Origin of the sequence: Pseudomonas oryzagri (assembly GCF_020831405.1) — a bacterium.
GTDB classification, from domain to species: domain Bacteria; phylum Pseudomonadota; class Gammaproteobacteria; order Pseudomonadales; family Pseudomonadaceae; genus Geopseudomonas; species Geopseudomonas oryzagri.
This window is the reverse complement of sequence record NZ_JAJHPU010000042.1, coordinates 283,898-340,103: the sequence shown is the minus strand read 5'-3', so window position 1 is coordinate 340,103 and position 56,206 is coordinate 283,898. Positions and strand designations below refer to the sequence as shown.

The window sequence follows — 56,206 nt, the reverse complement described above, 5'->3', positions numbered from 1 at the left end:
CTTTCTAACAGGAGTCAGATCACGATCTCGCGAGCTAGAGCCAGGCAAGGCGAAAGCGGCTGAGGAAGCGGAGTTTACGAGTTGTAAATGAGCATTCCGAAGCCGCTTTCAACGCAGCATGGCCGACGCGCAGCAGATCGTGGACGAACTCCACCCCCCCAGAGGCGAGGAGAACAACAATGCACAAGAAAACCGCTTTGTGGGCAGCGCTGGCTGCCGTGCTGATGGGCGCCCAGGGAGCACAGGCCGCCGTCACCGCCGAGGAGGCCGCCGCGCTGGGCAAGAGCCTGACGCCGATGGGCGGCGAACAGGCCGGCAACAAGGACGGCAGCATCCCGGCCTGGACCGGCGCCAAGGGCGTGGCCGCCGGCGAGAAGGTCGGCGACGTCCCGGTGCAGCCGTTCCCCGGCGAGAAGCCGCTGGCCAAGATCACCGCGCAGAACCTGGCGCAGTACGCCGACAAGCTCTCCGAGGGCACCCAGGCGCTGCTCAAGAAGTATCCGGACAGCTTCCGCGTCGACGTCTACCCGACCCACCGCACCGCCGCGGCGCCGCAGTACGTCTACGACAACACCGCGAAGAACGCCACCAGCTGCCAGCTCAATGACGGCGGCAAGTCGCTGGAAGGCTGCTACGGCGGCGTGCCGTTCCCGATTCCCAAGGCGGGCATCGAGGTGATCTGGAACCACCTGCTGCGGGTCGAGAACGAGGCCACCGAGGTGACCAACTTCAAGAACATCGTGCTGACCGCCGATGGCTCGCGCACCCTGGCAACCATGAACGACCAGTCCAACCAGTACCCGTACTATTACAAGGACGGTTCGGCCAACACCTGGAGCGGCGAGTACTTCCTGCAGCGCTTCGCCACCATCGCGCCGCCGTTCAAGGCCGGCGAGTCGCTGGTGTTCCGCGACAGCATCGACATCGAGCAGTCGCGCCAGGCCTGGCAGTACCTGGTCGGCCAGCGCCGCGTGCGCCGCGCGCCGACCGTGGCCTACGACACCCCGGACTTCGTCGCCTCCGGCGCCAACTACTTCGACGAGGTGATGGGCCTGATGGGCCATATCGACCGCTACGACTGGAAGCTGGTCGGCAAGCGCGAGCTGTACGTACCCTACAACGCCAACGAGGTGGTCACCGCCAAGCTGGACGAGGCCTACGGCCAGCACCACCTAAACCCCGACAAGGTGCGCTGGGAGCTGCACCGGGTCTGGGAAGTGGAGGCCAACGTGGCCAGCGGCAAGCGCCATGCGGTGCCCAAGCGCAAGTTCTACATCGACGAGGACTCCTGGATGGTCCTGCTGATGGACGGCTACGACAGCGAAGGCAAGCTGTGGCGCACCACCCAGATCACCCCGTTCGTGCTGCCCTCCACGCCGATGCTGGCGCTCAAGCCGGCGCACATCTTCAACCTGCAGGCCAACACCATGAGCACTACCCAGTCGCTCAACGAGGCGGTCTACAAGGTGGTCGAGCGCCAGCCGGAGACGCACTTCACGGGTGATGCGGTAGCTGCCGAAGGCGTGCGCTGAGTTCGTCGCAGCAGGTCGCAGTCCCGGCACCAATGCCCCGCGCGCGGTGCCGGAGTTCCCTCCCAAGACTTTCCCGCCCTGCCGGCGCCGTGTGCGGTGCCAGCGGAGGCGGGGGTCGGATTCGAGTACGCATCATGCACGCGCCCACTCCGCTCCACCGGCGGACAGCCCTGGCTGCCGCCATGCTCTCCCTGGCCTGCCTGGCAGGCCCCTCCCAAGCCGCAGGCGGCGCCAAGGTGGCCGACCTGCTCGATCTGCCCGCCCGCGAGAGCGTGCGGGCCCAGCACAGCCTGCAACTGGCGGTGACCCGCGCCGGCGACCGCCTGGTGGCGGTCGGCGAGCGCGGCACCGTGCTGCTCTCCGACGACGCCGGACGCAGCTGGCGCCAGGCCAAAAGCGTGCCAGTCAGCGTGGCGCTCACCGACGTGCACTTCGCCTCGGCCAGCCACGGCTGGGCGGTCGGTCACAGCGGCGTGGTGCTGGCCAGCAGCGATGGCGGCGAAACCTGGCAGCGCCAGCTCGACGGCAGTCAGGCCGCGGAAGTGATCCGCGACGACGCCAAGCGCCGCGTCGAGGCCGGCGAAGCGGGCGCCGCCGCCGCGCTGCGCAGCGCCGAGTACCTGGTGGCAGACGGTCCGGACAAGCCGTTCCTCGGCGTGCGCTTCGTGGATGAGCTGCGCGGCTACGTAGTCGGCGCCTACGGCCTGGCCCTGCAGACCGTCGACGGCGGCAAGAGCTGGCAGTCGCTGGTCGGGCAGATCCCCAACCCGCGCGGCAAGCACCTCTACCAGATCCAGGTCGACGGCCGCTCGCTGCTGATCGCCGGCGAGCAGGGCGCCCTGTTCCGCTCGGTCGACGGCGGCGCCAGCTTCGCCGAGATCCGCACGCCCTACGCCGGCACCTTCTTCGGTGCCCTCGAGCTGCACGGCGAGGCCCTGCTGGCCTACGGCCTGCGCGGCAACGCCTGGCGCAGCGCGGACGGCGGGGTGAGCTGGCAGCGCGTCGAGCTCGGCCAGCCGCTGACCTTGAGCGCCGGCCGCCAATTGCGCGACGGCTCGGTGCTGCTCGCCGACGAGAGCGGCCGCCTGCTGCGCAGCACCGACGGCGGCCAGCACTTCGCCGCCCTGGCGGTGCAGCCCGGCACTGGCCTGACCGGCATCGCCGAGGCCGCCGACGGCGCCTTGATCCTCTCCGGTGCGCGCGGCCTGTCGCGCGTCGAGCCGGATGCGCTCGCTTCACGGGTTCAGGTTTCGGGAGTCCAACAATGAGCCACGTCCAGTCCCTGCCCGCCGAGGCGGTCATCGCCGACCTCAAGGAGTTCGACCAGCGCTCCGGCACCCTCGCCGAGCGGCTGCTGTTCAACAACCGCCTGGCGATCGTCGTCCTCTGCCTGCTCACCACGCTGCTGCTCGGCTACCAGGCGCTCGGTCTGTCGCTGAATGCGGCGTTCGAGAAGATGATCCCCACCAGCCACCCGTACATCGCCAACTTCCTGGAGAACCGCAAGCAGCTGGCCGGCATGGGCAACACCCTGCGCATCGCCGTGGAGGCGAAGGAGGGGACCATCTTCGACGCCGAGTACCTCGACACCGTGCGCAAGCTCAACGACGAGGTGTTCCTGTTGCCCGGCGTCGACCGCCCGTACATGAAGTCGCTGTGGGCGCCGGCGGTACGCTGGACCGGCGTCACCGAGGACGGCCTGGACGGCGGCCCGGTGATCCCCGACGACTACGACGGCTCGCCCGAGAGCCTCGAGCAGGTGCGCATCAACGTCGAGCGCTCCGGCGAGATCGGCCAGCTGGTGGCGGCCAACTACCGCTCGAGCATCGTCCTGGTGCCGCTGCAGGAGCGCATCGCCGAGACCGGCGAGCGCATCGACTACCATGCGCTGTCGCAGCGCATCGAGGAGCTGCGCGGCAAGTACGAGTCGGACAAGGTCGCCATCCACGTCACCGGCTTCGCCAAGGTGGTGGGCGATCTGATCGACGGCCTGCGCCAGGTGCTGCTGTTCTTCGCCGCCGCCATCGTCATCTGCACCGGGGTGCTCTACTGGTACACCCGCTGCCTGCGCAGCACCCTATTGGTGGTGGCCTGCTCGATGATCGCGGTGGTCTGGCTGCTCGGCCTGCTGCCGACCCTCGGCTATGAGCTGGACCCGTACTCGGTGCTGGTGCCCTTCCTGGTGTTCGCCATCGGCATGAGCCACGGCGCGCAGAAGATGAACGGCATCATGCAGGACGTCGGCCGCGGCACCCACAAGCTGGTGGCGGCGCGCTACACCTTCCGCCGCCTGTTCCTCGCCGGCATGACCGCGCTGCTGGCCGACGCCGTGGGCTTCGCGGTGCTGATGGTGATCGACATCCAGGTGATCCAGGACCTGGCCGTCACCGCCAGCATCGGCGTCGCCGTGCTGATCTTCACCAACCTGGTGCTGCTGCCGATCCTGTTGTCCTACACCGGCGTCAGCCCGGTCGCCGCGCAGCGCAGCCTCAGGGCCGAGCTGCAGGAGGCGGGCGACACCGAGCACAGGAAGCACCCGTTCTGGGCCTTCCTCGACCTGTTCACCCGCACGCCCTGGGCCGGGCTGGCGGTGGCGCTGGGTCTGGCGATGGGCGTGTTCGGCCTGATGGTCAGCTTCCAGCTGAAGATCGGCGACACCGATCCGGGCGCCCCGGAGCTGCGCGCCGACTCGCGCTACAACCAGGACAACGCCTTCATGGTCGCCAACTACGCGGCGAGCAGCGACGTCTACATCGTGATGATCCGCACCCCGCAGTACGCCTGCGCCCACTACAGCACCCTGCGCACGGTGGACGCCCTCGAGCGCGAGCTGCAGCAGCTGCCGGGGGTGGAGACCACCAGTTCGCTGGCGGGCCTGGCCAAGGTGGCCAACGCCGGGATGAACGAGGGCAGCCTCAAGTGGTTCGAGATGCCGCGCTCGCAGGACATGCTCAACGCCATCATCACCCGCGCGCCGCGCGAGATGTTCAACCAGAACTGCGATCTGCTGACCGTCTACGCCTACCTCAAGGACCACAAGGCCGACACCCTGACCAGCGTGGTCAATACCGTGGAAAGCTTCGCCGCGCAGTACGGCAGCGAGGAGATCCGCATCCTCAACGCCGCGGGCAACGCCGGCATCGAGGCGGCCACCAACATCGTGGTGAAGAAGGCCAACGTGCAGATGCTGCTCTTGGTCTACGCCGCGGTGATCGTGCTGGCCTTCGTCACCTTCCGCTCGTGGCGAGCGGTGATCTGCGCGGTGGTGCCGCTGATGATCACCTCGGTGCTCTGCGAGGCGCTGATGGTCTGGCTGAACATCGGCGTCAAGGTCGCCACCCTGCCGGTGATCGCCCTGGGCGTCGGCATCGGCGTGGACTACGCGCTGTACGTGATGACGGTGACCCTGGCGCGGCTGAAGGAGGGCATGAGCCTGTCCGAGGCCTACTACAAGGCGCTGATCTTCACCGGCAAGGTGGTGGTGCTGACCGGCATCACCCTGGGTATCGCGGTGGCCACCTGGGCCTGGTCGCCGATCAAGTTCCAGGCCGACATGGGCATCCTGCTCGCCTTCATGTTCGTCTGGAACATGCTCGGCGCGCTGATCCTGCTGCCGGCGCTGGCGCACTTCCTGCTGCGGCCGCGCCAGGTCGTCGCGGCCTGAACCTGTAGGGGCGAATTTATTCGCCGGAATGCCTCGACAGGCGAATAAATTCGCCCCTGCACGGGCCAGGCGGCCGGTCGCGCACGTTACCGGTCGCCTGTGTCGTTTCCTCGCGGGCCAGCGATACCGCGCCTGTCGGACGTCGACCTGCTGCTACCGTTGTCAGGGCAAGTCCGTGCGCCGCCCCATCACCTGCAATCACAGGAGTTCAAGCATGATCATCGACCTTACCGGCAAGACCGCCATCGTGACCGGCTCCACCGGCGGTATCGGCCTGGCCATCGCGAGGGGGCTGGCCGATGCCGGGGCCAGCGTGGTCGTCTGCGGCCGCGAACAGGCGCGGGTCGACGCCGCGCTGGCCAGCCTGCGCGACAGTCGCGCGGGCGCTCTGGCCCGCGGCGTGGTGGCCGACGCCGGTACCGCCGCCGGTTGCCAGGCGCTGATCGCCGAGGAGCCGCAGGCCGACATCCTGGTCAACAACCTCGGCGTCTACGGCGCCAGGGAGTTCTTCGCCATCGAAGACGCCGACTGGGAAGAGATCTTCCAGATCAACGTGATGAGCGCGGTGCGTCTGTCGCGCCATTACGCGCAGGGCATGCGGGAGCGGGGCTGGGGGCGGATCCAGTTCATCTCCAGCGAGTCGGCGCTGAACATTCCCACCGAAATGGTCCACTACGGCGTCAGCAAGGCGGCGCTGCAGGCGCTATCGCGCGGGCTGGCCAAGGTGCTGGCCGGTAGCGGGGTGACCGTCAACACCATCCTGCCCGGACCGACCCGCACGGAAGGGGTGATCGCCTTCTTTGCGCAGATGGCCGCAGAGCGCGGGATCTCCCGGGAGGAGATGGAGGTGTTGTTCCTCAAGGAGAACCGGCCTTCCTCGCTGATCCGTCGCTTCGCCAGTCCCGAGGAGGTGGCCAGCCTGTGCGTCTACGCCGCGTCGCTGCAGGCCAGCGCCACTACCGGCGCCGCGCTGCGGGTCGATGGCGGGATCGTCGAGAGCATCGCCTGAGCTGCGTTGGGCGGTGTGGTCTGACCAAGCGCCAGTGGCATCCGGGCGGCCGGGTAGCGTAAGTTACCGGCCGCCTGTCCCGTTTCCAGACGGGGCCATCACGATAAAACCGGCCAAGAGCCGGGCAGGGGGCTGCCACACCGAGCCTTGCCCGTTCGCGAGCCGGTCGGGAGAGAAGACATGGGTGGACAACGCGTGATCGAGCGCTTCAACCTGCGCTCGAGATTGCGCTTCAACATCGACGCCGGGCAGATCTGGCTGGACGAGAGCCGCATGTTGCTGCTCCACGCCAAGGCGCTCGGTGCCCTGCGCCGCGAGCTGTACGACTCGCTCGGCGCCAAGCGGGCCCACGGCCTGCTGTTCCGCATGGGCTTCGCCGCCGGCCAGGAGGACGCCGAGCGCGCCTCCAAGCTGCTCGGCGCCGGCGACAACTACGACGTGTTCCAGATCGGCCCGGAGCTGCACGCCTTCGAGGGACTGGTCAAATCGACCATCATCGAGGCGGATATCGACTGGGAGCAGGGCACCTTCTTCGGCGAGGTGGTCTGCGAGAACTCCTGGGAGGCCGAATCCCACCTGCAGCAGTACGGCATCGGCGAGGACACCGCCTGCTGGACGCTGTCCGGCTATGCCTCCGGCTACGTCACCCGCTTCTTCCGCCGCTTCATCGTGTTCCGCGAGACCGCCTGCACCTGCCGCGGCGACCACCAGTGCCGGATGGTCGGCAAGCCGGTGGAGGCCTGGGGCGACGACGCCTACCTCGAATACTGCCGCCCGGCGGAAATGGACACCGCCTACCAGGAACTGGCGCAGGAACTCTGGCAACTGCGCGGCCGCCAGCGCGAGCAGATGCCCAGCGGCAAGCTGGTCGGCAGTTCGCCGGCGTTCCGCACCGCCTTCGACCTCTTGAGCAAGGCGGCGCGCAGCCCGATCACCGTGCTGCTGCTCGGCGAGACCGGAGTGGGCAAGGAAGTGTTCGCCCAGTGGCTGCACGAGAACAGCGACCGCGCCGGCCAGCCGTTCGTGGCGGTCAACTGCGCGGCCATTCCCAACGATCTGATCGAGTCCGAGCTGTTCGGCGTGCAGAAGGGCGCCTTTACCGGCGCCCAGCAGTCGCGCCCCGGCCGCTTCGAGCGCGCCGACGGTGGCACCCTGTTCCTCGACGAGCTGGGCGATCTGTCGCCTTCGGCGCAGGTGAAGCTGCTGCGCGTGCTGCAGACCGGCGAGGTCGAGCGCCTGGGCGACGACAAGACCCGCAAGGTCAACGTGCGCCTGGTGGCGGCCACCAACGTCAACCTGCAGCAGGCCATCGCCGCCGGGCGCTTCCGCGCCGACCTCTACTACCGGCTGGCCACCTATCCGGTGGCCATCCCGCCGCTGCGCGAGCGCAAGTCGGACATCCCGATCCTGGTGCAGGCGCTCCTGGAGAAGTACGCGCCGACCTACCACAAGATCCTCAACGGCGTGACCGACCGCGCCATGCAGGCGCTGATGGCCTACGACTGGCCGGGCAACGTGCGCGAGCTGGAGAACCTGGTCGAGCGCGCCGTGCTGCTGGCGCCCTCCGGCGGGCAGATCGAGCTGGAGCACCTGTTCGCCGGCAGCGCGCCGGCCACGCCGCAGGGGGTCCCGGTCGACGGCAAGGGCCAGGTCGGCAACGCCGAGGAGCTGCGCCGCGAGCAGCTCTACGACAGCCTGCTCGACGACCACTTCGACCTCCAGGCCCACGAGAACCGCCTGCTCGAGCTGGCCGTGCGCCGCGCCAACGGCAATCTCACCCATGCCGCGCGCCTGCTCGGCATCACCCGTCGGCAGTTGGCCTACCGGCTCAAGCAGGCGGGCGGCGAGGGCGGCCAGGAGGCACAGGGCTAGCGTCGGGGGCCTTTCCCGGCGACCGATCGCGTTTGATCGCCGGGACCGCAGGTGGCGCTCAAGCTCGTTCAGGTCCGCGCGGGGCTCAGGGGCTGGCGTTTCCGAGGAAGGGGTACGGATTGACCGCCTCTCCCTGCCACCAGCGCTTCTCCGGTCCCAGGCGAAAGATGGCGAAGTGCAGGTGAGGCGCACCGGGCGGCGCGTTGCCGGTCACGCCGACATAGCCGAGCAGATCGCCGCGCTGCAGCTGCATGCCCTCGTGCAATCCGGGCGCATAGGCGTCGAGGTGCGCGTAGTAGTAGGCGAAGCGCTCCTCGGGGTCGAACTGGTAGACGGTGAGCCCGCCCGGCACGCTTTCGAACAGCTTGGCGACGCGGCCGGGGCCGGCGGCGATGACCGGCGTGCGCAGCGGCGCCGCGATATCGATCGCTTCGTGGCGGTGCCCGCCGCGGCCCTCGTCGAAGGAGTCGCGCAGGCTGGCGCGCGCGACCCCGGCGACCGGGACGATCAAGCGCGCAGTGGCGAGCAGCGACGCGCACGCCTGGGTGGGCGAAGCGGCGGGAGGGGCCATCGCGACAGAACTTCTGGCATCACATCCGGCGGCCGCACGGCTTGCGCTGATGGCGGCGAGGCCCTGCGCCGGCACCGGGATCGGAGCGCTGGCCAGCAGCAGGGCGCCCAGCGCCGCGGCGCATGGGCGTACCAGGGCATGAGGTATGAGTGCGAACGAGGCGGGCATGGCTTATCGGCCAGCGCCACCCGGCCATCCCTGGTATGGGTGGCGGTGGTTGCGAGGCTCAGCGAGCGGTGGGGTCGTCCGGCTGGGCGAGAATGGCGGCGGCCAGTTCCCGGTCGCTCGCCTGCAGGCCGGGATGCTCGCTGCGGATCTGCTGCAGCGCGGCTTCCAGGTAGGCGCCGCGGATGGTGCCGCCGCTGGCGATGAAGCTGCTGGCATCGTCCTTGGCGGCGACGACGATCTTGTCGTCCTTGAAGGTGGAATACAGCGAAGCGGAAATCCCTGCCGAGGTGGCGGCGTCTTCCGCATCGATCTTGCCGGCCAGTGCCGAGGCAATGGGCAGGCATAACGCAAGCGAAGCAACGAGCAGTCTGCAGCGCATGGCGGTGACCCTCTGATGGCCAAAACGGCCTATAGAGTTGGAGTCGTATAGCGGCGCGGAATTCCCGGCGGCCGGTGCCGCCCGTCAGTGTCGCGGACGGCTGCCGGATGCGAGGCAGCCCGGGACTCGCTGCTTCACGCTGCGGAACAGCGCGGGCAGGACGCGCAGTCGGCCCGCGGAATTGGCAAACCGCTGCGCGGCCGGGAGAGAGGTAGGTGACGGCGGAGGAAGTCGAACAGCGGGCGCTGCGCAGGGCGACGTTCGCCATGTGGGACAGGACAGGCGTGAGCCTGCCCTGACCCGCAGCGGGAGGGGGAAAACTCAGTCGATCCCTTCGCGCGTGAGGCTTTCGCGATAGTAGCGGCAACCCAGGCCGAGCAGGATCAGGGTCGCCAGGGTGCTCGCGCCATTCACGATCGACATCGACGAGCCGACCATGAGGGGCGACTTGAACACGGTATCGGTCAGCATCGCCACCAGGGTGGTGCCGAAGCCCACGGCGATCAGGTTGGAGACCAGCAGAAATACGGCCGATACCTGGGCACGCATCTGGTTCGGCGGCAGGATCTGCATCGCCGCGGTCGAGGTCGACAAGGGGAAGGACACGAAGAACATCGCCGGTGCCAGCAAGGTCAGGGACAGCCAGAGTTCGTCGACCTGGCTGAACAGGATCCCGGGCAGGAGCAAGCCGGCGGCACCGATGACGCCGGCGCGCAGCGGCGCGTCGGCACGCCCCATCTTCGACAGCTTGTCGATCAGCCAACCGCTGAACAGTACGCCGCTGGTATTGGCCAGCAGGACGATGATGCCCAGCGTGTAGCCGGCTTCGCTCGGCGTCATGCCGAACTTGCGCATGTAGAAGGCGGGTGCCCAGCTGAGCATGCAGTACAGGGCCATCGCGTAGGCCGAGAAGCCCAGGTAGTGGCAGAAGAACGTCTCCGGATGCTGGGCGAGAAACTTGAGGGTGCTTTCCAGCGATGCCTTGCGCGCCCGGCCACCGGCATCCAGCTTGAGGCCCTTGCGCTGCGGATCGCGAACGGTCAGGAAGATCAGCAGGGCCACCGCCAGGCCAGGCAGGCCAACAATAAAGAAGGTCACCTGCCAGGCGCGCATCTGACCCAGTACCGGCACCGCCACGGTGCCCACGTTCTTCAGCAGATCGATGACGTAGCCGCCGATCAGGAATGCCACCCCGCCACCGATGAAGGAACCGATGGAGTAGATGGCCACCGCGCGTCCCAGTTTTTCCTTGGGAAACATGTCGCTGAGCATGGAGTAGGTGGCCGGCGACAGCGCCGCTTCGCCGACGCCAACCCCCATGCGGGCCAGGAACATCTGCAGGAAGTTCTTGCTGGTCCCGCACAGCGCGGTGGCGAGACTCCAGAAACCCACACCGATGGCGATGATCTTGGGTCTCGAGAACTTGTCGGCGAGCATGGCGATCGGCATGCCCATGAAGGCGTAGAACAACGAGAACGCCAGCCCGTGCAACAGGCTGAACTGGATGTCGGACAGGCCGAGATCGCGTTTGATCGGCTCGATCATCAGCGCCAGGATCTGGCGGTCAACGAAGGAGAATATGTAGGCCACCATGCAGATGGAGACCACGTACCACTCGTAGGTGAAGCTTTTCCGAGGCGCATCCGCAGGGCTGGCTTGAGGGGCTTTCTCGATGTCGATGGCAGCCTTCGGCTCGCTCGGCAGGGCAGTCTCCAGCGCCGTATTTCCCGCGGCGCCGGCAGCGGCGCTCGGAAGTGTGGTCGGCCGCGGGGGTTGGTGGACAATTGTCATGGTGAAACCCTCATCTTGTTTTTATCGGTACGACAGGCCGTCAGGCCTGCCTGAGGAGAGGGGCGAACTCCCTCCATTCGACAGCCGGCCGCAAGCAGCCATTGGGCGGCCGAGGCCTGAGTAGGGCGTTGACCGAGTGCGGCTAGCCCGTTGCGGCCGTCGATACCGCAGGTCGTCATCCCGCCGGCAGGGCGCGGCGCGCGAATCAAGAGCGACCGTCGCCGTGCGTTTTCCTCTCGGCGCTTGCATCGCTGATTTCCACATCCGCCTGCAAGTCGTCGCCATCGAGCAAAGCGCTACGATTGCGCGAGGCTCCACACCAGCAGCAGCACGAAGGAACGTCTTTGCTCGGCCAGGGTGTGGGCCCTGATCATCGGCGGGGCGTTCGGTATTGCCTGACGGGTATCGGCCCAAAGCGAACGATGATTGCCCGGCGCGCCGATGTAGCCCTTGGCGTCCTCAACGGCGTACTCCTCGACTGCTACCGAGCCGCCGCCAGAGTCCGCAGCGCCGAGTGCCTACCGGCAATGGCCTGGCAGGTCCGGGATTGGTTCTGCCTCCGGGGAGCCTTCGACCTGGATGGCGGTCTCGAGCGCCGGCAACGGCTGTTCCTCACGGGGTATGCGATCGCGGGCGGTGCTCCTCCCGTCATGGCCCAACCGGCCTGTTGCAGTCACTGCCGCCTATTGCTGTCGGGTCGTAAAATCTTACCAATCACGTGAAATGTCAACTAAATATTGGGGCGTCCGTCGTCTGCCCGAAGCGCGCGCAAGCGCCAACCCCGGGCCATCGCCCGTGGGAACGCTAGGCTCAGATGCAACCGATCGGCGAGCCGGCGGGGTGCCTGTGACCCTCTCCAACCCGTGCCGGGGGACTCGAATTGCGGGAGCAGATAGGCGCAGTTGCTGCGCCACAATCCCCTCGGCCGCCGGCTCGCGGCACGCTTCACCGCGGCCGTGCCGCGGGCAGTTCGAGGAGGGCTTCGACACGCCGCCGTCTGCTTTAGCGCTGTGCAGTCGCCGGGGAGGGGCGGGCATGGAAATCGCGCCAGGGATAATCCCGGCGCAGGCCATTTGAAGGGGGACGAGCGCCCCGCAGGTGCAATCATCCAGCAGCCGGCTCAGCTCGCGGGAGCTCGCTGGGATGACCTCGTCGTTCGCTTGCGGCGTCTCGATACGCTCGACCTCCAGACACCGTGGGCGGAGGTATCTCCTCCGGCTTATTGGTCATTCCCCCGAACCTCGCGCAGCGATTCGTCAAACATGAGGATGACCGGTTGCGGTACACTGGCTCCGATAAGAAAAGACTCCTGACCTTGGGGGAAAACGTGAAAGCCGCAGCGGAAATGTTCCCGTCCCCCGAGAGCGCACGCTTTTTGATCGCACCTCAAGCCTTGCCATTCCGTCTCGGTTTTTTCGTGCCGGACCCGGATCCGGAAATGGCGCGGACACTTACAAGAATGATTTCAAAAATCCATATGCCCCTTAGTCGACCCGAATGGTTGGGCACCGCTGGAGGCTGGTAGTTCGATGACCACTAAACGCAAGTTCGATATGTACGACCCGCTGAGCGAGAATTTCAAACGCCGCGAGTTTCCTTTCTATTGGGTTGCCCAGATCAATGCGCTGTATAGCCAGGAGATGGAGCGACTGCTCAAGCGTGTGGACATGGATGTGCCGCGCTGGCGCATTATCATGATCCTGAAGGAGCATTCCGAACTCAGCATTTCCGAGCTTGCCTCTCAGGCCGTGGCCAAGCTGCCGACTACCACCAAGATCGTCTACCGCATGCGCGATGACGGATTGGTGAATCTGGTGACCTCCAGCGAGGATGGTCGAGTTACCCTGGTCTCCTTGACCGATAAGGGTTTGGAAAGCCTCGAGCAGATTCGCGGTTCCCTCAGCAATCTATTCCGTCGCAGTTTCAAGGGGCTGACCTCGGCTGAAGTCCAGCGCACCAACATGCTGCTGGAGAGGTTGTACGGTAACCTCAAGACGCTTTCCGACTGACCGCTGCTGCTGCTCGTTGCGCATTGTTGCCAGCGCAGCGGCAGGTGATTTCCACTCGCGTGACCGCCCGGCAACGCGCTTTGCGATGAGCAGGTTTCCGAGCGGCATTGCTGGGGTGGAAAGGCCTGCATTCCTAGGACTGTCGAGGCCGCGCCAGCAGGGACGAGAAAAGCGAGGCGCAGGGAGCACAGCCAGGCGGGGCTGGTGGGCGAGTACCCACATCCTCCGGCAAGGTGTAAGGAAGCGGCGCTAGCCATTAGCTGGAGGTCGTCGTCCTCATTTACCGAACGGGGGAGCCACTGGCTCCCCCTCGTATTTCCGCTCCTTCGGCGTGCGGCGGGCTGCCTACACCGCTTTCGCAGGCTGGCGGCCCTGAACGCAAGCGCGGATCGGGCCGCACCCCCGCAGCGAACCCCCTTCACTGTCCACGGCGTAGGTGCCTCACGGTCACCACGGGATGCCGATGTCCATCATCGTGCAGCGAGCCTATGCCGACCCGAGCGTGGCGATGACCGCGGCGTGCGCCAGGGCTCGAAGGACTAAGCGCCCAAGCGCCTGACCCAGCGTTCGGTCGCCCCGCGAGCCACCCAAGCGCTGATCCACCACCGATCCTGCGCTCCCGCCGCCCTGGCAAACCGCGCCACGCCACTCCGGCGTCCAGCATCCCGCCCTTCATCCTTTTCGTACCGCACGTGATGCCCGATACGCCGCAGGGTAGCGCCGTGCGGGCTGAATTCTGCGGGATCGTGCCGTCGCGCATCCGTTGATGAAGGCTCGGTAGTGCATGACTTCCCGGGAACTCATCCCTGGCACGGAGGCGCAGGATGCCTGTCAGGCTGATGCAACTGTTTGGCAGGAAACCGCAATGCCCGGCACGGTGATGACCGCTACATTGGTGGCCAAGAAGACTGCACTTCGACATCCATCGATGATAATAGGAATAAAAATGCGGATAGTCAGAAAATTTGCGCGGGTCTCTACCCTCCTTGGCGTGGCGTTGATGGGAGTTGGTCATGCGTACGCGGATTTACCCGCGGAAACCATCGGCAAGACGACCCTTCCTTTCCCTCCTGAGCCTCATCGCGCCTATATAGTCGATGTAGAGTTCGAGAACATGATTACCGGGCGGGTAGTCGTGGTGGACCCTGAGCAGAAACGTATGCTCGGGATGGTCAGCACCGGCTTCACGGCGCCTTCCACCTTGAGTCGTGACGGAAAATCGCTTTATACCGCCGACCTGTTCTATTCGCGTGGCACCTATGGCGTTCGCACGGATGTTCTGACTGCCTGGGACACCAGCACGCTGTCGCCCGCCTGGGAAGTGACTATTCCTTCCAAGCGTGCGATGTCGCTGACCCAGCGCTATAGCATCGGCACCAGCGCCGATGATCGATTTGTCTATATATACAACTTTACTCCGTCGACCTCGATCACTGTGGTCAACGCCGAAAGCAAGTCGGTTGTCGGCGAGTTGGCGATTCCCGGTTGCGTTCTCAGTTATCCGGTAGGAGAGCGTCGTATCGCGTCGCTGTGTGGGAATGGCAACATCCAGCTCATCACGCTCGACGATGCGGGCAAGGAAGTTTCGCGCAATCAGACGAAGTTCTTCGACCCCGATGCCGAGAAACTGGTCGAGCGTGCGGTAAATATCGGTGACACGTACTACTTCACCACTACCACCGGTACGGTCCGCGGCATTGATTTTTCCGCAAAGGAACCGAAGGTCCTGCCGGCCTGGGAGTTGGTGCAGGAAGAGGCCGACAAGAAGGCGGGTTGGGCGCCGGGCGGCTGGCAACTCATGGCTGTCGCGCCGAAACTGAATCGCCTCTATGTATTGATGCATGACACTCACGAGGCCATGAAGTGGGAGGATCCGACTCCCTTTATCTGGGTTTATGACCTGAAAACCCAAAAGCGTATCGGCACCCTGGACGCTCCGAACCCCGTTTGGAATCTGCGTGCCACCACCGATGACAAGCCTCTGTTGTTCGGTAGCAATATCAATGGTGGCCTGGAAATCTTCGATCTGGTCAGCGGCAAGCACACTGGAACGATGGACAAGATTACCAAGACGCCGACCCAGGTACTCAGCCACTGACGAGGTGCTCTGATGCAACCCGATCCAATCTACGTGGTCGCCGCTGCCCTTGCGCTGGCGGTGATATTGGGCAGCGCGGCGACTCACAAGTTGCGCTCGCCGATCCGCTTCGCCAATCAGGTCGAAGACTATCGGTTGCTGCCAGGGGCTCTGGTTCGCCCTGTGTCGCGGCTGCTGCCCTGGCTGGAGATGGCGGTGGCTTTCACCCTGCTGGTGCCGGTCAGTCGCCATGTCGGCGGTATCGCCGCGGCCCTATTGCTGGCGCTCTATGCCGGCGCCATTGCGATCAACCTGTGGCGGGGGCGCCACGATCTGGACTGTGGCTGCGCAGGACCGGATCAGGCCCAGCCGATTCGCGCCGTGTTGCTGGCACGCAATGCCGTCCTGGTGGGGCTGGCCCTGGTTGCCAGTCTGGCGCCGGACAATCGAGGTCTGGGAGTTTTCGATCTCTTCGTGGTGATCGCGGCCAGTGCCGTGGTTCTTTTCCTCTACGCCGCCGCCGATGGCCTGATGGCCAACGGTCCGCGTCTGCTCAAACTCGTTGGAAGGTGAATTATGGAAGCGTTGATTGTTTCCAATGTGCTGCTCTGGGGCCTGCTGGTCGCCCTGGCTTTCGTTGTCATGGGCCTGGTGCGCCAGATCGGCGTGCTGCATGGGCGTCTCGCTCCGGCCGGTGCCCTCATGGTGGACAAGGGCGTGGCTGTCAATGACCCGGCCCCCAAGGTGACCGCTGCCGACCGCAAGGGGCGTCCGGTCAACTTCGGTTACCCGGGTGAAAAATCCCAGCTGTTGTTCTTCCTTTCGCCAACCTGCCCGATCTGCAAATCCCTGCTGCCGGCGATCAAGTCCATCGCCAAACAGCAGAGCGACCGCATCGAGGTGGTCTACGTGAGTGACGGTGACATGGAGGCTCAACAAGCCCTGATTGCCGAGTACGAGCTGGAGAGTGCGACCTATGTGGTGGGGCCGGAAGTGGGCATGACCTACCAGATCGGCAAGTTGCCCTACGCAGCGCTGATCGACAAAGCCGGGGTATTGCGCGCCAAGGGGCTGGTGAACTCGCGCGAACACCTGGACAGCCTGTTCGAGACCGAGCACCTGGGCAGCGCCACCCTGCAGCAGTACCTGAACCAGCACGATCACGCGCACTCGCACCATTGAGGAAAGGAGCCTTCCATGAAACTGCTAGACCGCCTGTTCGAACGCTCCACCCGTCACGTTGCCGATACCACTTCTCGGCGTCATTTCCTCGGTCGACTCGGCTCGGTGATGGTGGTGGGGGCGGCTCTCCCGGTGCTGTTGCCTATCGATCGAACCTCGAAGGCCTTGGCCGCCGAGGCGCCCAAAGCCGGCGACCCGGGTGATCCCAACAGCTGCGACTACTGGCGTTACTGCTCCGTCGACGGCTTCCTGTGCAGCTGCTGTGGTGGCTCGGTCAACTCCTGCCCGCCGGGAACCGAGGCGTCCCAGGTGAGCTGGATCGGCACCTGCCGCAACCCGGGCGATGGCAAGGACTACATCATTTCCTACAACGACTGCTGTGGTAAGCAGAGCTGTGCGCAGTGCGCGTGCACTCGCAACGACAGTGAGGAACCGGCCTACCGTCCATTCAACAACAACGACGTGAACTGGTGCCTGGGTGCTTCTTCGAAGATTTATCACTGCACCGTCGCAGTTATTCGCGGCATGGCGACCTGATGGTTCTGGGGGGAGGCAATATGCGTTACCTGATGATGGGGGTCTTCTTCGCTATCGTCGCCCCCCTGGCATTCGCCCGGGCGATTCCCGATCCGGCACAAAAGCATGCTCCCGGTAACGAGGCGCCCCAGAAACCTATCGCTCAAGCCGGTTACGGGGCGGCTGTGAACTATCAGCTGCAGTGTGCCGGCTGCCACCTCGACGACGGGAGTGGCTCGGCGGCCAATGACACGCCCAACATGAAGGGCTTCGTGGGCAACTTCCTCAAGGTAGAGGGAGGGCGTGAGTTTCTGGTGCGGGTGCCAGGTGCGTCTCAGTCGGCTATGAATAATGCCCAGTTGGCCGATTTGATGAACTGGATCATGCATAAGGACGGGATCGCCGGAAAAAGCGTTCCGGACGACTTCAAGCCTTATACGGAAGAAGAGGTGGCGAGCGTTCGTCACCAGGTCATGCTTGATTTGCCCGGGGTCAGGCGAGGGCTGATCGAGAGAATGCGCGCGCAACATCTGGCGATAGAGGATGGGGTGAGCCGCTAGGTTCGCCAGGATCCGGGCGAAAAGGCGGCCGGGCAATGTTCAGGCTAGGCCCCGAAGGATTACGAGGGCGGCGAGCTTATTAGCTGGCTCGCCTTCGTGGACATCAGGAGGCTCGGCGACAAGCCCAAGTCCGAGCCGCGTTTCAATCCGAAATGACCACGCAGGCGCCTTTCCTGGCGATCCGGGCTCTTGTTGTTAGTTCTTGACGGTTTGGCTGGGCGCCTCGTCGCTATTCGGGCGGCTTGGTCCGCTGCGGCTCAATCTTGTTTTTCATAATATGTGGGTTCGATTATGAGTCACGTTGATCTCTTGCCCGTGGTTAAAGAATTTATCTCGAAAGATCATGGCAACTTTATCGAGGGCCAGGAATATATCTCGGCGGGAAGCTCGAAGATTGCGGCGATCGACCCTGCAGTCGGGGAAAGCATCTGTCTGGTCAGCTCTGCCACTGCCGAAGAGGTCGATCTCGCGGTGGAGAGGGCCAGGAAGGCATTCAAAGGCGTTTGGGCGGAGACTTCTCCTGCGCAAAAGGGGCTGCTGCTGAACCGGCTTGCCGACCTGATCGAGTTGCACGGCGAAGAGCTGGCGCAAATTGAAAGCCTGTGCTCCGGGAAGTCCATCCATGTTTCTCGCGCAATCGAGGTGGGGCAGAGTGCGGCGTTCCTGCGCTATTACGCGGGATGGGCAACCAAGATCAACGGCGAAACCATCAGTCCTTCGTTCCCGTCGATGGCCGGTGAGCGCTATACCGCCTTCACGCGACGCGAGCCGGTAGGTGTGGTAGCGGGCATCGTGCCCTGGAACTTCTCCCTGATGATCGGCATCTGGAAGATCGCCTCGGCCCTGGTCACCGGCTGCACCGTGGTGATTAAGCCGAGCGAATATACGCCGCTGACGCTGCTGCGGATCGCGCAGCTTGCCCTTGAGGCGGGTGTGCCGAAGGGCGTCATCAATATCGTCAACGGCGACGGCGTGGTGGGGCAGCGCCTGACCTCGCATCCCGGGATTTCGAAGGTCTCTCTGACCGGCTCCGTTCCCACCGGGAAGGCTGTCGGCAAGAACGCCATGGATGCCAATCTGACTCGTGTCACCCTGGAGCTGGGTGGCAAGAATCCGGCCGGCCTGCTCGAGGACGTCGACGTCGACATGGCTGTCGCGGGCTTGATTCTCGGCGCCTATACCCACCAGGGCCAGATTTGCGCCTCTCCCGAGCGAATCTTTGTCCATCGCTCGCGTATCGATGAGGTCATCCAGAAAATGGTGCAAGGTCTTCAGCAGATGAAGATCGGTTCGCCGCTGGATGAGGCGGTGAATTTCGGCCCCCTGGCCAACAAGGCGCATTATGAAAAGGTTCTGGGGTTCTGCGAGTACGCGCGCAATCAAGGCAATGTGATCTATGGCGGCAAGCCGATCGATCGGCCTGGCTACTTCATGGAGCCGACGATTGTCCTGGCAAAAGACCGGCATGACAGGCTCCTGCATGAGGAGACGTTCGGTCCGATAACCTGCTTCCTGCCGTTCGACGACGAGGAAGAACTCATTGACCTGATGAACGACAGTGAGTTTGGCCTGGCGGCAAGTATCTGGACCAACAATCTGTCGAAAGCTTTCCGACTCGTGCCGAGGATTGAGGCCGGAACGGTGTGGGTCAACATGCATACTTTCTTGGATCCGGCGGTTCCTTTTGGCGGGGTCAAGGGGTCGGGAATCGGTCGTGAGTTTGGCAGCGCCTTTATTGATGACTACACCGAGTTGAAGTCGGTGGTGGTCAGGTATTGAGAGAGGCAAGATCGGTAGTGGCTGGCCATTACTGAGCGGAAATAAAAGGCGCCCCGTGAGGGCGCTTTTTTTATTTCCGAGTTGCCTAATGACTCCCGGTCCAGGGGGGCGCAGGCCAAGCCTGTAGCGAGCCGGTCTATCCGCACGGGCGACATAGCGGTTCGGGGCACGCCGGGCTGCTGTCGCGCACTGGTCATCGGTCGGCGTTGAGGGATCCTGTGTAAGGGGCCAGGGATCCTTCCATGGTTATCGCTCCCGACAGGCGGGCGCCGTCAGCGAGCGCTCTGTGACAGGGCTTGGGAGGAAGGGTGGGAATGGCTTCGGAAAAAAGATTGACATTTCACGTGATTTATCTAGATTCTGTGGGCGCGAGATCGGCTGGATCGTCGCGGGTGGGCGCATCGTGACTGCGCGCCCGGACGGGCTCCTGGCGGTGTCCCGCTAAACGAGAGCGTGAGGATGGCGAGCATCCACGAAGCCTGAGGGGCGTTGGTGCACCTTCAGGCCGGTGGTCCCCGCCGGAGTCGGGTGCCGTTCTGCGGCGTCGATGCGTATCCGCCGCTTCTTCGAAATTCGTGTGGCCGGTGAGGCAAGGTCTGGCCGGTGATGAGTGTTGTCTGGCCGTGTGGCCGGATTGGCTGGCTGCAAGCAAGGCCCGCCAGTTCAGGCGATATAGTTTGCGAGGCGTGCTATGGCTGTTATAAAAAAAATGGAGGCTGTTCGCTTTGAGGAGTGGATCGGCCGAATAAATCAGGCGTGTGGCTCCTTCGCTGCCAAGCCCCTCGGGAGCGATTTTTTTGGTGCGGTGCGCACCCATAGATCCGGCGCCCTGAATCTGAGTATTGTCGATGCGGCGCAAGCCCAGTTATCCCGCGGCGAGCATGAGCTGTCGCGCAGCGATAGCGACAATTATTACGCCGGATTCCAGTTGCAGGGCAGCGCTCTTATGCAGCAGGGCGACAGGAGCGTCACTCTCACGCCGGGCGATATCATACTGATAGATTCTACCCGCCCAAGCACCTTCATTTATGGAGAAAGATCCCGGCAGCTTTCGCTGGTTTTGCCGAGGCGTTATGTGGAGGAGGGTGTTGGCTATACCGCCGCCCTCGGCGGTCGACATATTTCCGCCCGATCGCCGCTGGCTGTTTTGGTCAGTCGCCTGGTGCTCGAATCAAGTCGCCAGGAGAACATGGCCAAGGAGGAGAGCGATGCCGTCCTGAGCGCAGTCATCAGTATGCTGCGGCCGGTAATGAGCGGTGCTGATTCGGCCGTCGACATGCATGAGCGAATGTTCCAGAAGGCGCTGCAATATATCGAGCGGAATATCCGATCCGAATCACTGTGCCCGGACGTGCTGGCTCGCGAGGTAGGCGTCTCCGTGCGGGGGTTGTACCGGGTTTTTTCCAGCAAGGGCCTGGGGGTTGGCAGCTATATCAGAAAGCGCCGTCTGGAGTTGTGCGCGGAAAGCATTCGCAGCGCGTGCAAGGAGCAAAAGATTTCCTCGCTTGCCTACACTTGGGGGTTTTCGGATGCCAGTCACTTCTGTAACGCGTTCAAAGGCTGCTTTGGAGTGACTCCCGGAGAGTATCGGCGTCGGTACGCTTGAATATTTGTAATTTAAAGTTATGGCGTTAATGCGCATGGCTGGTTTCGCCATGCGGGATGAAGCTGTGTCGGCCTAGAAGTAATAATTGGTGGGATTTGCACGGTTTCTGTTCTTCAGGATTTTCTGTTTTTTCCTTTTCTGTGCCGGCTCGGGATATTTCCCGTTTCTCTGGCTGGGTGGGCTTTTTTGCCTCGGAGGTCGTCAGGGACTTCGAGTAAAAACGGTTAATCCTCGAGCCGTTCTCCATATCGTAGGGCGCGCCTTGACCCGTTCGCGCTCGCCATCGTCACGCCCGGATTGCCGTATCCGGCGGCACAGCGCCTTTGTCGTGCAGCCCGGCGGCGAACGAGCGGCACGCCGCCCACCCCGATCCGCGCCCCTGGCAGGGCGCACATCCAGTGGTTTGAGGCCCGGCTTCCAGGCTCCAGGCGCGAGCGTCCGTTGGGCAGGAGTGCATCAAAAAACTTGACATGTCACGTGAATATTCTAGTGTTGTGGAGGGTTTCACGTTGGGGGAGGCGAGCGGAAGGTCTGTTCAGGTGCCTTCCCCACGGCGCTTTCTTCAAGCGCTTGGCCGAGGCCGGCACGCACTTCGAGAGCGACGGATGAACGACATTTTCGAGATTACCGAGCAATTCAGCGGCAAACGCTTCCAGTGTCAGGACGGACATTCGGTGCTGCAGGCCATGGAGCGACAAGGTCAGCGTTGCCTGCCGGTCGGCTGTCGAAACGGTGGCTGCGGGCTGTGCAAGGTGCGCGTGCTGCAGGGTGAGTACCGCTGCGGACCGATGAGCAGCCGGCATGTACCAGTCGCGGCGCGTGCCGCCGGCGAAGTGCTGGCCTGCCGTGTGTATCCGCTGAGCGACCTGACCATTGAGCGTCTGGCCCCGCAGGGGGCGGCCGCCAATCAACAACAACAATGACAAAGACAAGAGGTGTCGAGATGGAAAAGGGAGTAATGCGCCCTGGCCATGTACAACTGCGTGTTCTGGACATGCCGAAGGCTCTCAAGCACTACGTCGAGCTGCTCGGCCTGATCGAGGTCGACCGCGACGAGCAGGGCCGCGTCTACCTCAAGGGCTGGACCGAGGTCGACAAGTTCTCCGTCGTGCTGCGCGAGGCCGACGAGGCCGGCATGGACTTCATGGCCTTCAAGGTCCGTAACGATGGCACCCTGAGCCGCCTGACCGAGGAGCTGGCCGCTTTCGGTTGCGCGCTGGAAGAGATTCCGGCCGGCGAGCTCAAGGGCTGCGGCCGCCGTATCCGCTTCGTGGCGCCGTCCGGCCACTGCTTCGAGCTGTTCGCCGACAAGGAGCAGACCGGCAAGTGGGGCCTTTCCGAGGTCAACCCGGAAGCCTGGCCGCGCGGCCTGCAGGGCATGAAGGCGACCCGCTTCGATCATTGCCTGCTCTACGGCGACAACCTGGCCGACACCCTGCGCCTGTTCACCGAGGTGCTCGGCTTCAGCCTGGCCGAGCAGGTGATCGACCCCGCCGGCAACCGCGTCGCCCAGTTCCTCACCTGCAGCATGAAGGCCCACGACGTGGCGTTCATTCAGCACGCCGAGCCGGGCAAGTTCCACCACGCCTCGTTCTTCCTCGAGACCTGGGACGATGTACTGCGCGCCGCCGACCTGATCAGCATGACCAACACCTCGATCGACATCGGCCCGACCCGCCACGGCCTGACCCACGGCAAGACCATCTACTTCTTCGACCCGTCCGGCAACCGCAACGAGGTGTTCTGCGGCGGCGACTACCACTACCCGGACCACCCGCCGGTCACCTGGACCGCCGACCAGCTGGGCAAGGCGATCTTCTATCACGACCGCGAGCTCAACGAGCGCTTCCTCACCGTCCTGACCTGATTCGCCTTCTGTCTTCCCAGTTACCCGAGATTGCGCACATGAAAGAGATCAAGCACTTCATCAACGGCGAATACGTCGGCTCCGCCAGCGGCAAGCTGTTCGACAACGTCAACCCGGTCAATGGCCAGGTGATCGCCAGGATCCACGAGGCCGGCGAGGCCGAGGTCGACGCCGCGGTCAAGGCCGCCCGCGCCGCGCTCAAGGGCCCGTGGGGCAGGATGACCGTGGCCGAGCGCACCGAGATCCTCCATCGCGTCGCCGACGGCATCACCGCGCGCTTCGACGAGTTCCTCGAGGCCGAGTGCCTGGACACCGGCAAGCCGAAGTCGCTGGCCTCGCACATCGACATCCCGCGCGGTGCCGCCAACTTCAAGGTGTTCGCCGACCTGGTCAAGAACGTGCCGACCGAGGCCTTCGAGATGGCCACCCCGGACGGCAGCGGCGCGCTCAACTACGGCGTGCGCCGGCCGAAGGGGGTGATCGGCGTGATCAGCCCGTGGAACCTGCCGCTCTTGCTGATGACCTGGAAGGTCGGCCCGGCGCTGGCCTGCGGCAACACCGTGGTGGTCAAGCCGTCCGAGGAAACCCCCACCACCACCGCGCTGCTCGGCGAGGTGATGAACGCCGCCGGCGTGCCGGCCGGCGTGTACAACGTGGTGCACGGCTTCGGCGGCAACTCGGCCGGCGCCTTCCTCACCGCCCACCCGGACGTCGACGCCATCACCTTCACCGGCGAGACCGGCACCGGCGAGACCATCATGCGCGCCGCCGCCAAGGGCGTGCGCCAGGTGTCGCTGGAGCTGGGCGGCAAGAACGCCGGCATCGTGTTCGCCGACTGCGACCTGGACAAGGCCATTGAGGGCACCCTGCGCTCGGCCTTCGCCAACTGCGGCCAGGTCTGCCTGGGCACCGAGCGGGTGTACGTCGAGCGGCCGATCTTCGACGAGTTCGTTGCCCGCCTGAAGGCCGGCGCCGAGGCGCTGAAGATCGGCGAGCCGAACGACCCGAGCGCCAACTTCGGCTCGCTGGTCAGCCACAAGCACCGCGAGAAGGTCCTCAGCTACTACCAGAAGGCCAAGGACGAGGGCGCCACCGTCGTCACCGGCGGCGGCGTGCCGGACATGCCGGCGCACCTGGCCGGCGGCGCCTGGGTGCAGCCGACCATCTGGACCGGCCTGCCCGACGACTCGGCGGTGGTCACCGAGGAAATCTTCGGCCCGTGCTGCCACATCCGTCCGTTCGATACGGAAGCGGAAGCCATCGAGCTGGCCAACAGCCTGCCCTACGGCCTGGCCTCGGCGATCTGGACCGAGAACGCCTCGCGCGCCCACCGCGTCGCCGGACAGATCGAGGCCGGCATCGTCTGGGTCAACAGCTGGTTCCTGCGCGACCTGCGCACCGCCTTCGGCGGCGCCAAGCAGTCGGGCATCGGCCGCGAAGGCGGGGTGCACTCGCTGGAGTTCTACACCGAGCTGAAAAACATCTGCGTGAAGCTGTAAGGCCCGCATGAATCACGGCCGCGAGGAGCGGGAGCCGGCGCGCTCCGCCTCGCCGGCCCCGGTCCGCTGGCGTTCGGCCCGCGGACTCCGTCATCCCCAGGAACCCTGCGCATGAATATCGAATTGATCAACCAGCTCGGCGACGAGCTCTACCACGCCATGCTCGCCCGCGAGCCCGTAGCGCCGCTGACCAGCCGTTTCGACCTGACCATCGACGACGCCTACGCCATCTCCCTGCGCATGCTCGAGCGCCGCCTGGCCGCCGGCGAGCGGATCATCGGCAAGAAGATCGGCCTGACCAGCAAGGCGGTGCAGACCATGCTCGGCGTCAACCAGCCGGACTTCGGCTACCTGACCGACGCCATGGTGTTCAGCAGCGGCGCGACCATGCCGATCAGCGAGCGGCTGATCCAGCCCAAGGCCGAGGGCGAGATCGCCTTCATCCTCAAGAAGGACCTGATGGGCCCGGGCGTCACCAACGCCGACGTGCTGGCCGCCACCGAGTGCGTGATCCCCTGCTTCGAGGTGGTCGATTCGCGCATCCAGGACTGGAAGATCAGGATCCAGGACACCGTGGCCGACAACGCCTCCTGCGGCCTGTTCATCCTCGGCGACAACGCCGTCTCCCCGCGCCAGGTCGACCTGGTCACCTGCGGCATGGTGGTGGAGAAGAACGGCCAGCAGATCAGCACCGGCGCCGGCGCCGCCGCGCTGGGCTCGCCGGTCAACTGCGTGGCCTGGCTGGCCAACACCCTGGGCCGCTTCGGCATCGGCCTGAAGGCGGGCGAGGTGATCCTCTCCGGCTCGCTGGTGCCGCTGGAGCCGGTCAAGGCCGGCGACTTCATGCGCGTCGAGATCGGCGGCATCGGCAGCGCCAGCGTGCGCTTCACCTGATCGGGGGCCCGAACATGAGCAAGAAACTCAAAGTTGCCATCGTCGGCTCCGGCAATATCGGCACCGACCTGATGATCAAGATCCTCCGCCATGGCCAGCACCTGGAAATGGGCGCCATGGTCGGCATCGACCCGGCCTCCGACGGCCTGGCGCGCGCCGCGCGGATGGGCGTCGCCACCACCCATGAAGGCGTGGAAGGCCTGACCCGCCTGCCGGTGTTCCAGGACATCGACTTCGTGTTCGACGCCACCAGCGCGGGCGCGCACGTCAAGAACGACGCCTTCCTGCGCTCGCTCAAGCCCGGCATTCGCCTGATCGACCTAACCCCGGCGGCCATTGGCCCGTACTGCGTGCCGGTGGTCAACCTGGAGGACAACCTCGCCGCGACCAACGTCAATATGGTCACCTGCGGCGGCCAGGCCACCATTCCGATGGTCGCCGCGGTCTCGCGCGTGGCGAAGGTGCACTACGCCGAGATCGTCGCCTCGATCGCCAGCAAATCCGCAGGCCCCGGCACCCGCGCCAATATCGACGAGTTCACCGAGACCACCTCCAAGGCCATCGAGGTGATCGGCGGCGCCACCAGGGGCAAGGCGATCATCGTCATGAACCCGGCCGAGCCGCCCTTGATCATGCGCGACACCGTATTCGTGCTGTCCGAAGCGGTCGACCAGGCGAAAGTGGAGGCCTCGGTCGAGGAAATGGCTGCCGCCGTGCAGGCCTACGTGCCGGGCTATCGCCTCAAGCAGAAGGTGCAGTTCGACGTGATTCCGGAGGATGCGCCGCTGACCATCCCCGGCCATGGCAAGTTCTCCGGCCTGAAGACCTCGGTGTTCCTCGAGGTGGAGGGCGCCGCCCACTACCTGCCGGCCTACGCCGGCAACCTCGACATCATGACCTCCGCCGCGCTGGCCACCGCCGAGCGCATGGCGCTTTCCATGATCAACGGCTGAGGAGAAGCGCCATGACCTTCGACCCGAGCAAGAAGCTGTACATCTCCGACGTCACCCTGCGCGACGGCAGCCACGCGGTGCGCCACCAGTACTCGCTGCAGAACGTGCAGGACATCGCCCGCGCGCTGGATGAGGCCAAGGTGGACTCCATCGAAGTCACCCACGGCGACGGCCTGCAGGGCTCCTCCTTCAACTACGGCTTCGGCGCGCACACCGACCTGGAGTGGATCGAGGTCGCCGCGGACGTCATCGAGCACGCCAAAATCACCGTGTTGCTGCTGCCCGGCATCGGCACGGTGCACGACCTCAAGGCCGCCTATGACGCCGGCGCCCGCAGCGTGCGTATCGCCACCCACTGCACCGAGGCGGATGTGTCCAAGCAGCACATCGAGTACGCCCGTTCGCTCGGCATGGACACCGTCGGTTTCCTGATGATGAGCCACATGATCCCGGCCGAGCAGCTGGCCGCGCAGGGCAAGCTGATGGAGAGCTACGGCGCGCAGTGCATCTACATGGCCGACTCGGGCGGCGCGATGAACATGAACGACATCCGCGACCGCATGCGCGCGTTCAAGGCGGTGCTGAACCCGCAGACCCAGACCGGCATGCACGCCCACCACAACCTCAGCCTCGGCGTGGCCAACTCGATCGCCGCGGTGGAGGAGGGTTGCGACCGCATCGATGCGAGCCTCGCCGGCATGGGCGCCGGCGCCGGCAACGCGCCGCTGGAGGTGTTCATCGCCGCCGCCGAGCGCCTGGGCTGGAACCACGGCACCGACCTGTACCGGCTGATGGACGCCGCCGACGACCTGGTGCGTCCGCTGCAGGACCGTCCGGTGCGCGTCGACCGCGAGACCCTCGGGCTGGGCTACGCCGGCGTCTACTCCAGCTTCCTGCGCCACGCCGAGGTGGCCGCGGCCAAGTACGGCCTGAAGACCCTCGACATCCTCGTCGAGCTGGGCCGCCGCCGCATGGTCGGCGGCCAGGAAGACATGATCATTGACGTGGCGCTGGACCTGCTGGCCGCCCGTAAGGAGCACAACTGATGAACCGTACCCTGACCCACGAGCAGGTGTTGGCCTTGGCCGAATACGTCGAAGGCGCCGAACTGAACGTCCACGACATTCCGAAGATCACCAACGACTATCCGGCGATGACCTTCGCCGACGCCTACGACATCCAGTGGGAGATCCGTAGCCGCAAGGAGGCCCGCGGCAACAAGACCGTCGGCCTGAAGATGGGCCTGACCTCCTGGGCGAAGATGGCGCAGATGGGCGTGGAGACGCCGATCTACGGCTTCCTCTCCGACTACTTCAGCGTGCCGGACGGCGGCGTGGTCGACTGCGCCAAGCTGATCCACCCGAAGATCGAGGCGGAGATCTCGGTGGTCACCAAGGCCCCGCTGCAGGGTCCGGGCTGCCACATCGGCGACGTGATCGCGGCGATCGACTACGTGATCCCCACCGTCGAGGTGATCGACTCGCGCTACGAGAACTTCAAGTTCGACCTGATCAGCGTGGTGGCCGACAACGCCTCCTCGACCCGCTACATCACCGGCGGCCGGATGGCCAACCTGGCGGACGTCGACCTGCGCACCCTCGGCGTGGTGATGGAGAAGAACGGCGAGGTGGTGGAGGTCGGCGCCGGCGCCGCGGTGCTCGGTCACCCGCTGTCCAGCGTGGCCATGCTGGCCAACCTGCTGGCCGAGCGCGGCGAGCACATTCCGGCCGGCACCTTCATCATGACCGGCGGCATCACCGCCGCGGTGGCGGTCGAGCCGGGCGACAACGTCACCGTGCGCTATCAGGGCCTGGGCAGCGTGTCCGCCCGTTTCGTTTAAAGCTTGCCCTTTCGCCCCGGCTTCCGGCCGGGGCCTTTTTGCCAGGAGGTTTCCCATGCCCATTGCCCACGTCCACATCATGGAAGGCCGCAGCGACGAGCAGAAGGCGGCGATGATCCGCGAGGTCAGCGAGGCGCTGGCACGCACCCTCGACTCGCCTATCGACCGCGTGCGGGTGCTGATCACCGAGGTGCCGAAGAGTCACTGGGGTATCGCCGGCGAGCCGGTCGGCAAGACGCGCCCCTAGTGGCGGCGAGTTCGCCGGCGGGTGGCTCATCGGCGCAGCAGCCTGGGTCTGCCGATCCCCGGCACCGATCCAGGCAGAAAAACCGCCGCAAGAGCGGTGGCCGATAAGCAGGCAGCGTAGCCGTACGGCGCCATCCCTTGCCGGCGGATGCCCGCTTGTACGGCAGCGGCGCGGCCCATGCGCCGGCCTTCCGCGTCGACGGGCGGCTGAGTATCCGCTTCAACCAGGCCTACGGATCGGGCCCCTCCAAGCGCGCTGGATGGACCAGCGGCATCGACACGGTGCCGCAAAGCCTTTTCTTGTGGACCGCTGCGCGCAGGTGAGCGGCCGGTTCGAGCCCCCGGCTCCCGGTGGATCTGGCTCCCCCTCCGGCTGTCGTCACCAGCCACGTAACCTCTTCCGGATAGCACCCCAAGGTCGTCCATTGCCGGGCGCGGCAGTCGCGCGCCTTGGCGATCACCCTGTCGCCTGCCGCTGGCCGAACATCCAGCCGCGCAGGGCCTCGGCGACCGGCCCTTCCTCCTCCGGGCGCGGTTGCCGGCGCCGAATCCCAGGCCTATCCCGCACACCTTGCGCGCCACCTCGCACCACCGGCCGATAGAGCGGAGCGCTGCTGCGGCCAGCTGACGCCGATTGCGGCATGCGGGGCGCAGAACCTGCGAGGGCAGGGCCATGCAGCCGGGCATAACGTCGAGCGTGCCCGTGGGAATTTTCGGGCAGCCCCCTGCCATCGGCGTTCGCATCGCTCGGCGCAGGCGCGACCAAGGCGAGGCGGGGAGGAGCCCTGGACGCCCTCCTGCGCACCCGAGTTGGTTTGATTTTTTTGCAGCGGCTCTGGCGTGCGTAACCGGTTGTCGGATGGGCAGGGTTTCCTATTTTCGACGTTTTTCCTTGGCATTACCCATTTTATTGTCAATTTTCAGGAATTTATGCTCCTCGGCGACCCATAAGAGATGGCCGTGAGATGACGTTCTCGTGCGGATTTCTCGCCGGAAAAAGGTTGACGATTCAAGTGATACGTGTAATTTTCTGCTCAGCTTTAGGGCGGTCTCGGTCGCTCGGGACTGCCCGGAAAACAATGATTACAAGAGATTCGAAATGACAATGCTGGTCTCCCACTGTGAGCTGGGCGCCCCCGAAGGGCTCAAGGTCGTCATCAAGGACTCCATCGATATCGAAGGGATGCCGACCCGCCTGGGCAGCAGGGCGTGTGAAGACGCCCGCCCCGCGGAGCAGCACGCCGAAGTGGTCGAGCATCTGCTGATGGCCGGCCACCGGGTGATCGGCAAGGCGGTGATGCATGAGCTGGCCTTCGGGGTCACCGGCATCAATCGCCACGCCGGCACGCCCCTCAATGCACGCTATCCGGATCTGATTCCCGGCGGCTCCTCCAGCGGTTCTGCCGCCGCGGTCGCCGCCGGCCTGGCCGACTACGCGCTGGGCACGGATACCGGCGGTTCCGTTCGGGTGCCGGCAGCCTGCTGCGGCGTGTTCGGCTTCAAGCCGACCTTCGGTCGCGTCAGCCGCGCCGGGGTCTGGCCGGCGAGTACGTCGCTGGATTGCGTCGGCCCCTTCGCCGCGAATCTGCAGACCCTGCAGCTCGCCGAGCAGGCGATCGACCCCTCGTTCAGCCCCATCGCCGCTGCCGCCCCGCTGCGCTTTGCGCTGGTCACCAATACCTGCGCCCAGCCGCAGGTGGCCGCGGCGCTGAAGCAGTACCTGGACGCTCTGGATCTGCCCCTGGCGGCGGTTGAACTGCCGCTGCTGGACAAGGCCTTTGCCGCCGGTCTGGCGGTGATCAATGCGGAAACCGCCCAGGCGGGCGCCGAGTGGCTGGCCAGCGGCAAGCTGGGCGCAGACGTGGCGGCGCGATTGAAAAAGGCGGGGGAAACCTCCGCCGAAGAAGTGCATGAGGCCGAGCAGGTACGCCTGGCCTTCAGCGCCGAAGTGGATCGGCTGCTGGATGCCTGCGATGTGCTGGTCATGCCGGCGCTGCCCAAGAGCCCGATGGCTCTGCAGGACGCGTTGGCCGGTGAGATGGATCTGAACATGACCGCCCTGGTGCGGCCATTCAACCTGTCCGGTCATCCGGCGCTGGTTGTTCCCTTTGAAGTTGATGGCCGCCCGGTGGGAATTCAGTTGGTAGGTCGCAAGCACGCCGACGAGGTGGTTTTCGCGGCTGCTCTGATGATGCAAATGGCGGCTGATGCCGCTCAGAACAATAAACACAACGAGTGAGGCGAGCGATGCCAGGTTATCAGATCGATAAGAACCTCTGGGGCGGCGAGCAAGTGTTCGATGCTCTGCTGGATAGTGTGCGCAAGCGTCGGCAGGAGTTCGAGGATCAGCAATACATCTCGCAGGACATCATCGAGTCCTTCAAGCAGGTAGGCGTCTACCGTGCCATGGTCCCCAAGGCGATGGGCGGGGACGAGCGCTCGCCACTCGAATTCCTGCAGATGGTGGAGGAGATGGCTGCCGCCGATGGTTCGGCCGGCTGGGTCGCCAGTTTCGGCATGAACCCCGCCTACCTGGCTGCGCTGCCGCCGCGGACCATCGATGAGGTCTGGGCAGAATCCCCCGATGTGGTATTCGCGGGCGGCATCTTCCCCACCCAGCCGGCGAAAAAAGTCGACGGCGGCTACGTGGTCAGCGGTCGCTGGAAGTTCGGCAGCGGCTGCATGGGCGCCTCCCTGATCGGCGTGGGCATTCAGCCGGACATCGGCGAGCCGCTGCCGCGCATGGCGGTGATGCCGGCCCACAAGGTACGCATCGAGCCCAACTGGGACGTGATCGGCATGGTCGGCACCGGCAGTCACGACCTGGTGGTCGAAGAGGTGTTCGTGCCGGAGGAGTGGACCTTCGTCCGTGGTGGCAAGCCCAACGTCGATGCACCGTTCTTCCGCTATCCGACGCTGGCCTTCGCGGCCCAGGTGCTGTCCGTCACCACCGCCGGTCTTGCCCGTGAAGCACTCAACGTGGTGCAGGCCATGGCGGCCGGTCGCCAGTCGGTGACCGGGGCGCCCAACCTAGGTGAGCGCGAATACGTGCAGATCGAGATCGCCAAGGCAGAAGCCAAGCTGCGCTCCTCGCGCGCCTTCTTCTACCAGGCGACCGAGGAAGCCTGGAACAGCATTCTGGCCGGCGGCGAGCCCACCCAGGAGCAGGTCAACCTGATCCGCCTGGCGACCACCAATCTGGCCCATGAATGTGCCGACGCGATTCGCGCCACCTACGAGGTCACCGGCATGACCGGGACCTACAACGATCACCCGCTGTCGCGCATCGTCCGCGATTCGATGATGTGCACCCAGCACGCGTTCATGGGGGCGATCACCCTGAAGAATGCCGGCGCCATGTTCTTTGGCCACGCTCCGCTGCCGGGTTACCTGTAAACCAACAATAACAAGGAGAAACTCCGTGAGTGACAAGAAACCCCTGCGTGTCCTGTTCTGCATGGGCATCAACCAGAACTTCATGGACGCCCCGCGTGACGAGCAACTCGATGTCTGGGCGGCCTTCGGCGCCATGTGGAACGGCATCCACGACATGGAAGGCGTCGAGGTGATCGGCAACATGGACGACGACCAGAGCATGGTCGGTCCGTCCAGCGGCTATCCCTGGACCACCTACCTGCTGGCCGACGTGGCGGATTACGACACCGTGGTTGCCTGCTGCAACCTGTTCCGCGCCACCGCCGTGGGCAACGGCCCCTACAAGCTGTGGCGCTACGCCAAGGTCGAGGCGCGCATCGGTCGTGAACTGATCGTGCAGCGCGCCTGAGGATCGCCAGATGAGCGAGCTGGAGCAATTGCGTCAGCGGGTGAGCGCCCTGGAGGCGGCTCGCGAGGTCAGCGCCTGCCTGCATGAGTACATGCAGCTGTGCGACTACCTCGACGAAGGCTTCGACCTCGAGCCGCTGATGGCGCTGTTCACCGAGGACGCGGTGTGGGAAGGCAAGGGCAAGCGTTACGCGGCCACCTTCGGTCGTCGTGAGGGACGCCAGGCGGTCCGCGCGATGTTCGAGAAGTACACCCTGCCGCCGGCGCACTTCGCCCTCAACGTGCACTTCCTGACTTCGGAAAGGGTGGATGTACGCAGCGAGGACGAGGCCGAAGGCACCTGGGTACTGCTGCAGACCGCGACCTTCGCCGATGGCCGCTCCCAGCTCAGCTCGGCGCTCCTCGATGTGCGTTTTCGCCGCGAATCAGGGCGCTGGAAGATCGCCCACTTCTGCACCACCAGCCGTTTCAACCGCCCGGTGCAGACCCCGTGGGACAACCCGCAGCCGCTGCCGGTACCCGAAGAATAACTATCCGACGGATGCGTCCGTTGGCCAGTCGATGAATGAAGAGAACAAGACCATGACCGAATTGATCGATATTCAGAACATCAGCCTCAAGGCGGCTGAACTCGTCGAAGAAGGGCGCGTACACAAGTCCCTTTACTCCGATCCGGCGATCTTCGAGGAAGAGCTGGACAAGGTGTTCAACAACACCTGGGTGTTCGTCGGCCATGAGAGCGAAGTGCCGGAAGCCGGCAGCTTCAAGACCGCGTATATCGGCCGTCAGCCGGTGATTCTCAGCCGTGACCGGCAGATGAACCTGCACGTGCTGGAGAACCGTTGCAAGCACCGTGGCGCCACCGTCTGCGAAGCGCGCAAGGGCAAGACCAAGGCCTTCACCTGCCCGTACCACGGCTGGGGTTACGGCCTGGACGGCAGCCTGCGTGCCCTGCCCAAGCCGGAGGAATATGCCGGTGTGTTCGACAAGAGCGAAATGCCGCTGGAAAGCCTGCGCGTGGAAACCTACCGCGGCATGGTGTTCGCCACCTTCAAGAAGGACATCGAGCCGCTGGAAGACTTCCTGGGCGGCGCCAGGAAGTGGATCGACCTGTTCATGAAGCAGGGCGGTGGCTATCCGGTGAAGGTGCTGGGCGAGCACCGCTTCAACTTCCCGGGCAACTGGAAGATCCAGCTGGAAAACACCACCGACGCCTACCACTTCCCGATCGTCCACAAGTCCTTCGTGACCTCCCTGGACGAAGCGACCGCGGACATCTTCGACTTCCTCGACGGCGAAGGCTTCGTGGAAGACCTGGGCAACGGCCACAGCGTGATGGTGATGATCCCGCAACTGGTGGACCTGGAAGCCGACCTCGACCAGCCGATCCCGGCGCGCTTCGCGCAACTGGCCCAGGAACTGCGCAACGAAGGCAAGTCGGAGGCGGAAGTGCGCAAGCTGGTGCGTGCCGCCCACGGCACCGGCTTCAACCTGAACCTGTTCCCGAACGTGTCCTGCTCCATGGCGTTCTTCCGCGTGCTGCGTCCGGTCAGCGTCGGCGAGACCGAGATCCAGCACGTGGCACTGGGCGGCGAGGGCGCGCCGGCGCCGTTCAATCGCAAGCGCATGCGCCTGCACGAGCACTTCCAGGGCCCGATGGGCTTCGGTACGCCGGATGACGGCGAGGCCTGGGAGCGCGTGCAGAAGGGCGCCATGGCCGGCCCCGACGGCTGGATCCTGGTCAACCGTGGCATGAACAACCTCCACGACTCGCCGGACGGCAACGTGGCGGGTGCGGTCTGCTCGGAAACCGGCATGCGCGGTGCCTACCGCCAATACAAGAAGATGATGGCCGCTGGAGAGGGGAAATAAGCGATGAAATCCAACACTCAACTGCTCGCACAGGTCACCGAATTCATCGGTTACGAAGCGGACCTGCTGGATCACAAGGGCTACAAGGAGTGGCTCTCCCTGTGGACCGACTCCGGCCTGTACATCGTGCCGGCCGATCTGAACGAAACCGACTACCTGAACGCGCTGAACCTGGCGCTGGACGATGCCGAGATGCGCAACCTGCGCGTGGCCCGTCTGCAAAATGGTGAGTCCGTATCGGCGATGTCGGTCGGCAACACCGTGCGCATGATGTCCCGCGTGCGCATTCTCGAAGCCGGCGAGGAAGCAGTGATGGCCCGCTGCGCCATGACCCTGAACGAACTGCGCCACGGCAAGCTGGTGAGCTATCCGGCCAACGTGGAATACATCCTGAGGCCGACCAGCGAAGGCTTCAAGATGGAGCAGAAGGTGGTGAAGCTGCTGCACGCCGACGGCTTCCTGCGCACTGTCAGCTTTATCTTCTAAGGAGTGGCCGCATGGGTAACCCAACACAGTCGCATATCGCACTGGTCACCGGTGCAGCTCAAGGACTGGGTAACCACATCGCGGCCCGTCTGTTGGCAGCCGGCTATCGGGTCGTTCTGACCGATCGCTCGCTGCCGGCGGCGGAAGCTGCAGCCCTGGCGCTGGACGCTACCGGGGAGAAAGTGATGCCGCTGGCGCTGGACGTCGCCCGGCCTGCCGATTTCGAAGCCGCGCTCGCCGCCGTCCTGGAGCGCTGGGGCGGTCTGCATATCCTCGTCAACAACGCGGCGGTCACCCGCGCGACCCCGGTGATGCAGATCTCGCCCGAGGAGTTCGCCGAGGTGGTGAACATCAACCTGGGCGGCACGTTCGCGGGCTGCCAGGTGATCGGCCAGCACATGGCCAACCAGGGGTATGGCCGCATCGTCAACATGGCATCCCTGGCGGGACAGAACGGCGGCACCTCGACCGGTGCCCACTACGCCGCCTCCAAGGGCGCCATCATCACCCTCACCAAGGTGTTCGCCAAGGAACTCGCCGGGCGGGGCGTGACAGTCAATGCAATTGCCCCGGGGCCGATCGAATCCCCGATGGTGAAGTCGCTGGTTCCCGCAGAGCGCCTGCCCGGCCTGCTCGGCGCCATTCCGGTAGGGAAGCTGGGTGATGCCGATTTCATCGGCGACATGGTGGTGCAACTGGCCCGTCCGGAAGCCTACTTCACCACCGGCACGACCCTGGATATCAACGGCGGCCTATTCATGCGCTGAGGTGCTTCCCATGACAAGCAATATGAACAATATCGTTATCGATGCCATCGTGACCCGGCGCGAAGACCACACCGACGAGATCGCGGTATTCGATCTCGCCGCGGCCGACGGCAGCGCGCTGCCGGCGTTCGAAGCCGGTGCCCATATCGACGTGGTGCTGGCTCAGGACCTGATCCGCCAGTACTCCCTCAGCAACGCGCCGGGCAGTGCCGGCTACCGGCTGGGGATTCTCAACGACCCGAACTCCCGCGGCGGCTCGAAGCGGATTCACGCCAGCCTGCAGGAAGGTGCCCGGGTGCAGATCAGTGCCCCGCGCAACCACTTCCCGCTGGAGATGGGCGCCGAGCACAGCCTGCTGATCGGCGGCGGCATCGGCATCACGCCGATGATCGCCATGGCGTACGCGCTCAAGGCTGCCGGCAAGTCGTTCGAGCTGCACTACTGCAGCCGCAGCGAGGCCAAGGCGGCCTTTCTGAACGAACTCAAGGGCGAGTTCGGCGACCGCCTGGTACTGCACTTCGACGATGCCGGCGACGCCAGCCGCCTGGATCCCAAGGCACTGTGCCAAGCGGCCCAGGCGGGCAGCCACCTGTATGTCTGCGGCCCGAGCGGCTTCATGGACTGGGTGATCGCCCAGGCCAAGGCGGCCGGCATGCCCGACAAGCAGGTCCATTTCGAGTACTTCAACGCCGAGGTGGATATCAGCGGCGCTGCCTTCGAGGTGTACGCCCAGGCCAGCGACATCACCGTGCAGGTCGGCGCCAACGAAAGCATCGCCATGGCGCTGAAGGCGGCGGGGGTGCGGGTGCAGATGTCCTGTGAAGAGGGGGTCTGCGGTACCTGCCTGTGCGACGTGATCGAGGGCACCCCGGAGCACCGCGATCTGTTCCTCACCGACGACGAAAAGGCCGACAACGACCAGATCGCCCTGTGCTGCTCGCGGGCCAAGAGCGCACGTCTGGTGCTGGATATCTAAGAAAGAGTTCGCCTTGCGGTCCGTACCCAGAATCAACTGAGCGAAGGTCTGAGCAGACCTCGGCGGCGCCGCGCCAAGCGGCGAGCAAGCGCAGTTCAGCGCTCGTAAATGAGCATGACTCGCTTGGCTCGCCACTTCGCGGCCGCACTTGCGGATGCACTTGTGGATGCTCAGTGGCAAGCCGCTGTCCGCGCCGCTTCTCGGTGCAGCAGGGCCGAGCGCAGGCACCTTTCGGCCAGAGCCTGAAGACTGCGCCGGCCAGCTTCCTGCCGGAGCCTCGGTTCGGGCAGGAATCGATACCAAAAACAAGATGAGTAAATCTGGCGTGTAGTTGCAGTGACGGCAATTGCCCCACTTGCTTTAAGCGTGCAAGCGGCAACCAGGTTGACCCTATATGCATGTTCGCCCTCGGCCTGCTTCGGGACTTGTTGGGTCGAACGAACGTTTCCTGGCTGTTTTGAGTTGAACTGGAGTCCCCATGAAATTTGATCCCAAGGATTTCCGTCGGGCGCTGGGCAAGTTTCCCACCGGCGTCACCGTAATCACCACCCGCGATGCCGAAGGGCATCCGATCGGCGTGACCGCCAGCAGTTTCAACACGCTGTCGATCGAGCCGGCGCTGGTGCTCTGGAGTATCGACAAGAACGCCTGGAGTCTGGATTCCTTCACCAATGGCAAGTCGTTTGCCATCAACGTGCTGCGCAATGACCAGGTAGAGCTGTCCAATCGCTTCGCGCGGCGTGGCGAAGACAAGTTCGCCGGCCTGCAGACCCGCGACGACGCGCATGGCTGCCCGCTGCTGCCCGGCGCCGCCGCCGCGTTCGAGTGCAAGACCTGGAACGTCTACGAGGGCGGCGACCACTTCATCATCGTCGGCGAGGTCGTCGACTACGCCTACGAGGAAGGGGCCAGCTCGCTGGTGTTCCACAACGGCCGCTACGCCGTGCCGGAAGTCCATCCGGCGGTACAGGCGCCGACCCAGGCGCTGGAAGCCCGCGGCCTGCTCGGCGACTACCTGCTGTACCAGCTGCGCCAGACCCTCAATGCCTATACCGACGACTTCTATCCGCGCCTGAGCCATTTCGGCGTCACCGCCGAGGAATGGCGACTGCTCACCCTGCTGGCCGACGGTGAGCCGCTGGAGCAGGAGCAGGCCTGCCGTTTCGTGTCCCAGCCGCAGAAGGAGCTGGTCGCCACCGGCGAATGGCTGCAGGGCAGGGGGCTGCTGCAGATGGAAGGGAGCTGTCTGGTCCTGACCGAGAAAGGCAGGCAACTGGCGGCTCAGCTGCTGGATACGGCGATCGAGCACGAGAAGAAGATGCTGTCCCTGCTCGATGCCGATGAGCAGGCAGCCTTGAAGGTCATGCTGAAGAAGGTCGGCGCCTCGATCTAGCGCCAGGCGCGGCTTCCTGCGCCGACGACCATCCGGCCCCGCCATAAGTCCGGCGTAGTGCGCCAGCCACGCCGGCTGGCCGGGCACTCCGGCCGCGGGGCCAGCGACGGGCAAGGGCGCGCGGTGCGGGCGCCGATGCCGGGTCGCCCGGTCGCACAGGCGCCTTGGCGTGGCGGCCCGCGCCGGACACGTTCCCGCCTGCCGCACCAAGAGTCCTGCCGTAACTCCCCAACCCGCCGGATCTGCCGACCTCGCCGCTCTCGGGCCCGAGCGGCCGGCATCGTCTCCCGAGTCATGAGAACCGCCATGCACCTTTTCGAACTGATCAGTTTCACCTTGCGCGTGCGCACCCCGCCGCAAGCCCTGCCGCGGCTGCGTCAGGCGCTGGAGATGGCCAGCGAGGGCGTGTCCCTGATGGGCTGCTGGGTGTCGGAGATCGGCCCGCAGAACCGCATCGCCGTGTTGCGCGGCTTCCAGGACGCGGACAGCCGCCAGCAGGAGCGCGAGCGTTGCCTGCTGCACCCGGACGCCTTCGGCATCGGCGAGCTGCTGCTCGAACAGCAGATCGAGGACTACCGCCTGTTCCCGTTCCTGGAGCCCCTGGCGCCCGGCGAGCATGGACCGTTCTACGAGCTGCGCGAGTACGACCTGGTGCCCTCGGGCCTGGCGCCGACCCTGGAGGGTTGGCGCAAGGCGGTCGGCCCGCGTACCGCCGATGGGTATTCGCCGGTCTACGCCGCCTTCTACGCCACCAGCGGGCGACTGCCGCGCTACCTGCACATCTGGCCCTACGCCAGCCTCGAAGAGCGCCTGGATGTGCGTCGGCGGGCGGTGGCGGACGGCGTATGGCCGCCGGAGAACTCGGCGCCCCAGTTGGAGAAGATGAACTCCACCGTCTATCTCCCCGCGGCGTTCTCGCCGCTTCGCTAGGGACGGGTCCGGCGCCTCGTCCGGCCCGCGCCGCTCGCCATCCTTCGCGACGTCTACCAAGCCGGGGCTATCGGGCCTGTCAGAGCAGTACGCCGTCCACCGGCTCCAGCGGCGCCGGCGCCGGTTCGCCGAGCAGTTCGAGAATGGAAATCTCGATGGTCCGGCAGATCGCGTCCAGCGCCAGATCATTGGGCTGGGTGTCGAACGGGTCGGCGATCTGGTCGCCCAGCGCATCCAGGCCGAAGAAGGTGTAGGCCAGGATGCACACGGCGATGGGCGTGAACCAGCCGAGGCTGCCGACCAGGCAGAAGGGCAGCAGAACGCAGTAGATGTGCACCACCCGGTGCAGCATCAGGATGTACGGGTAGGGAATCGGCGTGTTGCGGATGCGCTCGCAGCCGCCCAGCACGTAGGACAGCCGGGTCAGCTGCTGGTCCAGCTCCACCTTCAGCACATCGCTGGCGCCGCTGGCCGTGGCCTGCTCCATGAAGCGGCGGGCGATCTGGCCGAGCAGGGCGTTGGGGGTGGTTGGCAGCGCCGGGGTCGCGCTATCTGCGCCGAGGTACTGGCGCGCCTCGGCGCCCAGCGGCTCGCCGCGCAGGCAGTCCTTGAGCGCATGGCTGAAGCCGATCAGCGGGGTCACCAGGGCGAGGCGCTGCTCGCGGGACAGGCCGGGCAGCAGGACCAGGCTCTGGCGGGCGAGGTTGCGTGCCACGATCAGCAGTTCCCCCCACAAAGTGCGCGCCTCCCAGAAGCGCTGGTAGGCCACGTTGTTGCGGAAGGCGAGGAAGATCGCCAGGGTCAGGCCCCAGAGGGTGAAGGGCGTGGCGGTCAGCAGCAGCTTGTGGCCCTCGAGCATGCCCTCGGCCACCACCACCAGCGAGCTGATCAGCACGGTGAACAGCACCTTGCGCCAGATGCTGGGGATGATCGAGCCCTTGAGGGAAAACAGCAGGGTCCAGATGGCGGGGCGTTGCGGGTAGATGATCATCGGGGTCGGCGGAAGCTCGGAGAAAAGGGGATTCGGCGGACTGGCTCAGGCGGCTCGTCGCGGCCCGGTAACCGGCGAAAGGGATTGCAAGGCCCGTTCGCCGGTTGATCGGCATGGATTCGGCTTGCTCCCGTCAAACCATCATTCCCGCCGCGGCGGTAGGGAGTAGGTGCCGACCACGTGCGCCACCGCGTCCTCGGAGCCTTCCGAATACAGGTAGACCTCGCCGACCACCAGCGACTTGCCGACCTTGATCAGCTTGCACACGCCGACGATGTTCCTGTCCGCCGCCGGCTTGCGCAGGAAGTTGGCCGTCAGGCTGGTGGTCACCGCCATCGCCACCATGCCGATCTCGCCGAGGATCGCCACGTACAGCGCGACGTCGGCGACGCTCATCAGCACCGGGCCGGACACCGTGCCGCCGGGACGCAGCTCGTCGTGTCCGACCGGATGCCAGACCGTGGCGCCGCCGTCGCCGACCCTTTCCACGATGCACTTGGTCTGCGGGAACTCCGCGGCGATGAAGGCGGCGATTTCTTCTTTGCTGGTCATGACGATCCTCCCTGAAATCCGTTAGGAAACCGAACCTACTACAGGCCGGCAGGCTCGACCAGCGCCCGCGCGAGGCGACCGACCAGGCAGCGAATGGTTTGCCCGCGGCGGCGGGCCAATCCTTGTAATGGCGAATTTATTGGCTATGTCTGCGTTAGTTGTTGCAGAGGGTAGTAGCCGAGCGATTCCCTCATGCACATCAATGGGTTGATGTCATTTCCATAGCGCTCGAGCAGGCGTCGCCAACCCAGGTAATTGGCCAGGTACTTGGTGGCGACGCCATGGAAAGGGATCATCCAGGCCTTCAGGCGGCTGTCGTAGGCATTGACGTTCTGGATATGGAAGGCGCCGTCGGTACGGCGCTTCTGGCGCAAGTTCAGGCGCCGGTGGGTAATACCGGCGGCCTTGGTAACGCTGTGGTAAACCGCCGCGCTGTCGGTGCACAGCACCGCGTCTGGATCGAGCAACGGCCGCAGTACCGCGCCCACGTGAACGGCGTTGAGCTTTTCCAGATGGAAGTCCGCGTGTCGTCCGCTGCGATCACGCACGACCAGGACGGGAATCTGCTCGGCGGTAAAGCCTTTGCGCTGCGCGGTGCCACCGCGCTTGCGGGCCAGGCGCGGCAACTGGCGCTGGCCCTTGAACGATTCCAGGAAAAAGGTCTCGTCGGCTTCGACAATCCCCGACTCATGCTGCGCGCGATGTTCGGCAATCAGCCGGAGAAAGCGATGCCGCCAACGAAACGCCGTGTTCTTGTGTACGCCGCAGAACGCGGCCGCATCACGCACCGTCAGGCTCTGCACCAACGCCTGGGCATAACGCCCCCAGCACTCCCGGTGGCGCAAGCGCGCCATCGGTGTACCGGTCAAGGCATTGCAGGTGCGCCCACAGCCCCGACACCGATAGCGGGCCAGGCCATGGCTGGTGCCCCAGGGACGCAGAGCCTTGGCCTGGCAGTGCGGGCACCGCTCGGGAGCTGCCAGGGCCTCGCTCAGCACGTCCGGGTGAGAGGAGAGCTGCGCTTGCAGTTGCTCCCGCTGGGCCTGATTGAGTTGATCGAGCCGAGACAACCAGCTCCTGAACTCCGTCGCGCGCATGGCAGACCTCCAGAATGGAATGCCGTACCGCAAGTTTAGGTGCTGGCAACACTTAACGCAGACATAGCCAATTTATTCGCCTGACCAGGCTGCGCTGGCGAATGAATTCGCCCCTACAGGCGGAGGTCGGTGCCCTGCGATTGCACCGGGTGACCAAAACGTACAGCGCTCGACGATGGCCCCTGCCAGCCGCGGCTGGCGCCACCGCCCTGAGCCGGCAGCCGCGCGCATGGCCGCTCGTCCGTGCGTGCCAGCGACGCCTCTTGCGTCCTGCCGGCCGCGTTGGCAGGCGTTTTTCGTACGTCCTGGCGTCGGCGCCACACCGCCAGCGGTTTGGTCGGGCGATTTTTGTGCACTGCAGCTTTACGTTTTTGTAAGGCGAAACAGGCCGCGGGACAAAAGCGTCAGGCCCGGCGTTCGCTCAGATGGCCAGAATTCGCATTAAAAACCTTTTAAATCAACTACTTAATAAAACTGGCATCGCCCCTGCAATGCTTATGGCGTCGATAGCAAGACGGTCTGCCCGGACTGCCACAGAAGCCGGACAGATACCCAAACCGCATCAAGCCAGATAACGGAGACAACAAATGGCGATGACAGGTGTGCTGCGGCCGGGCCATGCCCAGGTGCGCGTGCTGAATCTCGAGGAAAGCGTCCGCTTTTACCGCGACGTACTGGGCCTGGTGGAAACCGGCCGCGACGCGCAGGGTCGCGTCTACTTCAAGTGCTGGGACGAGCGCGACCACCACAGCTACGTGATCCGCGAGGCCGACAGCGCCGGGATCGACTTCCTCGGCTTCAAGGTGCTCGACAAGGCCACCCTCGAGAAGCTCGACGCCGACCTCCAGGCCTACGGTCTGACCACCACCCGCGTCCCCGCCGGCGAGCTGCTGGAAACCGGCGAGCGCGTGCGCTTCGAGCTGCCCTCCGGCCACCTGATCGAGCTGTACGCCGAGAAGACCATCGTCGGCAACGGCGCCGGCCTCATCAATCCGGCGCCCTGGACCCAGGCGCGCGAGCACGGCATCGGCCCGGTGCGCCTCGATCACGCCCTGCTGTACGGACCCAACGTCGCCGAGGTGCTGAAGATCTTCACCGAGGTGCTGGGCTTCTACCTGGTCGAGCGCGTGCTCACCCCGGACGGTGAGGGCAACGCCGCCATCTGGCTGTCCTGCTCGCACAAGGTCCACGACATCGCCTTCGCCGAGTACCCCGAGCCGGGCAAGCTGCACCACTGCTCGTTCCTGATGGAAAGCTGGGAGCAGGTGCTGCGCGCCGGCGACATCATGTCGATGAACGCCGTCAACGTGGACATCGGCCCGACCCGCCACGGCGTCACCCGCGGCTGCACCATCTACGCCTGGGACCCCTCCGGCAACCGCTTCGAGACCTTCATGGGCGGTTACCAGCCATACCCGGACTACGAGCCGATCACCTGGACCTTCGACAACTTCGGCCAGGGCCTCGACTACCCGCAGCGCAAGCTGCACGAAACCTTCCTCAGCGTAGTGACCTGAGGAGGCTGGCCATGAACCGTCCCGAGCAACTGGTGGAAATGGTCCCGGCCAACCTCGACACCCGGCAGCGCTGGGTCCGCGTGACGGGCGAGCGTGCCGGCGGCTTCATCGAGTTCGACTTCGCCATCGGCGAGCCGGATCTGATCGTGGAGATGATCCTCACCCCCGAGGCCTTCGCCGAGTTCTGCGAGAACAACCGGGTGCAGATGCTGGAGCCGCGCGCCCCGGACGCCGGGTCGCCGGCCGCCGGGGACGAGGAGCGCAGCGACTGGCACTGGAGTCTCGCCGACGCCACCCAGACCCGTTTCAAAGCCTGATCAGCGACAAGAACAACAAGAACGGCGCTGTGTACCGCGCAGCGCCAGCAGGAGAGAGCACATGCAAATCGACCTTCGCACGGTGAGCATCCAGCCGCTGCGCCAGACCTTCGACCACCTGGCCCGCCGCTTCGGCGACAAGCCGGCCTCGCGCTACCAGGAAGGCAGCTACGACATCCAGGCCGCCGAGAACCTGCACTACCGGCCGACCTGGGATCCGGAGCAGGCGCTGTACGACACCGGCATCACCAGGATCGTCATGCAGGACTGGTACGCCCTCAAGGATCCGCGCCAGTTCTACTACAGCACCTACACCCTGGCCCGCGCCCGCCAGCAGGACAGCATGGAGGCCAACTTCAGCTTCGTCGAAAGCCGCGGGCTGACCGACCTGCTGCCGGCCGAGCTGCGCCAGATCGCCCTCGACCTGCTGGTGCCGCTGCGCCACGCCGCCTGGGGCGCCAACCAGAACAACACCTTCATCTGCGGCTACGGCTACGGCACCACCTTCACCCAGCCGTGCATCTACCACGCCATGGACAACCTGGGCATCGCCCAGTACCTGTCGCGCCTGGGCCTGCTGCTCGGCGGCACCGAGGCGCTGGACGCCGGCAAGGCCGCCTGGCTGGACGGCGAGGTCTGGCAGCCGCTGCGCCGCTACGTCGAGGACTGCCTGGCGCTGCGCGACCCGTTCGAGCTGTTCGTCGCCCAGAACGTCGCCCTCGACGGCCTGCTCTATCCGCTGGTCTACGAGCGCATCGTCGACGACTACCTGTCGAGCCGCGGCGCTTCCACCGTGGCCATGCTCACCCAGTTCATGACCGACTGGTTCGACGAAACCAGGAAGTGGGTGGATGCGGTGCTCAAAGTCGCCGCCGGCGAGTCCGAGCACAACCGCGCCCAGCTGCAGGAGTGGATCAACGCCTGGCAGTGCCGCGCCGCCTCGGCATTGCTGCCGGTGGTCGAGCAGGTGTTCGGCGCCGAAGCCGACGATCTGGTCAGCGAACAAGTGGCCGCCTTCAAGGCGCGCATCGAAAAAACCGGCATCGCGCTCTGAGAGGCTCACCCATGTCCACCGTATTCATTGCCCTGCAAGCCAACGAAGACACCCGTCCGATCATCGAGGCGATCGAGATCGACAACCCCAATGCCGTGGTCAACCGCGAGCCGGCGATGGTCAAGATCGACGCGCCCAACCGCCTGGTGATCCGCAAGGACACCATCGAGGAGCAACTCGGCCGCAGCTTCGACCTGCAGGAACTGCAGATCAACCTGATCACGCTGTCAGGCAACGTCGACGAAGACGAAGACACCCTGACCCTGACCTGGAACAGCTGAGAGAGGACTCCGCCATGGACATGAAAACCGCCACCAAGAAGCTGAGCCTGAAGGACAAGTACAAGCTGTTCACCCGCGATCTGGGCTGGGAGCCGACCTACCGCAGCAAGGAGGAAGTGTTCCCCTACGTGCAGTACGAAGGCATCAAGATCCACGACTGGGACAAGTGGGAAGATCCCTTCCGCCTGACCATGGACGCCTACTGGAAGTACCAGGCCGAGAAGGAGCGCAAGTTCTACGCGATCATCGACGCCCACGCGCAGAACAACGGCCACCTGAACATCACCGACGCCCGCTACCTGTCGGCGCTGAAGGTGTTCCTGCAGGCCATCAGCCCCGGCGAGTACGCCGCGCACAAGGGCTTCGCCCGCGTCGGCCGCGAGTTCCCTGGTGTCGGCACCCAGGTCGCCTGCCAGATGCAGGCCATCGACGAGATCCGCCACGCGCAGACGCAGATCCACGCGCTGTCCAACTACAACAAGTTCTACAACGGCTTCCACGCCTTCGCCGAACAGCGCGACCGCATCTGGTACACCTCGGTGGCCCGCTCGTTCTTCGACGACGCCATGGCCGCCGGCCCGTTCGAATTCATGATCGCCATCGGCTTCAGCTTCGAGTACGTGCTGACCAACCTGCTGTTCGTGCCGTTCATGTCCGGCGCCGCCTACAACGGCGACATGGCCACCGTCACCTTCGGCTTCTCGGCGCAGTCCGACGAGGCGCGGCACATGACCCTGGGCCTCGAGTGCATCAAGTTCATGCTCGAGCAGGACCCGGACAACCTGCCGATCGTCCAGGCCTGGATCGACAAGTGGTTCTGGCGCGGCATCCGCGTGCTGAGCCTGGTCAGCACCATGATGGACTACATGCTGCCCAAGCGCGTGATGTCCTGGCGCGAGGCCTGGAACATCTACGGCATCGAGAACGGCACCGCGCTGTTCAAGGACCTGGCGCGCTACGGCATCCGCCCGCCCAAGCACTGGGACAAGGCCGAAGAAGCCATCGACCACATGTCCCACCAGCTGATGCTGGGCCTCTACCAGTGGAAGTTCGGCACCTCCTTCCACGTGTGGATCCCGTCCGACGAGGACATGGACTGGCTGGCGAAGAAGTACCCGACCACCTTCGACAAGTACTACCGCCCGCGCTGGGAGCACATCAAGAAGCACGAAGCCGCCACCGGCGCGCCGTTCAACAATTACGGCCTGCCCAAGCTGTGCCAGTGCTGCCAGCTGCCGACCATCTTCACCGAGCCGGGCGACCCGACCCTGATCTGCCACCGCGAGTCGGTCTACCAGGGCGAGCGTTATCACTTCTGCTCCGACGGCTGCAAGGACGTGTTCGACAACGAGCCGGAGAAGTACGTCCAGGCCTGGCTGCCGATGCCCGGCCTGATGCAGGACCCGCTGAAGGGCGACCTCGGCGCCTGGATGGACTGGGTGTTCCTCAAGGACGGCAAGGACAACGGCGACTACGCCACCTCCCAGGACCGCCAGAACTTCGAGCAGTGGCGCGCCCAGGCCACGTCCAACCAGTAACTGCTTTGCGCCCTCTCCCTTGAGGGAGAGGGCCGGGGAGAGAGTGATGCTCTTTCCCCTTTCCCAGAACAACAAGAAGGAATACCGCCATGACCGTAGCCGCCCGCAAAGAATACGTCGGCATCCCCCGCGACCGCGTGGAGAACTTCCACGGCAAGCAACTGGTGTTCGTCAGCTGGGACCACCACCTGCTGCTCGCCGCGCCCATCATGTTCTGCCTGCCGCCGCAGGCCAGCTTCGCCGAGCTGATCGAAAGCCACCTGCAACCGCTGCTGCAGGCCGACCCGGACGCCGCCGCCCTCGACTGGAACAAGGTCGAATGGCTCAAGGAAGGCCAGCCGTGGGTGCCGGACTTCGCCGCCAGCCTGGCCGCCAACGGCATCGGCCACAAGGAACAGCTGCGCATGCGCACCCCGGGCCTGAGCAGCCTGGTGCCGGTGAACTGAGGGGAGGGCGCGTCATGAGCTACGAACTGACCATCGAGCCGCTGGGCCAGACCATCGAGATCGAGGAGGGCCAGACCATCCTCGACGCCGCGCTGCGCGCCGGCATCTACCTGCCGCACGCCTGCTGCCATGGCCTGTGCGCCACCTGCAAGGTGCAGGTCACCGACGGCGAGATCGACCACGGCGAAGCCTCCAGCTTCGCCCTGATGGACTTCGAGCGCGAAGAGCAGAAGTGCCTGGCCTGCTGCGCCACGGTGCAGAGCGACGTGACCATCGAGGCGGAGATCGAGGAAGACCCGGACGCCGAAAACCTGCCGGTGCGCGACTTCCCGGGTGTCGTCAGCCGCATCGAGAGTCTGACCCCAACCATCAAGGGCATCTGGCTCAAGCTCGACGCCCCCGACGGCATGCGCTTCCAGGCCGGCCAGTACGTCAACCTGGTACTGCCGGACGGCATCGGCAGCCGCGCCTTCTCCATCGCCAACGCACCGGAGGAGGGCGGCGAGATCGAGCTGAACATCCGCATCGTCCCCGGCGGACGCGGCACCACCTACGTCCACGAGCAGCTCAAGGCCGGCGACCGCCTGACCATCAGCGGCCCCTACGGACGCTTCTTCGTGAAGAAGTCCGCCGACGTGCCGGTGATCTTCATGGCCGGCGGCTCCGGCCTGTCCAGCCCGCGCTCGATGATCCTCGACCTCTTGACTGAGGGCTTCGAAAAGCCGATCGCCCTGATCTACGGCCAGCGCAACCGCGACGAGCTGTACTACCACGACGAATTCCTCGCCCTGGCCGAACGGCACCCCAACTTCCGCTACGTGCCGGCGCTCTCCCACGAGCCGGAAGGCAGCGGCTGGCAGGGCTTCCGCGGCTTCGTCCACGAGGCGGCCAAGGAGTACTTCGCCAACGACTTCCGCGGCCACAAGGCCTACCTGTGCGGCCCGCCGCTGATGATCGACTCCTGCATCACCACCCTGATGCAGGGCCGCCTGTTCGAGCGCGACATCTACACCGAGAAGTTCATCTCGGCGGCCGATGCGCAACAGGTGAGGAGTCCGTTGTTCAAGGCGATCTGATATGAGGTGGCACTCCGCTGTCGACCGGCAGCGGAATGCCCGTCCTCACCGTGTAGCAGTCACATCCTCGGGCGGGTCCTCGAGCCTCAGCCAGCCCAGCACCCGCGAATGCTCGATGAACCACTTGCCGTCGCGGGAGGCAACCGGGAAGGACTCCCTGGATTGGCCAAAGGGACCGGGGTTCTGCTGCGCTATCTGCAGCGATGCGGCATCGACGGATGCCACTATGGCGACGTGCCCGTAGCGGTTGAACAGCCATGGGCGGAACACCACGAGGTCATCCGCCTCCGGTCTCGTGCTGCTGCCGTTGCTGAACTGCAGCATCCCCCGTCTGACGTTGATTCCACCGTCGGGCAGCGACAGGTCGAAGAAGTCCCTGGCGTGCCCGTAGGTGTCCGGCATGCGATGGTCGTAGCGCTCGAAGTAGTAGCGTTTGACGAACTCCACGCATTGATAGCGCAGACCAAGGTTGTAGCCGTCCTGGGACAGGTTGCGACCGTTGGTGGTGTTCACGCCGCCATTGAAATAGATGGCGACGCCGTTCAGATCGTCGATCTGCTCGCCGACGGTATGTTCAAGGTTCGGGTTGAGGTGAGTGGCGGCGGCGTGGATGGCCAGTACCAATAAAACCGGCGCTGTCAGGGCAAGAGCCCATTGGTAGGGTTTCAGGTGCCGCCGGCGGGCTGCCGAGACGCCAGCGTGTGAGAGGGGCGCTTCCATGTTGAGCCTCCTTGCTCGATTTTCGGTCCATGGTGATTAGGGCTAATGCGCCCTGCAGAAATTCAGTGTCTACTGATGATTTTCTGGCTGACTAGCAGATTTTCCCATAAACACAATTCCATATACGGTCAACATCTATTCCGCTTCCGGGACAGCAGTCTACATTCCCACGGGGCCGATAGGGACATTCGTTATCGGCCATTTTGGGGTTATGCAGAGGCGATGGTGGTGCCTGGAATTTTTTTCAGTCAAATTGCATGAGCAATCTTTGCTTGGAAATATATGGCGAGATCCTTCCGGGGGTGGCCCCGGATAGCGATCATGCTTTTCAATGTCGTACTGAATGTTCAGTATGTATCCGAGGCGATCATTGTCTTCTTCCGAGAATGGAACTCGACCCCCGGAATGGCTATGTGCCAAACCGAGAACGGCAGAAGCAGAAAAAGCAATACAACATCTCTGCTTGGAGTGCCGGGGGCGCCCATGTGCACTGCCATTTCCGTCGCTCATATCCGTATGCCTATGGCTCAGCTCAGGATGCTCAGGCTGAAGATACCTGCCAGCCACGCCCCCAGGAGGAGCATGGCAAAGGCGAGTCCACAGATGATTTTATTGGCCAGGACGGTGCGGCCAGCCCGTATGCCAGCAATCGCAACGCCGGCTGCGGAAAGCAGCATCAATGGCAACGCAATTATCAGCGCGCCAAGAACCAGAGTTTTTTCCTTGAACCAAGGTTGGGCCCCGTCACCAGGCATGGTCATCATGCCGCCGGCCAGCAACAGCGTGCCGAACAGGCCCAGCAACACCAGCCCGAGGAGGCTCAGGGCGATAGCGGCGTATGGCCAGAATTTCTTGCTGGGAATCATGTGCAACATCCATGTCTGAGGTTTTCGGTGGCAGGCCTGCCGGGCGCTATACGCCAGGCAGCGGCAAGGCACCTCTGTGGAAGTTAACGCTGTTTGCAGGCCTCCAACTCTTCCTGCGTCTTTAGCTTGGTTTCTATGCCTAGGCGGTACTTGCAATAGTTGATTACCGCTCGCCGCTCTTCTTCTCTCAACCGGTCGAGTGGCTTTTCGTCCTCATCTGTCAGGAAAATATTCTCGAACTGAATCTGTAATGTTGGGTGCTTTTTTATGAAAAATACCACTCGGTTATCTTCGGCAAAGCGTGTCTCGTAAAACCCTGCGCTCAGCCATGAAAATGAAAATGCAAGCATCATTAATACAAGTGTTATTTTGGCTTTCATAGTGACGACGGTGGTGGCAGAAGCCCTGTGACCGCTCTCATATTTCTCACAAGTTCCATTCCAATATTGCCCGGGCATATTTTTCCGTCTGCAGCCTGCCCAGGAAACTCACGATGTCCACCTAGTCGTTTGATAACGAATACGCTTTTAAGGGCGCTGAGCAAATTAACTGCAGCCTCAATCTGAAGGGGAGGTATAGCGTTGGTTGTATTAACCCCAAAGCCTTCAAGGGTTTCACGCCCCATTGACCAGATATCATCTCCCTCGGCAGCGGTAGTGAGGTTATTCAAGAAAACTACACCCACGACGCCGGTGTTATATCCGCGAACACTGCCACCTTTTAGGCGGATGTCGCGCCCTTCATAAATAGTTCCGCTGCAATCAATTCCAAAATGATAGGCGATGTCGTCGTATTTTTTGTCAAGCTGTTCCTCTTGGGTATCTCTCATCTGATCACCGCCATGCCCACAACGGTAGCTACGACCAGCATGGTGAAAAGCTACCATTGAGTAATCCCAATCCGACTCCATTCCATCCTTGGCAGGGATAGCCCTCCATCCAGAGCGCTCGACGAATTGATGCCCAAGCGAGCGCACCTTGCGGATGATCGCCTCGCGAGTTGCCGCCCGGTCGTTGACGGTGATTGCAACCGGCACCAGCGGCTGGCCAGGCTTCACCTCTTGTGCCTTGGCAGTGGTCTTGAAGGCGATACCAGTCATTGGGCGTTCTCCGACAGCTCAGTGAGTGCGCGCGCCGGAGATTTGAACAGGACATGCACTGAAATGACCGAGTCCGCTGATGGAGCCTGTATGTGAGCCAAGCCGCTGGCATCGGTAGCTCCGAACTTTTCGCGGCCATCCACCACAGCGACGAACTCCCGATTGGCCAGTGGTTGGCCGGTTTCGCTGTCAGTGATGGCGAAGACTTGGGCAAATTTCTTCGCAAAACGAAGTGGGGTGGGCTGTATAAAGGGCGCAGGAGTGAAGTTGTCTCCGATAATGACCGTTCCAGAGCCGCCGATCACAATATTTCCATGTGCGCCACTACTCCCCACAGTGGCTGCAGGCTGACCGTTGATGATCACTGTGGAAGACAACCCAGACACCAGTGGACTGCCACATGCACTTGGGTCGTTCTGCCGGGCAGCAGGGAGACCATCGAACAGGACGTCAGGAGAGCCTGCGGCTATTGGGTTTGTGCCATGCCCAGGAACCGGGCAACTGGTAGGGTCGGAGAGACGAGCGGCTGGCTTTGCCATACGAGTTCCTTTCGTTAGTTTTTCATCCTTGAAAGACTCAATCGTGAGATAGGACTGAGACCGCATCACCCTACTGAAATCTGGATCGCCTTGCGATTGTCGTTCGGAGTGGCGTATCGGCTTTGCGAGAGAGGTCACCGTTATCCTTGCAGACGTATGGATTGGCAGTCATCCCTCGTGCGAAGGCATTAAATCCATGCGCTCGGAGGGACTATGTATTGCTTCGCCGTGTGCCACAGGAAACCACAAGCAGCGCACCAAGGCATCCCGTAAGGCAAAGGCGGCTGAATAGACCAGGTCGGCAAGGCAAATCTCTCGTTTCCCTAATGCGCCTTTAGAAAACCCCATTTTGGAGTCGTCCTCCACCGCCAACGCACTGCCGGGGCGGCCTCAGAACGTGCCGCCCAAGGGGAACTCCACGACCAGGCGGATCTGGTCGGTATCGAGTTCAGCCTGTGCGGTGTTGCCCCGGTGCGTGTTGTGCCGCAGCGAGAAGGTCAGGCCCTTGGCCGCGCCGCTCTGGATCACGTAGCGGGCCTCGAGGTCGCGTTCCCAGTGCTTGCCGCCCTGACCGTAGCCCAGGTAGGCGTAACCGCCGTTTGGGTCGATGTGGCTGCCGTCTATCTCGGCGCCGCGTAGATAGGCCGCGCTCAGCACCAGCCCCGGCAAGCCGAACGTCGCCAGCGCCAGGTCGTAACGCAGCTGCCAGGAGCGTTCGTTGGGGGCATTGAAGTCGGAGAGCTGCGCGGCGTTGCCGAGCCAGATGGCGCCCCGGGTGACGTAGTCGAACGGCGTGTCGCCATCCACCTGCTGATAGCCGAGGCTGAGGGTGTGCGCCCCGTGCGCGTAGCTCGACACCAGGCTCCAGGTGGTGTTGTCGATCCGCCCCGACAAGGCGTCGCCGGCGTCGGTGGTGCGATAGAGGTTGGGGTTGAACGACAGCTTGCGCCCGTCGCTCAGTACATGGCTGTAGACGCCGCCCAGGTAGTGCTGGCGCCAGTTGTCCTCGTAGCGTGAGCTGTAGAGACTGCCGGTCAGGCCGTCGACGCCGCGGTACACCAGCCCTGCAAGATCGAAGCTGTCGCCCTGCTGGCCGTTGGAATAGTTCACCACGAACCTCTGGTCATGGCTGGAGGCGTTGCGGTCGGTGCTTTCGGTGAAATGGCCGGCGACTAGGCCCAGCTTCTCGAACTCGTTGCTCTGCAGGAGGAATCCGGTCGCGGTCTCCGGCAGCAGGCGGCTGTCCGATGAACTGAAGACCGGCGTTTTCAACCGCTGCTCGCCAAAGGCCAGGGTGCTGGACGAGGCGCGCAGCTTGAGCGCCGCGCCGCCGCGGGTCATCTCGTCCTTGACCTGTCTGTCGTTGTCGATGCCCAGCAGACGCGCTTTGCCGGCGCGCCCGCCGCCGCTGTCGAGCTTGTGGCCGTGGTACAGGTGAGCATCGATGCCGACCCCCAGCGTGCCCCGGGTGAAGCCGGATTGAACGGTGCCCATCAGGCCATAGGCCCATTCCTCGGCATAGCCGTTGCGCGCGGCGAATGGCTTGAGTGCATTGCGCGCGCCGTTGCTGCGGGCGCCGTGGCGATACTCGCGGTTGTCGTAAACGCTGCGATTGAGCAGCGTCCAGCGACTGTCCTCGACAAAGCCGTTGGTCTGTTCCTGGGCGGATTCGGCTTGGGCAGCGGCGACCTGGGTGGCCAGGGCGAACGCAAGGGGCAGGCGGGAATTGCGGATCACGAGGGTTCCTTGGAGCGGCGACGGCGCGGGCGGATGGCTTCGATCGAGCGAGTGGAGCGGGTGAGCGGCAACGACATGGCATGTCGGCCATCGCTGCTCCCCATCTTGGTGGGTTGGTCAGGCGTTTTCTGAAGTGTAATAATATTACATTGCATCAGGATAGCCCTTATGACTCCAACGACTTCCACCCGTCTCCATTCGATCGACGCCCTGCGCGGGCTGGTGATCCTGTTCATGCTGCTGGATCACGTGCGTGAGACCTTCTACCTGCATATGCAGGTGTCCGACCCCATGGACGTCCTGCAGACCGATCCGGCGCTGTTCTTCAGCCGCACCCTGGCCCATCTGTGCGCCCCGGTGTTCATCCTGCTTACTGGGCTCTCGGCCTTCCTCTATGGCGAGAAGCAGCAGGGCAGGGCGGCGGTGTCCAGCTTCCTGTTCAAGCGCGGGCTGTTCCTGGTGGTGCTCGAATTCACCCTGGTGAACTTCGCCTGGACCTTCCAGCTGCCGCCGAGCGTGATCTACCTGCAGGTGATCTGGGCGATTGGCCTGAGTATGCTGGCGCTTGGCGTGTTGCTCTGGTTGCCGCGCGCGCTGCTGATCGGCCTGGGGATGGCCCTGGTCGCCGGGCACAACCTGCTCGACGGCCTGCACTTCCCGGTGGAGTCCTGGCTGCACATCCCGTGGGCGGTGCTGCATGACCGGGGCTGGATCGAGGTATCGGAGGGGCTGCGCCTGCGCACTTCCTATCCGGTGCTGCCCTGGATCGGGGTGATCGCCCTGGGCTACGCCATCGGTCCCTGGTTCGGTCGGGCAAGCGCGGTGGCGCAACGTCAGCAGCGCCTGATCGTCACCGGCGCCGGGCTGCTGGTGGGCTTCCTGGTGCTGCGCCTGCTCAACGGCTACGGCGAAAAGCCCTGGCTCCACGGCGAAACCGGTCTCCAGACGCTGATGAGCTTCTTCAACATCACCAAATACCCGCCCTCGCTGTTGTTCCTGGCGCTGACCCTGGGCGTCGGCCTGTTGCTGCTGGTGCTGTTCGAACGGCGCCACCAAGGGCGTCTGGTGCACTGGCTGGCGGTGTTCGGCGCGGCGCCGATGTTCCTCTACCTGCTGCACCTCTATGTGCTGAAGCTGTTGTACCTGGCCAGCCTGGCGATCTGGGGAGCCAACCACGGCCAGTACTTCGGCTTCGACTCGGTCCTGGCGGTGTGGGCAGGAGCGGTGGTGCTGGCGGTGGCGCTTTACCTGCCGGTGCGGTGGTTCGCCCGCCTGAAGGCGCGCCGGCGCGATATCGCCTGGCTCAAGTACCTGTAAGGGAGCGGGTGAGGTGCCGGGCTGCGGTGGGGGCGCTCAGCCGCGCAACTGGCGGGCAATCGACTCGAGCAGATGGTCGGCCGCCGAGCGGCCGTCGTGCAGCGGATCGGAGAGCAGCGTCCAGGCATTGGCGTGGTTGGTGTCCAGCGCCTCGTCGATGTCCGGCGCGCCGGCGACCTGCCACTTGCGCCCCAGCCGCGCCACCAGATCCGAAGCGTTCGACCGCCCCGGCTCGGCGCGCACGTTGATCCAGACGTCGCAGCGGGGCGCCGGTCGCTTATAGGGCATCCGCGAACCCAGCCGTACCAGCAGGCCCGAACCCACCGGGTCCAGGGTCACCAGCATCGCCACCCGATAGCCCCGGCCGCTAAGGCGCTGAGCCAGATGCGCACCGTTCCAGGCGCCGAGGCTGTGGCCGACGATATAGATCGGCGTGGTCTGGTCCGGGATCTGCGCCGCCACCAGCCGGTCGATGGCGGATGCGCTCCCTATCTCGTGATAGCCCAGGTAGAGCGACTGGTAGCTCTCCACCTGGCCGGCGGCTTTGAGACGCTGGTCGAAGGCGTTCAGCGCGTAGGCCATGTTGCGGTAGGGGCCGGCGAGGAAGTAGGGCCGCTTGTCGCCGGCGCCGCCGATGAACAGGGCGACCGCGCGCTGAACGGGTGTGAGCGCGGCACCGGCGGGTGCCACGGCAGGCGAGGGGAGCGGGCTGGGCTCCCGTGCGGCGGACGCGCCGTCCGGCCGCTGGGTTGTCGTGGTCACCATCCTCGATCTTCCCCGCTGTATTGCTGGCGCTCGGGCGCGCCTTGAGAAGAGCGCAGGGCCAGGCGCGGCGAACCGCCCATGACCTGCCGGCCCATTATAGAGCCGCGCACAGCTGCCGGCTGCGCTTCCCCCGCCAGGCGACAGCCGCCCTGAAGCCCAGGCGGATCGAAGCCCGCGCGCGGCCCTGGCATGGGCGCTGCTCTTCCGCCTATCCATCCCCCGTCTCCAGACAGAAAAAACTTCGCTACGCTAAAAAGTCTCTTTCACGGTTCAGCCTGCCGGCCGGGAAGCGATGAACATCCAGCGGATTCTTGCCCTGCTCCAGTTGCGCCGACTGGAAACCGGGTTTCGTCTCTGGCGCGGCGCGTCCCGCACGTTCGCGTACGAGCCCGCGTTGCGCGCCGAGCTGTTCAGCGCCGAACAGATGGCCAGCCATGGCGTCCAGTTGGCCCACGAGCACCATTTGAGTCGACGCTCGACGGGCGACTCGCTGTTGCCTCGGCTGGCCGACAACGAAGCCCTGCTGGTAAACAGCTGCGAAACGCTGACCACCGCGACGCGCTCCAGCCGGCGCGTCATGCCCGCCGCGGAGTGGTTGCTCGACAACTTCTACCTGATCGAGGAACAGATCCGCATCGCCCACAAGCACCTGCCCAAGGGCTACAGCCGCGAATTGCCGTGTCTGGCGGATGGCCCCTCGGCCGGGCTGCCGCGAATCTATGACATTGCCCTGGAGATCATTTCCCATGGCGATGGCCGAGTCGACAGCGAGATCCTCAGCCGCTTCGTCGCCGCCTACCAGACGGTCACTCCGCTCACCCTCGGCGAGCTGTGGGCGATCCCGATCATGCTGCGCCTGGCGCTGATCGAGAACCTGCGCCGGGTGTCCTCGCGGGTCATGGCGAAATGGAGCGATCGCAGCCTGGCCGACGACTGGGCCGACCGGATGACCGAGGCGGCCGAGCGCGACCCGAAGAATATCGTGCTCAGCGTCGCCGACATGGCCCGCTCGAAGCCGCCGATGACCAGTTCGTTCGTCGCCGAGCTGGTGCGCCGGTTGCAGGGGCAGAGCCCGGCGCTGGCCCTGCCGCTGACCTGGATCGAGCAGCACCTGGCCGAGGAGGGGCACACCATCGAGTACATGGTGCAGATGGAGGCGCAGCACCAGGCGACCGACCAGGTGTCCATCGGCAACTCCATCGGCAGCCTGCGCCTGCTGTCGGCGACCGACTGGCGCGAGTTCGTCGAGAGCCTGAGCCTCGTCGAGCAGGTGCTGCGGCAGGACCCGCCGGGGATCTATGCCGCCATGGACTTCGCGACGCGCGACCTTTACCGGCATGCCGTCGAGCGCCTGGCGCGCAACAGCGCGCACGCGGAACAGGACGTGGCGCGCGCGGCGCTCGAACTGGCGCAGGCCAGTGGCGAGCCGGATCGCCGCGCTGGCGTTGGCGGCCATGTCGGCTTCTACCTGATCGACGAGGGCCTGCCCGAGCTGGAGCGCCGCCTCGGCGCGCACGGGACTTTCAAGGAGCGCTACCTGCGGATGCTGGGGCGCGCACCGCTGGCCTTCTACCTCGGCCTGGCCACGCTGCTGACGCTGCTGTTCGCCGTGCCGTTCTTCGAGGTTGCCCGCGATAGCGACTGGCACGGGCTGCTGCTGTGGCTGCTCGCGGTGCCGGCGCTGCTGACCACCAGCCGGCTGGCGTTCGGCCTGGTCAACTGGCTGGTCACCCTGACCGTGCCGCCGAGCCAACTGCCGCGCCTGGACCTGAGCGAGGGCATCCCCGCCGAGGCGCGCACGCTGGTGGTGGTGCCGACGCTGATCGCCCGGCTGGAAGATGTCGATGCGCTGGTCGAGGGCCTCGAGGTGCGTTTTCTGGCCAACCGCGACGCCCATCTGCATTTCGCCCTGCTGACCGACTACATGGATGCGGCGAGCGAGGTGCTGGAGGAGGATGCGCAGCTGCTGGCGCTGGCCAGCGAACGCATCGAGGAGTTGAACCGCAAGTATCCCGACGCCGATCACTTCTTCCTGTTCCACCGCGCGCGCCGCTGGAACCCGGCCGAGCAGGT

The 56,206-nt window shown here is 64.7% G+C and carries 55 protein-coding genes (2 of these 55 cut by a window edge); 41 read left to right on the top strand and 14 right to left on the bottom strand.

Annotation, left to right across the window (positions count from 1 at the left end):
• The 6 genes from LMJ29_RS16565 to LMJ29_RS16540 form a co-directional block, all read left to right on the top strand.
• Positions 1–8, top strand: partial view of a DUF1302 domain-containing protein gene (locus LMJ29_RS16565; RefSeq protein WP_229606624.1) — the 3' portion only. It extends 1,651 nt beyond the left edge of the window; 8 of the gene's 1,659 nt are visible here — the last part of the coding sequence; its start codon lies off the left edge, out of view; it ends in the stop codon at positions 6–8.
• A 171-nt stretch (positions 9–179) separates the two neighbouring features.
• Positions 180–1,532, top strand: coding sequence for a DUF1329 domain-containing protein (locus LMJ29_RS16560; protein WP_229606623.1), 1,353 nt, complete (start codon positions 180–182; stop codon positions 1,530–1,532).
• 134 nt (positions 1,533–1,666) lie between these two features.
• The gene (locus LMJ29_RS16555; RefSeq protein WP_229606622.1) at positions 1,667–2,800 is read left to right on the top strand and encodes a WD40/YVTN/BNR-like repeat-containing protein; all 1,134 of its coding nucleotides are present in this window, start codon (positions 1,667–1,669) and stop codon (positions 2,798–2,800) included.
• Positions 2,797–5,196, top strand: coding sequence for an efflux RND transporter permease subunit (locus tag LMJ29_RS16550; protein ID WP_229606621.1), 2,400 nt, complete (start codon positions 2,797–2,799; stop codon positions 5,194–5,196). Before LMJ29_RS16555 ends, LMJ29_RS16550 begins: the two co-directional genes overlap by 4 nt.
• 214 nt (positions 5,197–5,410) lie before the next feature.
• Complete coding sequence (locus tag LMJ29_RS16545; protein ID WP_229606620.1) at positions 5,411–6,205, top strand: SDR family NAD(P)-dependent oxidoreductase; 795 nt, start codon at positions 5,411–5,413, stop codon at positions 6,203–6,205.
• A 180-nt stretch (positions 6,206–6,385) separates the two neighbouring features.
• Positions 6,386–8,077 carry a sigma-54-dependent Fis family transcriptional regulator gene (locus tag LMJ29_RS16540; protein WP_229606619.1) on the top strand — a complete coding sequence of 564 codons (1,692 nt, stop codon included), beginning with the start codon at positions 6,386–6,388 and terminating at the stop codon, positions 8,075–8,077.
• Between the two features lie 85 nt (positions 8,078–8,162).
• Here LMJ29_RS16540 and LMJ29_RS16535 read toward each other — a convergent pair whose 3' ends face one another.
• The 3 genes from LMJ29_RS16535 to LMJ29_RS16525 form a co-directional block, all read right to left on the bottom strand.
• Positions 8,163–8,816 carry a M23 family metallopeptidase gene (locus tag LMJ29_RS16535; RefSeq protein ID WP_229606618.1) on the bottom strand — a complete coding sequence of 218 codons (654 nt, stop codon included), beginning with the start codon at positions 8,814–8,816 and terminating at the stop codon, positions 8,163–8,165.
• 58 nt (positions 8,817–8,874) lie between these two features.
• Entirely contained in the window at positions 8,875–9,195 is a 321-nt protein-coding gene (locus tag LMJ29_RS16530; RefSeq protein WP_229606617.1) for a DUF2388 domain-containing protein, read from the bottom strand.
• A 321-nt stretch (positions 9,196–9,516) separates the two neighbouring features.
• Complete coding sequence (locus tag LMJ29_RS16525) at positions 9,517–10,986, bottom strand: spinster family MFS transporter (RefSeq protein WP_229606616.1); 1,470 nt, start codon at positions 10,984–10,986, stop codon at positions 9,517–9,519.
• Between the two features lie 1,529 nt (positions 10,987–12,515).
• Here LMJ29_RS16525 and LMJ29_RS16520 point away from each other — a divergent pair.
• The 26 genes from LMJ29_RS16520 to LMJ29_RS16395 all read left to right on the top strand — a co-directional run bounded on the left by LMJ29_RS16520 (position 12,516) and on the right by LMJ29_RS16395 (position 38,221).
• Positions 12,516–12,995 carry a MarR family winged helix-turn-helix transcriptional regulator gene (locus LMJ29_RS16520; protein WP_229606615.1) on the top strand — a complete coding sequence of 160 codons (480 nt, stop codon included), beginning with the start codon at positions 12,516–12,518 and terminating at the stop codon, positions 12,993–12,995.
• Positions 12,996–13,995: 1,000 nt separating this feature from the next.
• Positions 13,996–15,093 (top strand): amine dehydrogenase large subunit, encoded by a 1,098-nt coding sequence (locus tag LMJ29_RS16515; protein WP_377655671.1) that lies wholly within the window; start codon positions 13,996–13,998, stop codon positions 15,091–15,093.
• Positions 15,094–15,105: 12 nt separating this feature from the next.
• A complete protein-coding gene (locus LMJ29_RS16510; RefSeq protein WP_229606614.1) occupies positions 15,106–15,645 on the top strand; it encodes a MauE/DoxX family redox-associated membrane protein in 540 nt (179 codons plus the stop codon).
• 3 nt (positions 15,646–15,648) lie between these two features.
• The gene (mauD, locus tag LMJ29_RS16505) at positions 15,649–16,254 is read left to right on the top strand and encodes a methylamine dehydrogenase accessory protein MauD (protein WP_229606613.1); all 606 of its coding nucleotides are present in this window, start codon (positions 15,649–15,651) and stop codon (positions 16,252–16,254) included.
• A gap of 15 nt (positions 16,255–16,269) precedes the next feature.
• On the top strand, positions 16,270–16,791 hold the full coding sequence (locus LMJ29_RS16500) for a methylamine dehydrogenase light chain (protein WP_229606612.1): 522 nt from the start codon (positions 16,270–16,272) through the stop codon (positions 16,789–16,791).
• A gap of 20 nt (positions 16,792–16,811) precedes the next feature.
• Complete coding sequence (locus LMJ29_RS16495) at positions 16,812–17,330, top strand: cytochrome C (RefSeq protein ID WP_229606611.1); 519 nt, start codon at positions 16,812–16,814, stop codon at positions 17,328–17,330.
• A gap of 291 nt (positions 17,331–17,621) precedes the next feature.
• Positions 17,622–19,109: an aldehyde dehydrogenase family protein gene (locus LMJ29_RS16490; RefSeq protein WP_229606610.1), complete on the top strand. Its 1,488-nt coding sequence runs from the start codon at positions 17,622–17,624 to the stop codon at positions 19,107–19,109.
• A gap of 691 nt (positions 19,110–19,800) precedes the next feature.
• Positions 19,801–20,715: a transcriptional regulator FeaR gene (gene feaR / locus LMJ29_RS16485; protein WP_229606609.1), complete on the top strand. Its 915-nt coding sequence runs from the start codon at positions 19,801–19,803 to the stop codon at positions 20,713–20,715.
• A gap of 605 nt (positions 20,716–21,320) precedes the next feature.
• A complete protein-coding gene (locus tag LMJ29_RS16480; RefSeq protein WP_229606608.1) occupies positions 21,321–21,638 on the top strand; it encodes a 2Fe-2S iron-sulfur cluster-binding protein in 318 nt (105 codons plus the stop codon).
• 20 nt (positions 21,639–21,658) lie between these two features.
• Complete coding sequence (locus tag LMJ29_RS16475; protein WP_229606607.1) at positions 21,659–22,582, top strand: catechol 2,3-dioxygenase; 924 nt, start codon at positions 21,659–21,661, stop codon at positions 22,580–22,582.
• 38 nt (positions 22,583–22,620) lie between these two features.
• Positions 22,621–24,081 carry a 2-hydroxymuconic semialdehyde dehydrogenase gene (locus LMJ29_RS16470; RefSeq protein ID WP_229606606.1) on the top strand — a complete coding sequence of 487 codons (1,461 nt, stop codon included), beginning with the start codon at positions 22,621–22,623 and terminating at the stop codon, positions 24,079–24,081.
• A gap of 111 nt (positions 24,082–24,192) precedes the next feature.
• Positions 24,193–24,975, top strand: a complete 783-nt coding sequence (gene dmpE / locus LMJ29_RS16465) for a 2-oxopent-4-enoate hydratase (RefSeq protein ID WP_229606605.1) — start codon at positions 24,193–24,195, stop codon at positions 24,973–24,975.
• Positions 24,976–24,989: 14 nt separating this feature from the next.
• Positions 24,990–25,928, top strand: coding sequence for an acetaldehyde dehydrogenase (acetylating) (locus LMJ29_RS16460; RefSeq protein ID WP_229606604.1), 939 nt, complete (start codon positions 24,990–24,992; stop codon positions 25,926–25,928).
• An 11-nt stretch (positions 25,929–25,939) separates the two neighbouring features.
• On the top strand, positions 25,940–26,974 hold the full coding sequence (gene dmpG, locus LMJ29_RS16455) for a 4-hydroxy-2-oxovalerate aldolase (RefSeq protein WP_229606603.1): 1,035 nt from the start codon (positions 25,940–25,942) through the stop codon (positions 26,972–26,974).
• The gene (gene dmpH / locus LMJ29_RS16450; protein WP_229606602.1) at positions 26,974–27,768 is read left to right on the top strand and encodes a 2-oxo-3-hexenedioate decarboxylase; all 795 of its coding nucleotides are present in this window, start codon (positions 26,974–26,976) and stop codon (positions 27,766–27,768) included. The genes dmpG and dmpH overlap by 1 nt, the downstream gene beginning before the upstream one ends.
• Positions 27,769–27,823: 55 nt before the next feature.
• Positions 27,824–28,015, top strand: coding sequence for a 4-oxalocrotonate tautomerase (locus LMJ29_RS16445; RefSeq protein WP_229606601.1), 192 nt, complete (start codon positions 27,824–27,826; stop codon positions 28,013–28,015).
• Positions 28,016–28,990: 975 nt separating this feature from the next.
• Positions 28,991–30,253, top strand: coding sequence for an amidase (locus LMJ29_RS16440; RefSeq protein WP_319942230.1), 1,263 nt, complete (start codon positions 28,991–28,993; stop codon positions 30,251–30,253).
• Positions 30,254–30,261: 8 nt separating this feature from the next.
• Positions 30,262–31,410 carry an acyl-CoA dehydrogenase family protein gene (locus LMJ29_RS16435; protein WP_229606600.1) on the top strand — a complete coding sequence of 383 codons (1,149 nt, stop codon included), beginning with the start codon at positions 30,262–30,264 and terminating at the stop codon, positions 31,408–31,410.
• A 25-nt stretch (positions 31,411–31,435) separates the two neighbouring features.
• Complete coding sequence (locus LMJ29_RS16430) at positions 31,436–31,798, top strand: IacB protein (protein ID WP_229606599.1); 363 nt, start codon at positions 31,436–31,438, stop codon at positions 31,796–31,798.
• 10 nt (positions 31,799–31,808) lie between these two features.
• Positions 31,809–32,327 (top strand): nuclear transport factor 2 family protein, encoded by a 519-nt coding sequence (locus LMJ29_RS16425; RefSeq protein WP_229606598.1) that lies wholly within the window; start codon positions 31,809–31,811, stop codon positions 32,325–32,327.
• Positions 32,328–32,379: 52 nt separating this feature from the next.
• The gene (locus LMJ29_RS16420) at positions 32,380–33,669 is read left to right on the top strand and encodes an aromatic ring-hydroxylating oxygenase subunit alpha (RefSeq protein ID WP_229606597.1); all 1,290 of its coding nucleotides are present in this window, start codon (positions 32,380–32,382) and stop codon (positions 33,667–33,669) included.
• Between the two features lie 3 nt (positions 33,670–33,672).
• Complete coding sequence (locus LMJ29_RS16415) at positions 33,673–34,155, top strand: aromatic-ring-hydroxylating dioxygenase subunit beta (RefSeq protein WP_229606596.1); 483 nt, start codon at positions 33,673–33,675, stop codon at positions 34,153–34,155.
• A gap of 11 nt (positions 34,156–34,166) precedes the next feature.
• On the top strand, positions 34,167–34,922 hold the full coding sequence (locus tag LMJ29_RS16410) for an SDR family NAD(P)-dependent oxidoreductase (RefSeq protein WP_229606595.1): 756 nt from the start codon (positions 34,167–34,169) through the stop codon (positions 34,920–34,922).
• Positions 34,923–34,944: 22 nt separating this feature from the next.
• A complete protein-coding gene (locus tag LMJ29_RS16405) occupies positions 34,945–35,898 on the top strand; it encodes a PDR/VanB family oxidoreductase (protein WP_229606594.1) in 954 nt (317 codons plus the stop codon).
• 478 nt (positions 35,899–36,376) lie between these two features.
• Positions 36,377–37,291: a flavin reductase gene (locus LMJ29_RS16400; RefSeq protein ID WP_229606593.1), complete on the top strand. Its 915-nt coding sequence runs from the start codon at positions 36,377–36,379 to the stop codon at positions 37,289–37,291.
• 306 nt (positions 37,292–37,597) lie between these two features.
• Complete coding sequence (locus tag LMJ29_RS16395; RefSeq protein ID WP_229606592.1) at positions 37,598–38,221, top strand: NIPSNAP family protein; 624 nt, start codon at positions 37,598–37,600, stop codon at positions 38,219–38,221.
• Between the two features lie 79 nt (positions 38,222–38,300).
• On the opposite strand, the gene LMJ29_RS16390 is transcribed toward LMJ29_RS16395, so the two are convergent.
• From LMJ29_RS16390 to LMJ29_RS16380, 3 genes are all read right to left on the bottom strand, one after another.
• Positions 38,301–39,212 (bottom strand): bestrophin family protein, encoded by a 912-nt coding sequence (locus LMJ29_RS16390; protein WP_229606591.1) that lies wholly within the window; start codon positions 39,210–39,212, stop codon positions 38,301–38,303.
• 141 nt (positions 39,213–39,353) lie between these two features.
• On the bottom strand, positions 39,354–39,764 hold the full coding sequence (locus tag LMJ29_RS16385; RefSeq protein WP_229606590.1) for a PaaI family thioesterase: 411 nt from the start codon (positions 39,762–39,764) through the stop codon (positions 39,354–39,356).
• Positions 39,765–39,907: 143 nt separating this feature from the next.
• Entirely contained in the window at positions 39,908–40,861 is a 954-nt protein-coding gene (locus tag LMJ29_RS16380) for an IS1595 family transposase (RefSeq protein WP_229606589.1), read from the bottom strand.
• Positions 40,862–41,448: 587 nt separating this feature from the next.
• Here LMJ29_RS16380 and LMJ29_RS16375 point away from each other — a divergent pair.
• The 7 genes from LMJ29_RS16375 (at position 41,449) to LMJ29_RS16345 (ending at position 47,090) form a co-directional block, all read left to right on the top strand.
• Positions 41,449–42,378 (top strand): catechol 2,3-dioxygenase, encoded by a 930-nt coding sequence (locus LMJ29_RS16375; RefSeq protein ID WP_229606588.1) that lies wholly within the window; start codon positions 41,449–41,451, stop codon positions 42,376–42,378.
• A gap of 11 nt (positions 42,379–42,389) precedes the next feature.
• The gene (locus LMJ29_RS16370; protein WP_229606587.1) at positions 42,390–42,695 is read left to right on the top strand and encodes a phenol hydroxylase subunit; all 306 of its coding nucleotides are present in this window, start codon (positions 42,390–42,392) and stop codon (positions 42,693–42,695) included.
• Positions 42,696–42,756: 61 nt separating this feature from the next.
• Positions 42,757–43,749 carry an aromatic/alkene monooxygenase hydroxylase subunit beta gene (locus tag LMJ29_RS16365; protein ID WP_229606586.1) on the top strand — a complete coding sequence of 331 codons (993 nt, stop codon included), beginning with the start codon at positions 42,757–42,759 and terminating at the stop codon, positions 43,747–43,749.
• Positions 43,750–43,760: 11 nt separating this feature from the next.
• On the top strand, positions 43,761–44,030 hold the full coding sequence (locus LMJ29_RS16360; protein WP_090347990.1) for an MmoB/DmpM family protein: 270 nt from the start codon (positions 43,761–43,763) through the stop codon (positions 44,028–44,030).
• 14 nt (positions 44,031–44,044) lie between these two features.
• Positions 44,045–45,568 carry an aromatic/alkene/methane monooxygenase hydroxylase/oxygenase subunit alpha gene (locus tag LMJ29_RS16355; RefSeq protein ID WP_229606585.1) on the top strand — a complete coding sequence of 508 codons (1,524 nt, stop codon included), beginning with the start codon at positions 44,045–44,047 and terminating at the stop codon, positions 45,566–45,568.
• Positions 45,569–45,657: 89 nt separating this feature from the next.
• Positions 45,658–46,014, top strand: a complete 357-nt coding sequence (locus tag LMJ29_RS16350; RefSeq protein ID WP_229606584.1) for a phenol hydroxylase subunit P4 — start codon at positions 45,658–45,660, stop codon at positions 46,012–46,014.
• A 14-nt stretch (positions 46,015–46,028) separates the two neighbouring features.
• Positions 46,029–47,090, top strand: a complete 1,062-nt coding sequence (locus LMJ29_RS16345; RefSeq protein ID WP_229606583.1) for an NADH:ubiquinone reductase (Na(+)-transporting) subunit F — start codon at positions 46,029–46,031, stop codon at positions 47,088–47,090.
• Positions 47,091–47,135: 45 nt separating this feature from the next.
• Here the strand turns inward: LMJ29_RS16345 and LMJ29_RS16340 are convergent, their stop codons facing one another.
• The 6 genes from LMJ29_RS16340 to LMJ29_RS16315 all read right to left on the bottom strand — a co-directional run bounded on the left by LMJ29_RS16340 (position 47,136) and on the right by LMJ29_RS16315 (position 52,048).
• Entirely contained in the window at positions 47,136–47,810 is a 675-nt protein-coding gene (locus LMJ29_RS16340; protein ID WP_229606582.1) for a CHAP domain-containing protein, read from the bottom strand.
• Between the two features lie 527 nt (positions 47,811–48,337).
• Positions 48,338–48,676 (bottom strand): hypothetical protein, encoded by a 339-nt coding sequence (locus LMJ29_RS16335; RefSeq protein WP_229606581.1) that lies wholly within the window; start codon positions 48,674–48,676, stop codon positions 48,338–48,340.
• Positions 48,677–48,759: 83 nt separating this feature from the next.
• Positions 48,760–49,056: a hypothetical protein gene (locus LMJ29_RS16330; RefSeq protein ID WP_229606580.1), complete on the bottom strand. Its 297-nt coding sequence runs from the start codon at positions 49,054–49,056 to the stop codon at positions 48,760–48,762.
• Complete coding sequence (locus LMJ29_RS16325; protein ID WP_229606579.1) at positions 49,053–49,775, bottom strand: peptidoglycan recognition protein family protein; 723 nt, start codon at positions 49,773–49,775, stop codon at positions 49,053–49,055. The genes LMJ29_RS16330 and LMJ29_RS16325 overlap by 4 nt, the downstream gene beginning before the upstream one ends.
• Positions 49,772–50,314 carry a PAAR domain-containing protein gene (locus LMJ29_RS16320; RefSeq protein ID WP_229606641.1) on the bottom strand — a complete coding sequence of 181 codons (543 nt, stop codon included), beginning with the start codon at positions 50,312–50,314 and terminating at the stop codon, positions 49,772–49,774. The genes LMJ29_RS16325 and LMJ29_RS16320 overlap by 4 nt, the downstream gene beginning before the upstream one ends.
• A gap of 390 nt (positions 50,315–50,704) precedes the next feature.
• Positions 50,705–52,048, bottom strand: coding sequence for an OprD family porin (locus tag LMJ29_RS16315; protein WP_377655669.1), 1,344 nt, complete (start codon positions 52,046–52,048; stop codon positions 50,705–50,707).
• A gap of 171 nt (positions 52,049–52,219) precedes the next feature.
• Between LMJ29_RS16315 and LMJ29_RS16310 the strand changes: the two genes are divergently transcribed.
• A complete protein-coding gene (locus tag LMJ29_RS16310) occupies positions 52,220–53,368 on the top strand; it encodes a DUF1624 domain-containing protein (protein WP_229606577.1) in 1,149 nt (382 codons plus the stop codon).
• A gap of 36 nt (positions 53,369–53,404) precedes the next feature.
• Here the strand turns inward: LMJ29_RS16310 and LMJ29_RS16305 are convergent, their stop codons facing one another.
• Positions 53,405–54,133, bottom strand: a complete 729-nt coding sequence (locus LMJ29_RS16305) for an alpha/beta fold hydrolase (protein ID WP_229606576.1) — start codon at positions 54,131–54,133, stop codon at positions 53,405–53,407.
• Between the two features lie 244 nt (positions 54,134–54,377).
• Entirely contained in the window at positions 54,378–54,596 is a 219-nt protein-coding gene (locus tag LMJ29_RS16300; RefSeq protein WP_229606645.1) for a hypothetical protein, read from the bottom strand.
• Between LMJ29_RS16300 and LMJ29_RS16295 the strand changes: the two genes are divergently transcribed.
• On the top strand, positions 54,597–56,206 hold the 5' portion of the coding sequence (locus LMJ29_RS16295) for a GH36-type glycosyl hydrolase domain-containing protein (RefSeq protein WP_377655644.1). The gene runs 6,895 nt beyond the window's last position; the window shows 1,610 of its 8,505 coding nt (coding positions 1–1,610); the start codon lies at positions 54,597–54,599; the stop codon falls past the right edge of the window.

Bases quoted from the DNA above. Each gene is read 5' to 3' on its own strand.
- LMJ29_RS16560 (WP_229606623.1), top strand. From the start codon at position 180: ATGCACAAGAAAACCGCTTTGTGGGCAGCGCTGGCTGCCGTGCTGATG.
- LMJ29_RS16555 (WP_229606622.1), top strand. From the start codon at position 1,667: ATGCACGCGCCCACTCCGCTCCACCGGCGGACAGCCCTGGCTGCCGCC.
- LMJ29_RS16550 (WP_229606621.1), top strand. From the start codon at position 2,797: ATGAGCCACGTCCAGTCCCTGCCCGCCGAGGCGGTCATCGCCGACCTC.
- LMJ29_RS16545 (WP_229606620.1), top strand. From the start codon at position 5,411: ATGATCATCGACCTTACCGGCAAGACCGCCATCGTGACCGGCTCCACC.
- LMJ29_RS16540 (WP_229606619.1), top strand. From the start codon at position 6,386: ATGGGTGGACAACGCGTGATCGAGCGCTTCAACCTGCGCTCGAGATTG.
- LMJ29_RS16535 (WP_229606618.1), bottom strand. From the start codon at position 8,816: ATGCCCGCCTCGTTCGCACTCATACCTCATGCCCTGGTACGCCCATGC.
- LMJ29_RS16530 (WP_229606617.1), bottom strand. From the start codon at position 9,195: ATGCGCTGCAGACTGCTCGTTGCTTCGCTTGCGTTATGCCTGCCCATT.
- LMJ29_RS16525 (WP_229606616.1), bottom strand. From the start codon at position 10,986: ATGACAATTGTCCACCAACCCCCGCGGCCGACCACACTTCCGAGCGCC.
- LMJ29_RS16520 (WP_229606615.1), top strand. From the start codon at position 12,516: ATGACCACTAAACGCAAGTTCGATATGTACGACCCGCTGAGCGAGAAT.
- LMJ29_RS16515 (WP_377655671.1), top strand. From the start codon at position 13,996: ATGGGAGTTGGTCATGCGTACGCGGATTTACCCGCGGAAACCATCGGC.
- LMJ29_RS16510 (WP_229606614.1), top strand. From the start codon at position 15,106: ATGCAACCCGATCCAATCTACGTGGTCGCCGCTGCCCTTGCGCTGGCG.
- mauD (WP_229606613.1), top strand. From the start codon at position 15,649: ATGGAAGCGTTGATTGTTTCCAATGTGCTGCTCTGGGGCCTGCTGGTC.
- LMJ29_RS16500 (WP_229606612.1), top strand. From the start codon at position 16,270: ATGAAACTGCTAGACCGCCTGTTCGAACGCTCCACCCGTCACGTTGCC.
- LMJ29_RS16495 (WP_229606611.1), top strand. From the start codon at position 16,812: ATGCGTTACCTGATGATGGGGGTCTTCTTCGCTATCGTCGCCCCCCTG.
- LMJ29_RS16490 (WP_229606610.1), top strand. From the start codon at position 17,622: ATGAGTCACGTTGATCTCTTGCCCGTGGTTAAAGAATTTATCTCGAAA.
- feaR (WP_229606609.1), top strand. From the start codon at position 19,801: ATGGCTGTTATAAAAAAAATGGAGGCTGTTCGCTTTGAGGAGTGGATC.
- LMJ29_RS16480 (WP_229606608.1), top strand. From the start codon at position 21,321: ATGAACGACATTTTCGAGATTACCGAGCAATTCAGCGGCAAACGCTTC.
- LMJ29_RS16475 (WP_229606607.1), top strand. From the start codon at position 21,659: ATGGAAAAGGGAGTAATGCGCCCTGGCCATGTACAACTGCGTGTTCTG.
- LMJ29_RS16470 (WP_229606606.1), top strand. From the start codon at position 22,621: ATGAAAGAGATCAAGCACTTCATCAACGGCGAATACGTCGGCTCCGCC.
- dmpE (WP_229606605.1), top strand. From the start codon at position 24,193: ATGAATATCGAATTGATCAACCAGCTCGGCGACGAGCTCTACCACGCC.
- LMJ29_RS16460 (WP_229606604.1), top strand. From the start codon at position 24,990: ATGAGCAAGAAACTCAAAGTTGCCATCGTCGGCTCCGGCAATATCGGC.
- dmpG (WP_229606603.1), top strand. From the start codon at position 25,940: ATGACCTTCGACCCGAGCAAGAAGCTGTACATCTCCGACGTCACCCTG.
- dmpH (WP_229606602.1), top strand. From the start codon at position 26,974: ATGAACCGTACCCTGACCCACGAGCAGGTGTTGGCCTTGGCCGAATAC.
- LMJ29_RS16445 (WP_229606601.1), top strand. From the start codon at position 27,824: ATGCCCATTGCCCACGTCCACATCATGGAAGGCCGCAGCGACGAGCAG.
- LMJ29_RS16435 (WP_229606600.1), top strand. From the start codon at position 30,262: ATGCCAGGTTATCAGATCGATAAGAACCTCTGGGGCGGCGAGCAAGTG.
- LMJ29_RS16425 (WP_229606598.1), top strand. From the start codon at position 31,809: ATGAGCGAGCTGGAGCAATTGCGTCAGCGGGTGAGCGCCCTGGAGGCG.
- LMJ29_RS16420 (WP_229606597.1), top strand. From the start codon at position 32,380: ATGACCGAATTGATCGATATTCAGAACATCAGCCTCAAGGCGGCTGAA.
- LMJ29_RS16415 (WP_229606596.1), top strand. From the start codon at position 33,673: ATGAAATCCAACACTCAACTGCTCGCACAGGTCACCGAATTCATCGGT.
- LMJ29_RS16410 (WP_229606595.1), top strand. From the start codon at position 34,167: ATGGGTAACCCAACACAGTCGCATATCGCACTGGTCACCGGTGCAGCT.
- LMJ29_RS16405 (WP_229606594.1), top strand. From the start codon at position 34,945: ATGAACAATATCGTTATCGATGCCATCGTGACCCGGCGCGAAGACCAC.
- LMJ29_RS16400 (WP_229606593.1), top strand. From the start codon at position 36,377: ATGAAATTTGATCCCAAGGATTTCCGTCGGGCGCTGGGCAAGTTTCCC.
- LMJ29_RS16395 (WP_229606592.1), top strand. From the start codon at position 37,598: ATGCACCTTTTCGAACTGATCAGTTTCACCTTGCGCGTGCGCACCCCG.
- LMJ29_RS16390 (WP_229606591.1), bottom strand. From the start codon at position 39,212: ATGATCATCTACCCGCAACGCCCCGCCATCTGGACCCTGCTGTTTTCC.
- LMJ29_RS16385 (WP_229606590.1), bottom strand. From the start codon at position 39,764: ATGACCAGCAAAGAAGAAATCGCCGCCTTCATCGCCGCGGAGTTCCCG.
- LMJ29_RS16380 (WP_229606589.1), bottom strand. From the start codon at position 40,861: ATGCGCGCGACGGAGTTCAGGAGCTGGTTGTCTCGGCTCGATCAACTC.
- LMJ29_RS16375 (WP_229606588.1), top strand. From the start codon at position 41,449: ATGGCGATGACAGGTGTGCTGCGGCCGGGCCATGCCCAGGTGCGCGTG.
- LMJ29_RS16370 (WP_229606587.1), top strand. From the start codon at position 42,390: ATGAACCGTCCCGAGCAACTGGTGGAAATGGTCCCGGCCAACCTCGAC.
- LMJ29_RS16365 (WP_229606586.1), top strand. From the start codon at position 42,757: ATGCAAATCGACCTTCGCACGGTGAGCATCCAGCCGCTGCGCCAGACC.
- LMJ29_RS16360 (WP_090347990.1), top strand. From the start codon at position 43,761: ATGTCCACCGTATTCATTGCCCTGCAAGCCAACGAAGACACCCGTCCG.
- LMJ29_RS16355 (WP_229606585.1), top strand. From the start codon at position 44,045: ATGGACATGAAAACCGCCACCAAGAAGCTGAGCCTGAAGGACAAGTAC.
- LMJ29_RS16350 (WP_229606584.1), top strand. From the start codon at position 45,658: ATGACCGTAGCCGCCCGCAAAGAATACGTCGGCATCCCCCGCGACCGC.
- LMJ29_RS16345 (WP_229606583.1), top strand. From the start codon at position 46,029: ATGAGCTACGAACTGACCATCGAGCCGCTGGGCCAGACCATCGAGATC.
- LMJ29_RS16340 (WP_229606582.1), bottom strand. From the start codon at position 47,810: ATGGAAGCGCCCCTCTCACACGCTGGCGTCTCGGCAGCCCGCCGGCGG.
- LMJ29_RS16335 (WP_229606581.1), bottom strand. From the start codon at position 48,676: ATGATTCCCAGCAAGAAATTCTGGCCATACGCCGCTATCGCCCTGAGC.
- LMJ29_RS16330 (WP_229606580.1), bottom strand. From the start codon at position 49,056: ATGAAAGCCAAAATAACACTTGTATTAATGATGCTTGCATTTTCATTT.
- LMJ29_RS16325 (WP_229606579.1), bottom strand. From the start codon at position 49,775: ATGACTGGTATCGCCTTCAAGACCACTGCCAAGGCACAAGAGGTGAAG.
- LMJ29_RS16320 (WP_229606641.1), bottom strand. From the start codon at position 50,314: ATGGCAAAGCCAGCCGCTCGTCTCTCCGACCCTACCAGTTGCCCGGTT.
- LMJ29_RS16310 (WP_229606577.1), top strand. From the start codon at position 52,220: ATGACTCCAACGACTTCCACCCGTCTCCATTCGATCGACGCCCTGCGC.
- LMJ29_RS16305 (WP_229606576.1), bottom strand. From the start codon at position 54,133: ATGGTGACCACGACAACCCAGCGGCCGGACGGCGCGTCCGCCGCACGG.
- LMJ29_RS16300 (WP_229606645.1), bottom strand. From the start codon at position 54,596: ATGGTGCTCGTGGGCCAACTGGACGCCATGGCTGGCCATCTGTTCGGC.